General features: G+C 73.1%; 50 protein-coding genes and 3 pseudogenes (2 of these 53 only partly in view). 24 read left to right on the top strand and 29 right to left on the bottom strand.

Features of this window, described 5'->3' with window-relative positions; all coding sequences use genetic code 11:
- Positions 1-558 carry the 5' end (the start) of a bifunctional phosphatase PAP2/diacylglycerol kinase family protein gene (locus IE273_RS16290; protein ID WP_189815891.1) on the bottom strand. 939 nt of this gene lie to the left of the window's left edge, so the window shows 558 of its 1,497 coding nt (coding positions 1-558); the start codon lies at positions 556-558; the stop codon falls past the left edge of the window.
- A 73-nt stretch (positions 559-631) separates the two neighbouring features.
- Here IE273_RS16290 and IE273_RS16285 point away from each other — a divergent pair, with 73 nt between their 5' ends.
- Complete coding sequence (locus tag IE273_RS16285; RefSeq protein ID WP_189815890.1) at positions 632-1,288, top strand: histidine phosphatase family protein; 657 nt, start codon at positions 632-634, stop codon at positions 1,286-1,288.
- Positions 1,289-1,694: 406 nt separating this feature from the next.
- Positions 1,695-3,314 carry an ABC-F family ATP-binding cassette domain-containing protein gene (locus IE273_RS16280; protein WP_189815889.1) on the top strand — a complete coding sequence of 540 codons (1,620 nt, stop codon included), beginning with the start codon at positions 1,695-1,697 and terminating at the stop codon, positions 3,312-3,314.
- A gap of 27 nt (positions 3,315-3,341) precedes the next feature.
- On the opposite strand, the gene IE273_RS16275 is transcribed toward IE273_RS16280, so the two are convergent.
- Complete coding sequence (locus tag IE273_RS16275) at positions 3,342-4,460, bottom strand: baeRF2 domain-containing protein (RefSeq protein ID WP_189815888.1); 1,119 nt, start codon at positions 4,458-4,460, stop codon at positions 3,342-3,344.
- Between the two features lie 57 nt (positions 4,461-4,517).
- Between IE273_RS16275 and IE273_RS16270 the strand changes: the two genes are divergently transcribed.
- A complete protein-coding gene (locus tag IE273_RS16270; protein WP_189815887.1) occupies positions 4,518-4,805 on the top strand; it encodes a DUF6158 family protein in 288 nt (95 codons plus the stop codon).
- A gap of 103 nt (positions 4,806-4,908) precedes the next feature.
- On the opposite strand, the gene IE273_RS16265 is transcribed toward IE273_RS16270, so the two are convergent.
- From IE273_RS16265 to IE273_RS16250, 4 genes are all read right to left on the bottom strand, one after another.
- Complete coding sequence (locus IE273_RS16265; RefSeq protein ID WP_189815886.1) at positions 4,909-5,451, bottom strand: type 1 glutamine amidotransferase domain-containing protein; 543 nt, start codon at positions 5,449-5,451, stop codon at positions 4,909-4,911.
- 5 nt (positions 5,452-5,456) lie between these two features.
- A complete protein-coding gene (locus tag IE273_RS16260) occupies positions 5,457-6,110 on the bottom strand; it encodes a diguanylate cyclase (RefSeq protein ID WP_189815885.1) in 654 nt (217 codons plus the stop codon).
- Positions 6,107-6,484: a DUF2795 domain-containing protein gene (locus tag IE273_RS16255; RefSeq protein WP_189815884.1), complete on the bottom strand. Its 378-nt coding sequence runs from the start codon at positions 6,482-6,484 to the stop codon at positions 6,107-6,109. Before IE273_RS16255 ends, IE273_RS16260 begins: the two co-directional genes overlap by 4 nt.
- A gap of 87 nt (positions 6,485-6,571) precedes the next feature.
- A complete protein-coding gene (locus IE273_RS16250; protein ID WP_189815883.1) occupies positions 6,572-8,368 on the bottom strand; it encodes a thiamine pyrophosphate-requiring protein in 1,797 nt (598 codons plus the stop codon).
- A gap of 417 nt (positions 8,369-8,785) precedes the next feature.
- Here IE273_RS16250 and IE273_RS16245 point away from each other — a divergent pair, with 417 nt between their 5' ends.
- The 3 genes from IE273_RS16245 to IE273_RS16235 all read left to right on the top strand — a co-directional run bounded on the left by IE273_RS16245 (position 8,786) and on the right by IE273_RS16235 (position 12,437).
- Positions 8,786-9,847: a hypothetical protein gene (locus tag IE273_RS16245; protein WP_189815882.1), complete on the top strand. Its 1,062-nt coding sequence runs from the start codon at positions 8,786-8,788 to the stop codon at positions 9,845-9,847.
- Between the two features lie 272 nt (positions 9,848-10,119).
- Positions 10,120-11,379 (top strand): aminotransferase class I/II-fold pyridoxal phosphate-dependent enzyme, encoded by a 1,260-nt coding sequence (locus IE273_RS16240; RefSeq protein WP_189815881.1) that lies wholly within the window; start codon positions 10,120-10,122, stop codon positions 11,377-11,379.
- The gene (locus IE273_RS16235) at positions 11,376-12,437 is read left to right on the top strand and encodes an MBL fold metallo-hydrolase (RefSeq protein ID WP_189815880.1); all 1,062 of its coding nucleotides are present in this window, start codon (positions 11,376-11,378) and stop codon (positions 12,435-12,437) included. The genes IE273_RS16240 and IE273_RS16235 overlap by 4 nt, the downstream gene beginning before the upstream one ends.
- A gap of 22 nt (positions 12,438-12,459) precedes the next feature.
- Here the strand turns inward: IE273_RS16235 and IE273_RS16230 are convergent, their stop codons facing one another.
- Together IE273_RS16230 and IE273_RS16225 are read right to left on the bottom strand one after the other, a co-directional pair.
- Positions 12,460-13,080 carry a DedA family protein gene (locus tag IE273_RS16230; protein ID WP_189815879.1) on the bottom strand — a complete coding sequence of 207 codons (621 nt, stop codon included), beginning with the start codon at positions 13,078-13,080 and terminating at the stop codon, positions 12,460-12,462.
- A complete protein-coding gene (locus IE273_RS16225) occupies positions 13,077-13,850 on the bottom strand; it encodes an MBL fold metallo-hydrolase (RefSeq protein WP_189816030.1) in 774 nt (257 codons plus the stop codon). The genes IE273_RS16230 and IE273_RS16225 overlap by 4 nt, the downstream gene beginning before the upstream one ends.
- Before the next feature lie 84 nt (positions 13,851-13,934).
- Between IE273_RS16225 and IE273_RS16220 the strand changes: the two genes are divergently transcribed.
- From IE273_RS16220 to IE273_RS16210, 3 genes are all read left to right on the top strand, one after another.
- Positions 13,935-14,366, top strand: a complete 432-nt coding sequence (locus IE273_RS16220) for a hypothetical protein (RefSeq protein WP_014676036.1) — start codon at positions 13,935-13,937, stop codon at positions 14,364-14,366.
- A 152-nt stretch (positions 14,367-14,518) separates the two neighbouring features.
- Complete coding sequence (locus IE273_RS16215; RefSeq protein ID WP_229887249.1) at positions 14,519-16,648, top strand: phage holin family protein; 2,130 nt, start codon at positions 14,519-14,521, stop codon at positions 16,646-16,648.
- Between the two features lie 177 nt (positions 16,649-16,825).
- Positions 16,826-17,251, top strand: a complete 426-nt coding sequence (locus IE273_RS16210) for an OsmC family protein (protein ID WP_014676038.1) — start codon at positions 16,826-16,828, stop codon at positions 17,249-17,251.
- A gap of 89 nt (positions 17,252-17,340) precedes the next feature.
- Here IE273_RS16210 and narJ read toward each other — a convergent pair whose 3' ends face one another.
- The 3 genes from narJ to IE273_RS16195 all read right to left on the bottom strand — a co-directional run bounded on the left by narJ (position 17,341) and on the right by IE273_RS16195 (position 19,790).
- Entirely contained in the window at positions 17,341-17,835 is a 495-nt protein-coding gene (narJ, locus tag IE273_RS16205; RefSeq protein WP_189815877.1) for a nitrate reductase molybdenum cofactor assembly chaperone, read from the bottom strand.
- A 176-nt stretch (positions 17,836-18,011) separates the two neighbouring features.
- Positions 18,012-18,875 carry a Sco1979 family transcriptional regulator gene (locus tag IE273_RS16200; protein ID WP_189815876.1) on the bottom strand — a complete coding sequence of 288 codons (864 nt, stop codon included), beginning with the start codon at positions 18,873-18,875 and terminating at the stop codon, positions 18,012-18,014.
- 87 nt (positions 18,876-18,962) lie between these two features.
- The gene (locus IE273_RS16195; RefSeq protein ID WP_189815875.1) at positions 18,963-19,790 is read right to left on the bottom strand and encodes a helix-turn-helix domain-containing protein; all 828 of its coding nucleotides are present in this window, start codon (positions 19,788-19,790) and stop codon (positions 18,963-18,965) included.
- A 148-nt stretch (positions 19,791-19,938) separates the two neighbouring features.
- Here IE273_RS16195 and IE273_RS16190 point away from each other — a divergent pair, with 148 nt between their 5' ends.
- Together IE273_RS16190 and IE273_RS16185 are read left to right on the top strand one after the other, a co-directional pair.
- Complete coding sequence (locus IE273_RS16190) at positions 19,939-20,244, top strand: 4a-hydroxytetrahydrobiopterin dehydratase (protein ID WP_189815874.1); 306 nt, start codon at positions 19,939-19,941, stop codon at positions 20,242-20,244.
- Between the two features lie 5 nt (positions 20,245-20,249).
- Positions 20,250-21,011 (top strand): class I SAM-dependent methyltransferase, encoded by a 762-nt coding sequence (locus tag IE273_RS16185; RefSeq protein ID WP_189815873.1) that lies wholly within the window; start codon positions 20,250-20,252, stop codon positions 21,009-21,011.
- Between the two features lie 23 nt (positions 21,012-21,034).
- On the opposite strand, the gene IE273_RS16180 is transcribed toward IE273_RS16185, so the two are convergent.
- Both IE273_RS16180 and IE273_RS16175 read right to left on the bottom strand, forming a co-directional pair.
- Positions 21,035-21,736 carry a response regulator gene (locus IE273_RS16180; protein WP_189815872.1) on the bottom strand — a complete coding sequence of 234 codons (702 nt, stop codon included), beginning with the start codon at positions 21,734-21,736 and terminating at the stop codon, positions 21,035-21,037.
- Between the two features lie 98 nt (positions 21,737-21,834).
- Entirely contained in the window at positions 21,835-22,221 is a 387-nt protein-coding gene (locus IE273_RS16175) for an STAS domain-containing protein (protein WP_189815871.1), read from the bottom strand.
- Between the two features lie 348 nt (positions 22,222-22,569).
- On the opposite strand from IE273_RS16175, the gene IE273_RS16170 reads away from it, so the two are divergent.
- Entirely contained in the window at positions 22,570-24,291 is a 1,722-nt protein-coding gene (locus IE273_RS16170; RefSeq protein WP_189815870.1) for a sensor histidine kinase, read from the top strand.
- Here the strand turns inward: IE273_RS16170 and IE273_RS16165 are convergent.
- The 3 genes and pseudogenes from IE273_RS16165 to IE273_RS16155 all read right to left on the bottom strand — a co-directional run bounded on the left by IE273_RS16165 (position 24,260) and on the right by IE273_RS16155 (position 28,158).
- A pseudogene (locus IE273_RS16165) lies at positions 24,260-24,583 on the bottom strand (cyclic nucleotide-binding domain-containing protein). The gene IE273_RS16170 and the pseudogene IE273_RS16165 sit on opposite strands and share 32 nt — an antisense overlap.
- 273 nt (positions 24,584-24,856) lie before the next feature.
- Positions 24,857-25,189: pseudogene (locus IE273_RS16160) on the bottom strand (xyloglucanase); the annotation flags it as partial.
- A 56-nt stretch (positions 25,190-25,245) separates the two neighbouring features.
- Positions 25,246-28,158 (bottom strand): glycoside hydrolase family 48 protein, encoded by a 2,913-nt coding sequence (locus IE273_RS16155; protein ID WP_189815869.1) that lies wholly within the window; start codon positions 28,156-28,158, stop codon positions 25,246-25,248.
- A 261-nt stretch (positions 28,159-28,419) separates the two neighbouring features.
- Between IE273_RS16155 and IE273_RS16150 the strand changes: the two genes are divergently transcribed.
- Positions 28,420-29,895, top strand: coding sequence for a cellulose binding domain-containing protein (locus IE273_RS16150; RefSeq protein ID WP_189815868.1), 1,476 nt, complete (start codon positions 28,420-28,422; stop codon positions 29,893-29,895).
- Between the two features lie 31 nt (positions 29,896-29,926).
- Positions 29,927-31,717: a glycoside hydrolase family 6 protein gene (locus IE273_RS16145; protein ID WP_189815867.1), complete on the top strand. Its 1,791-nt coding sequence runs from the start codon at positions 29,927-29,929 to the stop codon at positions 31,715-31,717.
- 36 nt (positions 31,718-31,753) lie between these two features.
- Here IE273_RS16145 and IE273_RS16140 read toward each other — a convergent pair.
- A pseudogene (locus tag IE273_RS16140) lies at positions 31,754-32,523 on the bottom strand (phytanoyl-CoA dioxygenase family protein).
- A gap of 123 nt (positions 32,524-32,646) precedes the next feature.
- On the opposite strand from IE273_RS16140, the gene IE273_RS16135 reads away from it, so the two are divergent.
- Both IE273_RS16135 and IE273_RS16130 read left to right on the top strand, forming a co-directional pair.
- Entirely contained in the window at positions 32,647-33,552 is a 906-nt protein-coding gene (locus tag IE273_RS16135; RefSeq protein WP_189815866.1) for a class I SAM-dependent methyltransferase, read from the top strand.
- A gap of 88 nt (positions 33,553-33,640) precedes the next feature.
- The gene (locus IE273_RS16130) at positions 33,641-34,342 is read left to right on the top strand and encodes an SDR family oxidoreductase (RefSeq protein ID WP_189815865.1); all 702 of its coding nucleotides are present in this window, start codon (positions 33,641-33,643) and stop codon (positions 34,340-34,342) included.
- 13 nt (positions 34,343-34,355) lie between these two features.
- Here IE273_RS16130 and IE273_RS16125 read toward each other — a convergent pair whose 3' ends face one another.
- Positions 34,356-35,051 (bottom strand): glycoside hydrolase family 75 protein, encoded by a 696-nt coding sequence (locus IE273_RS16125; protein ID WP_189815864.1) that lies wholly within the window; start codon positions 35,049-35,051, stop codon positions 34,356-34,358.
- Between the two features lie 207 nt (positions 35,052-35,258).
- Between IE273_RS16125 and IE273_RS16120 the strand changes: the two genes are divergently transcribed.
- The gene (locus tag IE273_RS16120; protein ID WP_189815863.1) at positions 35,259-35,870 is read left to right on the top strand and encodes a hypothetical protein; all 612 of its coding nucleotides are present in this window, start codon (positions 35,259-35,261) and stop codon (positions 35,868-35,870) included.
- A 108-nt stretch (positions 35,871-35,978) separates the two neighbouring features.
- Here IE273_RS16120 and IE273_RS16115 read toward each other — a convergent pair whose 3' ends face one another.
- The 3 genes from IE273_RS16115 to IE273_RS16105 form a co-directional block, all read right to left on the bottom strand.
- Positions 35,979-36,815 (bottom strand): aldo/keto reductase, encoded by an 837-nt coding sequence (locus tag IE273_RS16115; RefSeq protein ID WP_308437039.1) that lies wholly within the window; start codon positions 36,813-36,815, stop codon positions 35,979-35,981.
- Between the two features lie 99 nt (positions 36,816-36,914).
- Positions 36,915-38,741, bottom strand: coding sequence for an AMP-dependent synthetase/ligase (locus tag IE273_RS16110; protein WP_189815862.1), 1,827 nt, complete (start codon positions 38,739-38,741; stop codon positions 36,915-36,917).
- Positions 38,742-39,004: 263 nt separating this feature from the next.
- A complete protein-coding gene (locus tag IE273_RS16105; RefSeq protein WP_189815861.1) occupies positions 39,005-39,874 on the bottom strand; it encodes a LysR substrate-binding domain-containing protein in 870 nt (289 codons plus the stop codon).
- A gap of 141 nt (positions 39,875-40,015) precedes the next feature.
- Between IE273_RS16105 and IE273_RS16100 the strand changes: the two genes are divergently transcribed.
- Entirely contained in the window at positions 40,016-41,059 is a 1,044-nt protein-coding gene (locus tag IE273_RS16100; RefSeq protein WP_229887248.1) for a bile acid:sodium symporter family protein, read from the top strand.
- Here the strand turns inward: IE273_RS16100 and IE273_RS16095 are convergent.
- Positions 41,009-42,886 (bottom strand): sialidase family protein, encoded by a 1,878-nt coding sequence (locus tag IE273_RS16095; RefSeq protein ID WP_189815860.1) that lies wholly within the window; start codon positions 42,884-42,886, stop codon positions 41,009-41,011. The two genes, IE273_RS16100 and IE273_RS16095, sit on opposite strands and share 51 nt — an antisense overlap.
- A gap of 114 nt (positions 42,887-43,000) precedes the next feature.
- Positions 43,001-43,945: a quinone oxidoreductase family protein gene (locus IE273_RS16090; RefSeq protein ID WP_189815859.1), complete on the bottom strand. Its 945-nt coding sequence runs from the start codon at positions 43,943-43,945 to the stop codon at positions 43,001-43,003.
- A gap of 127 nt (positions 43,946-44,072) precedes the next feature.
- Here IE273_RS16090 and IE273_RS16085 point away from each other — a divergent pair, with 127 nt between their 5' ends.
- Together IE273_RS16085 and IE273_RS16080 are read left to right on the top strand one after the other, a co-directional pair.
- On the top strand, positions 44,073-44,510 hold the full coding sequence (locus IE273_RS16085; protein WP_189815858.1) for a MarR family winged helix-turn-helix transcriptional regulator: 438 nt from the start codon (positions 44,073-44,075) through the stop codon (positions 44,508-44,510).
- A gap of 19 nt (positions 44,511-44,529) precedes the next feature.
- Entirely contained in the window at positions 44,530-45,051 is a 522-nt protein-coding gene (locus IE273_RS16080; RefSeq protein ID WP_189815857.1) for an isochorismatase family protein, read from the top strand.
- A 121-nt stretch (positions 45,052-45,172) separates the two neighbouring features.
- On the opposite strand, the gene fdhD is transcribed toward IE273_RS16080, so the two are convergent.
- The 5 genes from fdhD to IE273_RS16055 are packed head-to-tail and all read right to left on the bottom strand — an operon-like array spanning position 45,173 to position 51,602.
- Positions 45,173-46,021 carry a formate dehydrogenase accessory sulfurtransferase FdhD gene (gene fdhD, locus IE273_RS16075; RefSeq protein ID WP_189815856.1) on the bottom strand — a complete coding sequence of 283 codons (849 nt, stop codon included), beginning with the start codon at positions 46,019-46,021 and terminating at the stop codon, positions 45,173-45,175.
- A 7-nt stretch (positions 46,022-46,028) separates the two neighbouring features.
- A complete protein-coding gene (locus IE273_RS16070; protein ID WP_189815855.1) occupies positions 46,029-46,889 on the bottom strand; it encodes a 2Fe-2S iron-sulfur cluster-binding protein in 861 nt (286 codons plus the stop codon).
- Positions 46,886-48,709: an NADH-ubiquinone oxidoreductase-F iron-sulfur binding region domain-containing protein gene (locus tag IE273_RS16065; protein WP_189816027.1), complete on the bottom strand. Its 1,824-nt coding sequence runs from the start codon at positions 48,707-48,709 to the stop codon at positions 46,886-46,888. Before IE273_RS16065 ends, IE273_RS16070 begins: the two co-directional genes overlap by 4 nt.
- A 5-nt stretch (positions 48,710-48,714) precedes the next feature.
- Positions 48,715-50,634, bottom strand: a complete 1,920-nt coding sequence (locus tag IE273_RS16060) for a molybdopterin oxidoreductase family protein (RefSeq protein WP_189815854.1) — start codon at positions 50,632-50,634, stop codon at positions 48,715-48,717.
- A complete protein-coding gene (locus IE273_RS16055; protein ID WP_189815853.1) occupies positions 50,631-51,602 on the bottom strand; it encodes a 2-dehydropantoate 2-reductase in 972 nt (323 codons plus the stop codon). Before IE273_RS16055 ends, IE273_RS16060 begins: the two co-directional genes overlap by 4 nt.
- Before the next feature lie 268 nt (positions 51,603-51,870).
- On the opposite strand from IE273_RS16055, the gene IE273_RS16050 reads away from it, so the two are divergent.
- The 4 genes from IE273_RS16050 to IE273_RS16040 all read left to right on the top strand — a co-directional run bounded on the left by IE273_RS16050 (position 51,871) and on the right by IE273_RS16040 (position 55,246).
- On the top strand, positions 51,871-53,199 hold the full coding sequence (locus tag IE273_RS16050) for an OFA family MFS transporter (RefSeq protein WP_189815852.1): 1,329 nt from the start codon (positions 51,871-51,873) through the stop codon (positions 53,197-53,199).
- Positions 53,174-53,302 (top strand): MFS transporter small subunit, encoded by a 129-nt coding sequence (locus tag IE273_RS44695; RefSeq protein WP_258055802.1) that lies wholly within the window; start codon positions 53,174-53,176, stop codon positions 53,300-53,302. Before IE273_RS16050 ends, IE273_RS44695 begins: the two co-directional genes overlap by 26 nt.
- 136 nt (positions 53,303-53,438) lie before the next feature.
- Positions 53,439-54,386 (top strand): beta-ketoacyl-ACP synthase III, encoded by a 948-nt coding sequence (locus IE273_RS16045; protein WP_189815851.1) that lies wholly within the window; start codon positions 53,439-53,441, stop codon positions 54,384-54,386.
- 182 nt (positions 54,387-54,568) lie between these two features.
- Positions 54,569-55,246 carry a GntR family transcriptional regulator gene (locus tag IE273_RS16040; RefSeq protein WP_189815850.1) on the top strand — a complete coding sequence of 226 codons (678 nt, stop codon included), beginning with the start codon at positions 54,569-54,571 and terminating at the stop codon, positions 55,244-55,246.
- Between the two features lie 563 nt (positions 55,247-55,809).
- Here IE273_RS16040 and IE273_RS16035 read toward each other — a convergent pair.
- Positions 55,810-56,117, bottom strand: partial view of an OFA family MFS transporter gene (locus IE273_RS16035; protein WP_189815849.1) — the 3' end only. It continues 1,090 nt past the right edge of the window; the window shows 308 of its 1,398 coding nt (coding positions 1,091-1,398); its start codon lies off the right edge, out of view; it ends in the stop codon at positions 55,810-55,812.

The following is a 56,117-nucleotide window of genomic DNA, read 5'->3' as shown; positions in this document are numbered from 1 at the left end:
CCGTACCAGGAAGGCGGCGCCCGCGCCGAGTGCCGCCCCGGCCAGTACGTCGCTCGGGAAGTGCACCCCCGTGTACACCCGGGACATCGCCACCGAGAACGCCACCGGTGCCACCGCCGCGCCCCACGCCGGGGACTCCAGGGCGACGCCGGTCGCGAAGGCGGCGGCGGACGCCGCGTGGCCGGAGGGGAAGGACGTGGTGATCGGCTGCCGCTTGAGCTGCCGCACCAGCGGCACCGGGTCCAGCACCGGCCGGGCCCGGCGCACCGAGCGCTTGCCGAGCGTGTTGATCGTCAACGAGGCCAGGCCGAGCGAGACCAGACCGCGGGCCGCCGCCCGGCGGGCCCGGGGTGTGCGGCTCGCGGCCATCGCGGCGGCCGTCGCGAACCACAGCACCCCGTGGTTCGCGCTGCGGCTCAGGCGGGGCAGGACGCGTTCGGCGCCGGGCCAGTGCCAGGCGGCGGCGGCGTTGAACAGGCGGCCGTCGAGGTCGAGCAGCGTGCGCAGCGGGGCGCGGGCGGCGGTCGCGGGGGCAGTCAGGTCCACGTCTGGGCTCATGGGGTGCGGTTACCCTGAAGTGCCCGTTTCTTGTCCTGTGCGCCGGCCGGCCCGGTGCGAGAGGAGAACCCGGATGCGCCTGCTCCTCGTCCGGCACGGCCAGACCCCGTCCAACCTGAACCACCTGCTGGACACCGCCGTGCCCGGCCCGGGGCTGACCCCGCTCGGCGAGGCGCAGGCCGCCGCGCTGCCCGAGGTGCTCGCCGGAGAGGACATCGAGGCGCTCTACGCGTCCACGCTGATCCGCACCCAGCTGACGGCCGCCCCGCTGGCCGCCGCCCGCCGCCTGGACGTCGTCGTACGCGACGGCATCCGGGAGCTGTCCGCCGGCGACCTGGAGATGCTGCCGGGCCACACCCCGGAGGGCGAGCGGTATCTGCGCACGGTCTTCGCCTGGGCCGCGGGGGACACCGCGCTGCGCATGCCCGGCGGGGAGAGCGGCGAGGAGGCCCTCGCCCGGTACGACGCGGTGGTCGCCGAGGCCGCCGCGAGCGGTGCCGGGTCCGTCGCCATGGTCAGCCACGGTGCCGCGATCCGCGTCTGGACCGCCGCCCGCGCCGCCAACGTCGACGTCGCCTTCGCCGCGGCCCACCCCTTGGAGAACACCGGTGTGATCGTCCTGGAGGGCTCCCCGGCGGACGGCTGGAAGGCCCTGTCCTGGGAGGGCGCCACGGTGGAACCGTCCGGCGAGAGCGGCCCGGCGGGCGAGGCACTGGGGGCGACGGACTAGCCGACGGCCCCGTCACCGAGAGGAGGTCGTCGCGGGCCGGTGGGGAGGGCCGGCCCGGCGCGGCCGGCCCGGCGCGGCCACGGTGGCCCATGGCTCCCCGTGGCGTCCGGGGCCGTGACGGGGCATGGTGGCGTACGGTCCGCGCGCCGCGATCCCCCGGCGGTCCGGAAGCGGCGGCCGGTGCGGCGGTGGTCCGACGAGCCCGCTCGTGAGACCCGGCACCACCACGACCGCCCGCCACCGGACCGGCCCCCGGGAGCGGCCGTGGCGTCCCTCTTGCCGGCCGGTGTTCTGCCCTGCCCGGGAAACGGCGGGAGGTGTCGGGCCCCGGCCCCGCCGGGCGGTGGGCCGGGGCGGCGGATAACGGTTTGCCCCGGGCGGGGGGTGGCTCGGAGAATGCCTGGCCATGGGACATCTCGAAGCCGCGCACCTGGAGTACTACCTCCCCGACGGGAGGGCGCTGCTCGGCGATGTGTCCTTCCGGGTGGGCGAAGGGGCCGTCGTCGCCCTGGTCGGCCCCAACGGCGCCGGCAAGACCACCTTGCTGCGGCTGATCTCCGGCGAGCTGAAACCGCACGGCGGCAGTGTGACCGTCGGCGGCGGCCTCGGCGTCATGCGCCAGTTCGTCGGCTCCGTACGGGACGAGACGACCGTGCGCGACCTGCTCGTCTCCGTCGCCCCGCCCCGCATCCGCGAGGCGGCGAAGGCGGTCGACGAGGCCGAGCACGCCATCATGACCGTCGACGACGAGGCGGCCCAGCTCCGGTACGCGCAGGCCCTCGCCGACTGGGCCGAGGTGCGCGGCTACGAGGCCGAGACCCTGTGGGACATGTGCACCACCGCCGCGCTCGGCGTGCCGTACGAGCGTGCCCAGTGGCGGCAGGTGCGCACCCTCTCCGGCGGTGAGCAGAAGCGGCTCGTGCTGGAGGCGCTGCTGCGCGGCACCGACGAGGTGCTGCTGCTGGACGAGCCGGACAACTACCTCGACGTGCCCGGCAAACGGTGGCTGGAGGAACAGCTCAAGGAGACCCGGAAGACGGTCCTGTTCGTCTCCCACGACCGCGAACTCCTCGCCCGCGCCGCCGAGAAGATCGTCTCCGTCGAACCGGGCCCGGCCGGCGCCGACGCCTGGGTGCACGGCGGCGGCTTCGCCACCTACCACGAGGCCCGTCGCGAACGCTTCGCCCGCTTCGAGGAGTTGCGCCGCCGCTGGGACGAGAAGCACGCCCAGCTGAAGAAGCTGGTCCTGACCCTCCGTCAGGCAGCCGCCGTCAGTCATGAGATGGCCTCCCGCTACCAGGCCGCCCAGACCCGCCTGCGCAAGTTCGAGGAGGCCGGCCCGCCGCCGGAGCCGCCCCGCGAGCAGGACATCACCATGCGGCTGAAGGGCGGCCGTACCGGCGTACGGGCCGTCACCTGCGTGGGACTTGAGCTGACCGGGCTGATGAAGCCGTTCGACCTGGAGGTCTTCTACGGCGAACGGGTCGCCGTCCTCGGCTCCAACGGCTCCGGCAAGTCGCACTTCCTCCGGCTCCTCGCCGGCGAGGACGTCGCCCACACGGGGGAGTGGAAGCTGGGCGCCCGGGTCGTGCCCGGCCACTTCGCCCAGACCCACGCCCACCCCGAGCTCCGGGGCCGCACCCTCCTCGACATCCTCTGGAAGGAGCACGCCCAGGACCGGGGCGCCGCCATGTCCCGGCTGCGCCGCTACGAGCTCACCCAACAGGCCGAACAGAGCTTCGACCGGCTCTCCGGCGGACAGCAGGCCCGCTTCCAGATCCTGCTGCTGGAGCTGGCCGGCGTCACCGCGCTGCTCCTGGACGAGCCCACCGACAACCTCGACCTGGAGTCGGCCGAGGCCCTCCAGGAGGGTCTGGAGGCGTTCCAGGGCACGGTCCTCGCGGTCACCCACGACCGCTGGTTCGCCCGCTCCTTCGACCGCTTCCTGGTCTTCGGCTCCGACGGCCGGGTCCGTGAGACACCCGAACCGGTCTGGGACGAACGGCGAGTGGAGCGGGCCCGGTAACCCGGACCGCCCGCCGCGCCGGAGCCGTCACTTCCAGCGCAGCAGCGCGCCCATGCCGCCCGCCGCGACCTCGTCGCCGGCCTCCTCCAGCACCGGCGTCAGCGAGACGACCGGCGCGTCGGTCACCACGGCCGCCCGCACCAGCGCGTCATCGGCGCGGGCCGGCCAGGCGTGCCGCTCGCCGATGTTCCTCAGCTCCGTACGGCGGGCCGCCAACTGGTCCGGGTCCTCGCCGATCCACACCTCGCGGTGCGTGTCCGGCGCGTCCGGGCGGATCAGCAGCTCGGCCAGCCGGTGCTCGCGCGCCGCCTCGACGAGCTGCGGCACCCCCTCGATCGCCGCGGCCCGCCGTTCCTCGTCGGGCGTCCGGGCGGCCCGGTACCGGTCCACCTCGGCCAGCACCCGCTCCCGGACGTGCCGGGCCCGGATGTCCTCCACCTCCCCCGGCAGCAGCCTGCTGCCGATGCCGTGCTCGGCCTCCACGGTCCGGTCCCGGAGCCGCTGGGGGAGCCGCTCGCGCACCGACCGGCACTCGCGCTCCTCCCCGCACAGGACCAGCAGGTCGGCCCCGGTCTCGGCCTGGCAGGCCGCGAGGGCCTCGGCGACCTCCCGGGCGTTGTGCTCCCAGGTGTTCTCCACCTTCAGCTGGAAGTGCCGCTCGGACCAGTCGGAGGCCTTCGCCCGGTGCATCGGCCACTGCCGGCTGCCCGTCACATGCCCGGTCTCCTCCTGGAGCACCGCGCTGCGCAGTTCGAAGTCGGCACCGGTGCGGTCGATGTACGCCACCAGCGACACGGGGTCCTCCCCGGCCAGGTCCAGCAGCGGCGTGACGTGCGGCAGGGTGCCCCAGTGCACCAGGCCCTGTGGCGGGGCCCGGGTCAGCGGCACCTGGAGCACGATCTCGCCGTTCCGGGCGAAGACGGCCCGCCCGTACGGCTCCGTGCTGTGCCGCAGGGCGTCCACGGTGTCGTACACCGCCCGGCAGGTGGCCTCGTCGGCGCCCTCCTCGCGCAGCCGCCGGGCCACCGCCTCCGCCGTCAGGTGCCTGCGGTGCTCCATGTCCTCGTCGTGCTGCGACAGGTCGATGTATGCGGAGGCCCAGGACCCCGGATGTTCGTACAGTGGACTCAGGAACGCGAGCTCCATGGATTCCTCCCGGAAATCGCTCGGGGGCAGTGCGTGCCGGGCGGGTACCCGTAGCCCATGAACGAACACGACGAGCGGGGCACCACCATGACCGGAGTCGACCCCAGCCGGCTGGACGACCAGCAGCTCATGAAGGAGCTGGAGACGATCCACCGCACGCGCCACGACACTCTCCTGTACGGCTCGAACGACGCACTGCGGGCCCACAACGAGCGCATGGCGCAGCTGGAGGGCGAGTACCTGCGCCGCAACCCCCGCCGCCTGGTGAGCGCCGCCCGCACCCGGGAGGGCGCCCGTGAGCGCGGCTGCGGCGAGGCGGCGACCCCGGACACGGCCGGCACCTGACGCCGCCCACGGCCAGACCCGCGGGACGGCACCCTCACCCGACAAGGCGCCCGCACGAAGGGGCCGGCCCCTGACGGGCCGGCCCCCTCACCTCAGCGTCCGGTCAGCCGGCCTCGCCGGCGAACACGTGCAGGAACGCGTCGCAGAACGCCTTCAGGTCGTCCGGCTTGCGGCTGGTCACCAGCCGGTTGGAGCCGTGGTCGCAGATCTTCACCTGCTCGTCCACCCAGGTGCCGCCGGCGTTCCGGATGTCCGTGCGCAGACTCGGCCAGGAGGTCAGCACCCGGCCGCGTACGACGTCCGCCTCCACCAGCGTCCACGGCGCGTGGCAGATCGCCGCGACCGGACGGCCCGTCTCGAAGAAGTCCTTCACGAACGCGACGGCCTTCTCGTCCATCCGCAGGAAGTCCGGGTTGGCCACGCCGCCCGGCAGGACGAGACCGCCGAACGACCCGGCCGACGCCTCACCCACCACCTCGTCCACGGGGAACGTGTCCGCCTTGTCCAGGTGGTTGAACGCCTGGATCTTCCCGGACCGGGTCGACACCAGCACCGGCTGGTGCCCGGCACCGGAGGCCGCCTGCCACGGCTCGGTCAGCTCGACCTGCTCGACGCCCTCGGGTGCCACCAGAAACGCGATACGCATGATCCTCAGCTTCCTTTCACTCTCCGCAGCGTGGCCCGGTGGACCCGGGCCCGGTGGTTCCTCGCCCGGGCCGCCCACCGGCAACGCACCAGCTCCTCGCCGTACGGCAGCAGCACGCACGCGCCGATCAGCAGACCGATGCCCGCCAGGTAACCGGGCGACAGCGGGCGCCGGCGCGGCACCAGACGCCACGCGTCCGGGTCCCCGCGCCCCCCGCGCAGCAGCGACCGCACCTGATCGGCGTGCAGGCACATCAGCGAGACCAGCCCGCCGAAGGGCAGCGACTCCAGAAAACTGTGGATGTGCTGCTCGACGGGCTTGACCTCACGGTCGCTGTGGACGGCGGTCCGCACGTCCCACAGCGCCGTCGCCTCGTGCACCGCCGCCGCGCCGAGCTGCACGGACAGCAGCAGCGGATTGACCTCGTAGCGCAGGGTGAGCGCGATGGGCAGGCCCACCTCCGCCATCATCAACGAATGGATCAGGGACTCCTTCGTCCCCGCCGTGTCCTCGATCCGGGTCCGCCGGTGCATCGCCCAGTCGGCGAGCCCCGGCACGAACCAGCCGGGCAGCAGCCCGTACAGCAGGAACCGCGTGGTGGCGTCCCCCACGTCGGCCGTGGCACCGCGCGCGATGCCGGCCGCCTGGTCCTGGCTCATGCGCCGCCCGCCACGGCCTCGGCGAGCTGCTGCATGTTCTCGTACCGGCTGCCGTGCGGCAGCGCGGCCACCGCGTCGACCAGTCCGCCGGGCGCGTTGCTCCGGCGCAGCGCCCGGGCCAGCTCGCCCGGCTTCGCGGGAAACGTGTGCCGGCTCAGGTGCCGGGCCAGCTCCAGCCGGGTCCGCTCCAGCGACGCCGGAGACCCCAGGCCGCCCACGGGTCCGCTCCACACCTCCGGATCGTCGTCCGCGGCGGGCTCCGGGTCGTGCCACTCCTCGACGCGCGTGGGATGGCCGGACCGGAGCAGCCCCTTCAGTTCGTGCTTCATCTCGTCGTCCCGGTGGACGCTCAGCCGGTCACTGCCTCGCTGCATGTCTCCCTCCAGAGGGTCGAAGGTCCGCACCGCGTACCCGGTACCGCACGTCCGACACGGGTCGGCGCCGCCCGGCCACCGCTCGGCCTAGTGCTTCTGCCGGCCCGGCAGGAACTCCTGCACCTTCGCCTTCAGCCCCTGCTTGACCATCGAGCCCCGGTCGGCGTCGCCCTTGAGGATCGACGCGGCCGTGGCCTCCATCTGCTCCCAGCCGGCGTGCGGCGGGATCGGCGGTACGGCGGGGTCGGTGAGGAACTCGACCACCGCCGGTCCGTCCGCCTCCAGGGCGGCCCGCCAGCCCGCCTCCACGTCCTGCGGCTTCTCCACCCGGATCCCGGTCAGACCGAGCGACCGGGCGAAGGCCGCGTACTGCACATCGGGGATCGACTGCGACGGCAGGAACGACGGGGAACCCTCCATGGCCCGCATCTCCCACGTCACCTGGTTCAGGTCCTGGTTGTTCCACACGGCCACCACGAGCCGCGGATCCGACCAGCGGTCCCGGTACTTCGCCGCCGTGATCATCTCCGCCAGGCCGTTCATCTGCATCGCCCCGTCCCCGACCAGCGCGAACACCGGCCGGTCCGGGTGCGCGAACTTCGCCCCGATCGCGTACGGCACCCCCGGGCCCATCGTCGCCAGCGTCCCGGACAGCGAACCGCGCATGCCCGGCCGCATCGTGATGTGCCGGGCGTACCAGTTGGCGACCGACCCCGAGTCCGAGGTGAGGATCGCGTTGTCCGGCAGCAGCGGGTCGAGCGCCCGGGCCACGTGCTCCGGGTTGATCGGATCGGCCGACAGCCCGGCCCGCCGCTCCATCGTCTCGTGCCAGCGCTTCACGTTCGCGCACACCGTGTCGTGCCACTCGCGCCCGCGCCCCTCCGCCTTCAGCATCGGGATCAGCCGCCGCAGCGTGGCCCGGGCGTCACCGACCAGGTTCACCTCGTACGGATAGCGCATCCCGATCATGTGCGGGTCGATGTCGATCTGCACTCCGCGCGCCTTGCCGAAGTCCGGCATGAACTGCGTGTACGGGAAGGACGAGCCGATCGTCAGCAGCGTGTCGCAGTCCCGCATCATCTCGTACGACGGCCGGCTGCCCAGCAGCCCGATCGGCCCGGTGACGTACGGCAGCTCGTCGCTCAGCACGTCCTTGCCGAGCAGCGCCTTCGCCACCCCCGCGCCGAGCATCTCGGCGACCTCGCGGACCTCCGCGACCGCGCCCGCGGCGCCCTGCCCGATCAGGATCGCCACCTTGTCGCCCGCGTTCAGCACGTCCGCCGCCCGGCGCAGCGCCTCGTCCGTCGGGGTCGCCGTGCAGTCGCTCATCCCCAGGCTGGAGGGCACCATCTTGAACTCGTGCGTCGGCGGCGAGTAGTCCAGCTCCTGCACATCGGCCGGGATGATCAGCGCGGTCGGGCAGCGCCGGGCGTACGCCGTCCGGATCGCCCGGTCCAGCACGTTCGGCAGCTGCTCCGGCACGGTCACCGTCTCGACGAACTCCGAGGCGACGTCCTTGTACAGCGTGTGCAGGTCGACCTCCTGCTGGTACGAACCGCCCATCGCCGTCCGGTTGGTCTGCCCGACGATCGCCAGCACCGGCACGTGGTCCAGCTTCGCGTCGTACAGACCGTTGAGCAGATGGATGGCACCCGGCCCCGACGTCGCCGCACAGACCCCGATCCGGCCGCTGAACTTCGCGTACCCGACCGCCTCGAACGCGGACATCTCCTCGTGCCGGGACTGGATGAACCGCGGCTGGTCCTCGGCGCGGCCCCAGGCGGCGAGCAGCCCGTTGATGCCGTCACCCGGGTAGCCGAAAACCTGTTCCACCCCCCAGGCGCGCAGGCGCTCAAGGATGTGGTCCGAGACCTTGGTGCTCATGGAGAGACCTCCCGGTGCAGTGCGTAGCGGACGATCCGGTCAGCGGATACCGAGTGACCTGCGCGGGGGGCGGAAAACCTCCGGGGGCGGGTACGGGAGCGGGTTCCGGGGCGCCTTGGGCCTGCCGTCGGCCGGACTGTCACCCGGCCGGCCCCGGGTGTCCCGCGAATGGGCTCCGGCCGCGCGCGGTACGGCGGCACGCGGGCTGTCATGGCAGCGAGGGCACGACCCGTGTCCTTCCGTCACCCGGGCACCGCACGGTGTCGCCGACGCGCTGTGCGACGGTCACACCGCGCGCGACCGGTACGCCGGTGTACGCCGCACCGCGCACCGGCGCCCGGCCGTGCCGCCGCTGCCCGTTGGTTGCCGTCCGCTGTCCGCCGCCCGCTGTCCGCCGCCCGCCGAGGAGCCCCTCCCATGCGCCGCACCGCCCGCGCCCTGTCCGCCGCCCTCGCCGCCAGTGCCGTGCTCGCCCTCACCGGCCCGGCCGCCGCCGCCCCCGTCTCCGGCACCCTCACCGCGCCCGCGTTCTGCGACCCCGTCAGCGGGCCGGCGCCGGTCGTGCCGGCCGCCGCCTCGGGCGCCACCCGCGCCACCGCCGGGGGCGATAGCGGGAGTGCGCGCCGGGCCACCGACCCCGCCGCCGCCCGGATCGCCGACGCCCCCTGTCCGTCCGTCTCCCTGGCCCCGGGCACGCCCCCGACCGGCGGCCACCCCGTCACCCGGAGCGGCGAGGCCCTCACCGCGCCGGACACGGCCTGCGCGGACGGCACACCCTGCGGCCAGGACAGCCCGCAGAACGCCGGGCGGGAGGGCACGGGGGCCGTGCCCGGACTGGACGGCCTCGCGGACCTGGGCACCGGGACCGGGCCGGACGAAGGGTGGGACGGCTTCGGCCAGGACGGCTTCGGCCAGGACGGTGCCGGCCGGGCCGGCGCGGGCGAGGTGGGGCCCGGACAGGCGACCGGACCGGACGGCGGCGGCCGGGACGGGGGCGGGACGGGGGCGGGGCGGGACGGTGCCGGGCAGGACGGCGGTGGACGGCAGAACACCGGGAAGGACTCCGCCGGGCGGGACGGCACGGGCAAGGACTCCGCCGGGACGGGCAAGGACTCCGCCGGGGCCGGCAAGGACCCCGCCGGGCAGGACGGTTCCGGGCGGGAGTGCGCGGGGGCGGGAGCCGGTGCGGGGGCGGGCTCCTGCGGCCATGACGACCACTGGTGCGCGGAGTCCCGGGAGGGCGGCTGCTCGGACGGCCGCACCTGTGACGAGTCCCACGGCTCCGACCCCTGCGCGCCCGCCGGCGTCCAGCACGGCGTGGACGCGGGACGGGGCGGCACCTTCGACGACTCGGTCCCCGCCCTGGCCGTCGGCGCCGCCCTCATCGCCGCCGCCTGCGCGGGCGCCGGCTACCGGCTGTTCGGCCACCGGGTTGTCGGCCACCGGCGGTTCCGGGGAGGCGAACCCGCGGGGATGTGATCCGGGCAACTTCCGGCACCGCCCATGGAGGGCCGTCCGGCGGGTACACACCTTCCCGAGGGCACCTCCCAGGGACCTCACCGGAACCACCCGCCACACAGCCGGCCCGGAGCACCACAGGACACGGCACGAGACGCACGACGAGACGGACGGACACCCGCCCGGACAGGTCGCCGACCCGCACGGCACACGCGGACGGCACAGCAGCCCACGCGGACAGCACGGCCCGGAGCGGGCGGCACGACGGCACCACGGACTGCGCGGAGGCGGACATGCGGCGGACGGACCTCGAAGAAGGCCACGGCCCCGTCCGCTACGGCCCGCCGCTCCCCGGCGACGGCCTGCCCGTGCTCCCCGAACTGTCCGCCGTGCTCTCCGCCGCCGCGAGCCGCGCCGACGCCCATCCCGTCGGCGGCGCCCCCGCCCTGCTGGAGGCGGCCTGCGGCTACTGGACCCGGCGCGGCCTGCCCTGCGTCCCCGACCAGGTGGCCGCCGGACCCGGCGCCCCCGCCCTGCTGCTCGCCCTGACCGCCGCGCTCGCCGGCGACGGCGCGGACGTCCTCGTACCCCGGCCCTGCCCCGCCTGGTGGGCCCCGTACGCCCGCGTCCTCGGCCGGCCCGCCTTCCACGTCCCGACCCCGGCCGAGGGCGGCGGGGTCCCCGACCCGTACGCGCTGCTGGAGACCGTCCGCCGGGTCCGCGCCGAGGGCGGTGACCCCCGGCTGCTGGTGCTGTCCGTCGCCGACGACCCCACCGCCACCGTCACCCCGCCCGAACTGCTGCACGAGACCGTCGAGGCCGCCACCGCCGAGGGCCTGCACCTGGTCAGCGACGAGACCTGGCGGGACACCCTGCACGCCCCGCACGACACCGTCCTGCTCAGCCCCGCCGAGATGTGGCCCGGCCAGGTCACCGTCGTCACCGACCTGGCCGGCGCCCTGCTGCCCCCCGGCTGGCCCGCCGCCGTCGCCCGCTTCCCGGCCACCGACAGCGGACGGCACCTCCACGCGCGCGTGCTCGACATCCTCACCGCCCTCGGCGCCCGTCTCCCCACACCGGTCGCGGCGGTCGCCGGCTACGCCCTGGACGAGCCCCCGCCCGTCATCGAACGCCGCGAGGCCACCGTACGGCTGCACGCGCGCGTGGCCGCCGCCGCGCACGCCGCCGTCGTCGCCGCCGGCGCGCTCGCCCGGCCCCCGCAGGCCGGCCGGCACCTGTACGTCGATCTCGGCCCGCTGCGGGAACCGCTCGCCGCCCAGGGCGTCGGTGACGCACAGGAACTGGAGGACCTCCTCACCGCACGGCTCGGCATGCCCGCGCCCGGCGGCCACCGCTTCGGCGACGACCTCGGAGCGCTGCGCGTCCGGCTCGCCACCGGGCCCCTGCTGGGCGCCACGGACGAGGAACGCACGGAAAGCCTCACGTCACCCGAACCGTTGGAACTGCCACACGTGCAACGGGCGTTGATCTCCTTGAGGTCGGCCTTCGACGATCTCCGCGACGACGCTCAGCGATGGGAGCATCCTCGATGACGCAGCAGACGCATGAGCCCGGCCCGGCCACGACGACGGCCGTGGCAGCCGGCGAACCCGGCACGCCGGCCCCCCTCGCGCCCTCTTCCCCGCCCCTGGCCGAGCCCCGCCCGCTCGGCGAACACCGGGTCTGGCCCCGCACGTTCCACGACCGGCTCACCGCCCCCCTGCCCGGCCTGAAGGCCCTCGCCCGCTTCGCCCGCGAAGGCGCCGTGCGCCCCGGACCCGATGGCCTCGCCGACATCCCCCGTCTGCCCTACGCACCGGCCCCGCTGCCCCGCGTCGACACCCGTACCCTCGCCGTCACCTGGGCGGGACACGCCAGCTGGATCGTCCGCATCGGCGGCCTGACCGTCCTCACCGACCCCGTCTGGTCCCGCCGCATCCTCGGCACCCCGGCCCGCATCACCCCCGTGGGCGTGCTCTGGGAGAGCCTGCCCCGCGTCGACGCCGTCGTCATCAGCCACAACCACTACGACCACCTGGACGCCCCCACCCTGCGCCGACTCCCGCGCGACACCCCGGTGTTCGCGCCCGCCGGCCTCGGCCGCTGGTTCCGGCGCCGCCGGTTCACCCGGGTCACCGAACTCGACTGGTGGGAGGGCGCCGAACTGTCCGGGGTCCGCTTCGACTTCGTCCCCGCCCACCACTGGTCCAAGCGCACCCTCACCGACACCTGCCACAGCCTGTGGGGCGGCTGGGTCCTGACCGACTCCGACGGACAGCGCCTCTACTTCGCCGGCGACACCGGTTACGGCCACTGGTTCTCCCGCATCGGCCGCCGCTACCCCGGCATCGACCTCGCCTTGATGCCCATCGGCGCCTACGACCCCCGCTGGTGGCTCCGCGACGTCCACTGCGACCCCGAGGACGCGGTCCAGGCCACCCTCGACCTCGGCGCCCGCCGCATGGCCCCCATGCACTGGGCCACGTTCATCCTCTCCGCGGAACCGGTCCTGGAGCCGCTCACCAGAGCGCGGACGGCCTGGGAGAAGGCGGGGCTGGAGCGCGAGGACCTGTGGGACCTGCCGGTCGGCGGCTCAAGAGTGCTGGACTGACGCGGGGCGTCCCGGCGCCCCCTCACCCGGCGGCCCGGACCCGCCGCCACAGACCGGGCGCCGCGCTGATGACGACGGTCAGCACCACCGCCACCACAACCCCCTCCCACGGCTCGGCGAACAGCGAACCCCCCACTATCCCGATCACCTGGTACGTGGCCGCCCAGGCGAGACAGGCAGGCAGATTCCCCCGCGCGAACCGCCTCGGCGGCCACTCCGCCATCAGACAGGCCAGCATCACCGGTATCCGCCCGGCCGGCACCAGCCGGGACAGCACCAGCACCGCCACCCCGTGCTCGGCCAGCTTCCCCCGCGCCTGCGCGAGCCGCTCCTCCGGCGCCCGCGACCGTATCGCCTCCAGCCACCGCGACCCGTTCTTCGACCGCATCCCGCGCCGCCCCAGCCAGTACAGCGCCGCGTCCCCCAGGAACGCGGCCAGCGACGCCGTCACGAACACCAACGCCAGCGGGAACGGCATCGTCTGATGGAACGCCACCACCGCCGCGGAACTCACCAGCGCGCCCGTCGGCACGACCGGCACCAGCGCCCCGATCAGCACCAGCAGGAACAACGACGGATAGCCCATCACTTGCTGCGTCGCCCCGGGCGTCACCGCCCGCGACACGTCGGCCAGCCATGTCACCGCGCGACCTCCAGCCGCACGCTCTCCCCGTGCCCCAGCTTGTGCACCGCCACCCCCGGCGCGGCCACCGCCGCCAGCCGCACGAACTCGTCGCCCGGCGCGTGGAACTCGTGCGGGCGCACCGCGTCCATGCCGATCGGCCAGTACGTCCCGTAGTGCACCGGCACCGCCAGCCGCGGCGCCAGCCGGGCCAACGCGCGTGCCGCGCGGCCCGCGTCCAGATGTCCCTCCCCGAGATACGGCCCCCAGCCGCCCACCGGCAGCAGCGCCACGTCCACCGGCCCCACCCGCTCGGCCATGTCGTCGAACAACCCGGTGTCCCCGGCGAAGTACGTCCGCGCCTCGCCCTCGACGACGTAGCCCAGCGCGGGCGAGCGGTGCGGACCCACCGGCAGCCGCCGCCCGTCGTGCAGCGCCGGCACCACACGCACCAGCAGCTCGCCGATCCGCACCTCGTCGCCGGGAGCCACCTCGGTGATCCGCAGCTGCCGCAGCCGGCGCAGACCGGGTACCGCCCGTGGTGCGCCCCGGGGCACGAGCAGGCGCGTGCCCGGGTCGAGGCAGGCCAGCGACGGCAGGTGCAGATGGTCCGCGTGCAGGTGGGAGACCAGTGCCACGTCCGCGCGGCGGGCCCCCGGGGGCGGCACCGCACCCCGCCGGCGCCGCAGGTGCGCCAGCCGGCGGGCGAACAGGGGGTCGGTCAGCAGGCGTACGTTCGCATCCTCCAGCGCACAGGTGGCGTGACCCCACCACGTGATCTCCACCGGCACCTTCTTCGCCTCCTTCACGCGACTCCCCGAAGCCTACGGGCAGGAGTAGGGTCGGCGGCGAAACCCGGAGGTGAGGGGGACGCCATGGGACAGCCGCGGGGTGCCTTCGGGGCGCTCACGACCGTGCGGGTCACCGCCATCGCCAGCCTCACACCCCTGGAGGAGCTGGAGGCCGACCCCTTCCTGGTGGACTCGCGCAGCCAGCACGCGATGTGCGCCCGCTGGGCCGCCGAGCACGGCTACGTGGTCGCCCGGGAACTTCTCGTCGGCGGACTGCGTTTCGACCACTGCGCGCTCTGGGACGGGGTGCGGCCCGGGGTGGACGTGTTCGTCGCGCCCAGCCTCCGGGTGCTGCGCCGGGCCCTGTCGTCGGTGGAGGAGTTCACCGCCGAATGCGCGCGCCGGGGCGTGCGCGTGGAGACGGTGGGGCGGGCCGAGCCGGCGTACGACGCGCAGATGAAGGCGCGGGTGCACCGCCGGCTGTCGATGCCGACGGCCGGCTACGACGGACGGTGACCCCCTCCCGGTCCCGCCCCGTTTGCGATGGCCCGCCCGGGCGGACGGCCGCACGTGTGACAAGGTGGAGCCGGCTCGATCGGGCCGGTGAAGCGAGAGGAGGCCCCCCGGCCACAGGGTGGGGGAGGGCCGGGACATGAGGTGTGCGGGGCGTGGGCGGGGTGCGGTGGCGACGGATCGCCAGTCAGGTCGGGCGGAGCGTCGCCGTATGGGCGGTCTCCACGGTCACCATGCTGGCCCTCGCCGCGATCCTGCCCGACTTCCAGCTCCAGTCCGCCGACGGTGACAGCGCCACCCGCATCGCCGTGGCCGCCGCCTGCGGCGCGGGCGCCTTCGGCATCCTCTCGGCCGTGGTCTGGCCGCTCCTGGTGCGCTTGCTGCTGCTCGTCCCCGCCCTCGTCCTCGGCCTGCTGGTCTTCTTCCTCAACGGCTCCCTGCTGCTGCTCGCCCTGCGCATCAATCCCTCCGGGCGCGGCGAGGCCGCGCCCGAGACCGCCGTCATCGTGGCCGCCGTGATGTCCGCCGTCGCGTCCGCCACCGGCGCGGCCCTCGCCGTGCGCGACGACGAGACCTACCGGCGCCGCCTGCACCGCCTCGCCACCCGCAGCCGACGGGACCATCCGCCCTGCCCCACCGCGCCCGGACTGCTGTGCGTGCAGCTCGACGGCGTCGGCCACGACGTCCTGGTCGACGCGGTCCGCAAGGGCCTGATGCCGACGGTGGGCCGCTGGCTGTCCGGCGGCGACGGCGTACGGCCGGCGAGCGCGGGCGAGGGCACCCCGCCGGCGGCGGTCGGCCGTGCCCGCCCCACCCACCGCCTCACGCCCTGGCGCACCGACTGGTCCAGCCAGACCGGCGCCAGCCAGCTCGGCATCCTGCACGGCAGCACCTTCGACGTGCCGGCGTTCCGCTGGTACGAGAAGGACCGGGGCGAGGTGATGGTCTGCAACCGGCCGACGAGCGCCGCCGAACTGCAACGCCGGGCCATACGGCACACGGGCGACGGCGGACTGCTCACCGTCGACGGCGCCAGCCGGGGCAACCTGTTCAGCGGCGGCGCCGCCGAGCAGGCCCTCGTCCTGTCGATCGCCGCCCGCCGCCGCGGCCCGGCGAACCGTTCCCGCGCCGGGTACTTCGCCTACTTCCGCGACCCGGCGGGCGCCGTCCGCACCGCCCTGTCGTTCGTCGCCGAGGTGGGCCGCGAGATCGGCCAGTCCACCCGCGCCCGGCTGCGGGGACAGCGCCCGCGCGTCGGCCGGGGCGGCCTCTACCCGTTCGTCCGCGCCTTCGCCACCGTCGTCGAACGGGACGTCGTCGTCGCCGCGGTCATGGGCGACATGCTCGCCGGCCGCACCGCCGTCTACGCCGACCTCGTCGCCTACGACGAGGTCGCCCACCACTCCGGCCCGCGCAGCCGCGACACCGAGAAGGTCCTGCAACGCCTCGACCGCTCCCTCGCCCTCCTCGAACGGGTCGCCGAACACGCCCCGCGCCCCTACCGGATCGTCGTCCTCTCCGACCACGGACAGAGCCCCGGCGAAACGTTCCGCGCCCGCTACGGCCTCACCCTCGGCGACCTGGTCCGGGCCGGCTGCGGACTGCACGTCCCGCGCCGGGCCCAGCGCACCCGCAGCGGCACCGAGGCCCGCGCGGCCGTCCGCGCCGCCCTGCGCCGGCCGGTCGAGGAGAAGGGCGAGCACCACCGCCCCTCCCGCCGCTCCGAGCCGATCGTGCTGGCCTCCGGCAACCTCGGCCTCATCTCCTTCCCGGACGTCCCGCACCGCATGACCAAGGAAGAGATCGACGCCCGCCACCCCGCCCTGCTCACCACGCTCGCCAACCACCCCGGTGTCGGCTTCCTCCTCGTGCGCAGCGAGGAGCACGACGGCGTCGTCCTCGGCGCCTACGGTGCCGAGATCCCCCTGGCCGAGCTGGACGACGAGCCCGGCCCGCTGGCCCGCTTCGGCCCCGGTGCCGCCGACGCCGTCCGCCGCACCCACTCCTTCCCGCACACCGCCGACATCATGGTGAACTCCGCCTACGACCCCGCCGACGGCGAAGTCCTCGCCTTCGAGGAACAGATCGGCTCGCACGGCGGGCTCGGCGGTGCCCAGTCCCACCCGTTCCTGCTCTCCCCGCACGAGCTGTCCGCACCGGCCGGGGACGGGGAGGAACTGACCGGCGCCGAGCACATCCACCGTGTGCTGCGCCGCTGGCTCAGCGAGCTGGACGGGCCCCAGGTGCCGCTCGCCCCGGACGTGGCGGAGGAGCGGGCCGCCTGACACCCGGCCGCGCCCGCACCGCCGTACCCCCACACTGTCCTCGGACTCCGGTCCCGCGGGGACGTCACCCGCCGTTCACGCCCCGTGGGCCGGTCTTCGGAGTGCGATGAGCCCGGATGTGATCGGATAGGGACATCCGGGAACCCCGGAACCGCGACACTCGCGAAAGGAAGCATCGTGGCAACCACGCGCACCGCGCACACCGTCTGGGAAGGCAACCTGCTCGAAGGGAACGGCATCGTCACCTTCGACTCCTCCGGCATCGGCCAGCAGCCGGTCACGTGGGCCTCGCGCGCCCAGGACGCGAACGGCAAGACCAGCCCCGAGGAGCTGATCGCCGCCGCCCACTCCAGCTGTTTCTCCATGGCCCTCTCGCACGCCCTGGCCGGCGCCGGCACCCCGCCCACCCGGCTGGAGACCAACGCCGACGTCACCTTCCAGCCCGGCGAGGGCATCACCGGCATCCACCTCACCGTGCGCGGCGAGGTGCCCGGCCTGGACGCGGACGGCTTCCGGTCCGCCGCCGAGGACGCCAAGAAGAACTGCCCGGTCAGCCAGGCCCTGACCGGTACGACGATCACCCTGACGGCCGAGCTGGCCTGACCCCCGCCCCACGCGGGCTGCCGCGCCCTCGCCCAGGGGGCGATCGTCCGCCGGTGGTCGTCGCGCCCCGGCCGCCCGGCCGGGGCGCGTCACGGGGGCGTTCCGGCGGGCGCGGCAGGCAGGGTGGCGCAGACCGCGTCCAGGACGTCCGCGTACGGGGTGCCGTAGTCGGTCAGCCGCGTGCGCAGCCGCTCCAGGCCGTCGCGGTGCTCGGTCAGCAGGCTGGTGTCGCCGGTCCGCGCGGTGAACTCCAGCACCGCAGGCAGGAAGTCCGGCAGTTCCTCGCCGCTGCACTCCAGGCCGTGCCGGCGGTAGACGTCCTGGAAGCGGACCAGGGACGTCCCGCGCCGGCGGGTGCCGCCGTCGTGCCACCGGCTCAGGTACAGGCTGTGCCGGTTCCCGGGGTCGAAGACCCGCTCGTAGTGCGCGGCCAGTTCCCGCCGCGGGGTGACGGCCGCGTGGTCGGTGAACGCCCGCAGCGGCGGGGCGGCCTCGCGCAGCAGCGGCAGCCGGGCGACCAGGTCGTCGTCCGGATAGGTCAGGCACAGGGCCGCCGCCTGGTAGAGCACCGCGTCCGAGGGCATCGGGCCTCCTTCGCGTCGTCGGGGCGGGCCCGCCCGCGTCGCCGGGGGCCGCGCCCCCCGTCGTCGGGGCGGGCCCGCCCGCGTCGCCGGGGGCCGCGCCCCTCGGGCACTACTCAGAACCTAGGGGCGGCCCCGGGGACGCACCTGTCCGCAGACCCGTACGGGTCACCCGGGGCTCAGAGGCTCTCGCGGTGCTCCCGCAGCAGCTTCAGCGTGCGCTGGGCGGACGCGGCCCGGGCCGTCATGTGGTCCAGTACCTCCAGGTGCGTGGCCACCTCCTGACGCGAGTCCAGATAGAGGGCGCCCGTCAGGTACTCGGTGAACACCATGTCCGGCAGCTCCGGCTCGGCGAACCGGAACAGCGTGAACGGCGCGTACGTCCCCGGATGCGGGCCCGCCGCGAACTCGGCGATCTGGAGCGTGACCCGGTCCCGCACGGCGTACTCCAGCAGCCGGTCCAGCTGGTCCCGCAGCACCTCGGGCCGCACGCTCACCGGACGCCTGAGCACCGTCTCATCCATGATCACCCACAGGTGGGGCGGGTCCTCCCGCTCCAGCAGCCGCTGCCGCTCCATGCGCAGCGAGACATGCCGTTCGACCGTCTCCGGCGAGGTCTGCCCGACCGTCCCCGCCTCCATGACCGCGCGCGCGTACTCCTCGGTCTGGAGCAGACCGGGCACGAAGTGCGGTTCGTAGGAGCGGATGACCCGGGCGGCGCCCTCCAGGCTGACGTACAGGCTGAACCAGTCCGGCAGCACGTCGTGGAACCGCTGCCACCAGCCCGGCTGGTTCGCCTCCTCGGCCAGCCGCACGAACGCGTCGGCCTCCTCCTCGGGCACCCCGTAGGTGGTCACCAGCACCTGTACGTAGGGGATCTTCAACGCGACCTCGGCCATCTCCATCCGCCGTACGGTCGCCGACGCCACCCGCAGGACCCGGGCGGCCTCCTCACGGCTCAGGCCCGCCGCCTCCCGCAGCTCCTGCAACCGCTTGCCCAGCACCACCTGGCCCACGGTGGGCGCAGCCCGCCGCTCACTCACCGCCACGCCCTCCCCTGCGCACCGATCAACGCGGGGAGCAGTCTGTCACGTGTTGCCGTCTCGCACACCTGCCCGAGGCAATCAACCTCAACCGGCCAGCGTGTGCAGGTACTTGGCGGTCGCCGGATCCGCCGGCAGGAACGTCTCGATGGCGAGCTCGGCGACCGTGACGTCCATCGGTGTGTTGAACGTGGAGATCGAGGACACGAACGACAGGATCCGCCCGGCGTGCTCGATGCGCAGCGGCAGCGCGAAGTACGGCACGGGCTCGGCCGGTTCGCCGCCGGACGGCTCCTCGGGCACCGGATAGGCCGCCACCTCCTCGTACAGGGCGCGGAGCCGGTCCGAGCGGTGCAGGGCGATCTCCCGTTCCATCTGGGCCAGCAGATGCCCGCGCCACTGCCGCAGATTCCGGATGCGCGGCGCCATCCCCTGCGGGTGCAGGGTCAGCCGCATCGCGTTCGGCACCGGGACCATCAGCTCCTCCGGCACACCGTCCAGCAGCAGGGCGATGCCCCGGTTCGCCGCGACGACCGTGTACCCGGCGTCGACCACCAGCGCCGGATAGGGTTCGTAGCCCCGGATGAGCCGCTCCAGGCCGTCGCGCAGCGCGTCCAGCGCCGGGTCGTCCAGCGGGGTCTCCGGATAGCGCGGCGCGTAACCGGCCGCCAGCAGCAGGGCGTTGCGCTCCCGCACCGGCACGTCGAGCTGCTCGGCGAGCCGCAGCACCATCTCCTCGCTGGGCCGGGACCGGCCGGTCTCGATGAAGCTGATGTGCCGCGCGGAGGAGTCGGCGCGCAGGGCCAGGTCCAGCTGCGAGATCCGGCGCCGTTCCCGCCAGGCGCGCAACAGCGGGCCGACGCCCTTGCCGGTGACGTCGACGGGAGCGGTGGGAGCGGACGCGAGGAGAGGCATGCAGTCGACCCTAATGGAGCCGGGGCGGGGGAACGAGCGCATGGTGGCCGGGCCGCGTCGGTGTGCCGGGGCCCCTCGCCGGCGTGGCAGGCTGAACCCGTACCCGCCACGCCCCGGAGGGGGGCACGCGGTGAAGGGAGTCCGGGCCATGGCCGTCGAACCGCTGTCGCAGAAGGAGATCGAGGACCGGCTGGCCGAGCTGCCCGGCTGGTCGGTGGACGGCGACCGCCTCACCCGCTCCTACCGGCTGGGCTCCCACTTCGCGGCGGCGGCCCTCGTCGTGCACATCGCCGGCATCCAGGACGAGCTGGACCACCACTCCGACCTCACCCTCGGCTACAACACCGTCTCCCTCGGCGTGCACACCCACAGCGCCGGCGGTGCCGTCACCGCGAAGGACTTCGCCCTCGCCCGCAGGGTGGAGGACATCGCGCCAGGCCACGGAGCACACTGAGCGATGTGCTCGACTACGACAAGGAAGCCGGCGATTACGACACCTCGCGCGGCGGCGAGGCCCGCGCCCAGGAGGCCGCACGGGCCGTCCTCGGTCTGATACCCGGGGGGCCGGGCCGTCTCCTCGACGTCGCCTGCGGCACCGGGATCGTCACCCGGCGGCTCGCCGCCGCCCGCCCGGAGCTGCGGGTGACCGGCGCGGACCTCACCCCGGCCATGGTCCGCAGGGCGTCGGCCCGGCTGCCCGGCGCGATCGTGCGGGCCGACAGCCGCCGACTGCCCTTCCCGGACGGCGCCTTCGACGCGGTCACCAGCATCTGGCTGCTGCACCTGCTGGACCCGGAGGACGTCGGCGCGGTCGTCGGCGAGTGCGCCCGCGTGCTGCGGCCCGGCGGGGTGTACGTCACCACGGTCGACAAGGCCGCCGCGCACGACGTCGGCAGCGACATCGACACCGTCCTGGCCGCCCGTCCGCGCCGTCCCGCCGCCGACGCCGCGGGAACCGTCACCGCCCACGCCGCCCGGCACGGACTCGGGCCCGTCGGACACGGCTCCTTCCGCGGCTCGGGGCAGGGGCGCAGCCCCCGCACCACCATCGCCGACCTGCGCCGCGGCTGGTTCACCCTGCTGCCGCCCGGTGAGCCGCGCACCGAGGAGTTCGCCGCCCGCCTGGCCGGACTCCCCGACCAGGGCCGCCCGCGCCCCGACCCGCGCTTCAGCCTGAGGGCCTTCCGCAGGCCGGCGCAGGCTCCTGCGAGGACGCCGTGATGCGAGCGCGCGTCCTGTCCGTCTCAGCGCAACGGGCCCGCGTCCGGACCGTGTTGGCCGAGATGGGAGGCGAGGACCGCGGCCTGGACCCGGCGCTGCACCCCCAGTTTGGCCAGCAGGCGCGAGATGTGGTTCTTGACGGTCTTCTCCGACAGGTACAGCCTCTTGCCGATCTCACGGTTGGTCAGCCCGTCCCCGATCAGCGCCAGGATGTCCCGTTCGCGCGGTGACAGACCCGCCAACTCGGGCGGCAGGGAAGGGTTCCCGGCCGGATCGGCCCGCAAGGAGCGCATCAGCCGGGCCGTGGTCGCCGGGTCCAGCATCGACTGTCCGGAAGCGACGGTACGGACCGCCGACACCAGGTCGGAGCCCTTGATCTGCTTGAGGACGTAACCCGAGGCCCCGGCCATGATGGCGTCCAGCAGGGCGTCCTCGTCGTCGAACGAGGTGAGCATCAGGCAGGCCAGCCCCGGCATCCGGTCGCGCAGCTCCCGGCAGACCGAGATGCCGTCGCCGTCGGGCAGGCGTACGTCGAGCACGGCGACGTGCGGGCGCAGGGCGGGACCGCGGGCGAGCGCGTGTCCGGCGGTGTCCGCGTCACCGACCACGCGGATGTCCGGCTCGGTGTCGAGCAGGTCGGCCAGACCGCGCCGGACCACCTCGTGGTCGTCCACCAGGAAGACCCGGATCGGGTCCTGCTCCGTGAAGGTGCGTGTCTCGGGCATGGCGACCTCTTCCTCCCCGGGGACGGCGGGCTGCGGACTGTCCCTGAGCCCGATCATGACCTGCCGGTGCCGTACGCACCAGGGCCGATCGGCCCCACTCACCCGGCGCGCCGCGCGGGCCGGGGGAGCCGGTGCCGCACCTCGAAGACGCCCCACAGGCCTGTCAGGCGCAGCATCCGCAGGAAGCGGGCGCTGTTCGTGACCAGACGCAGCCGTCCGCCCCGGGCCAGGGCGCGGTTGCGCGCCCGGCACAGGACGCTCAGCCCGGCACAGTCGATGAACTCGGTCGGGCGCAGGTCCAGGACCAGGTCGGGGCACGGACGCGCGGTGAGCGCGTCGAGCCGTTCCGACAGGGCCGGCGCGGTCAGCAGGTCGATCTCTCCGCGCAGGGTCAGCACCGTGGGGCCGGGGCCGTCTTCCTGCGCCGGTGCCGCGACGGGCCCGGCGAGGAGCGCCGACCCGGGCAGCTCGTGGTTCTCGGGCATGGCACCAGCGAACCGGGCCCGGCCGCCTCCCGGAAGGGCCGGACGGCCCCACTCCCGGCCCGATCGGGACCCGGCCCCGCCGGGACCCGGCCCCGCACCGGCCGGCGGACGGTCGGGGTGACGCGACGGAGCGGCACCGCGGGGGATCGGTGCCGCTCCTGGGTCCACCCTCGGCGAGGACCGTCCGTTGCGCCAGTGCCGTACGTCCCCGATCGGCGGCCGATGGTCCCGGCCGCGGCCGGTGGGCGGGGGCCGGTACCGCGTGCCGCCCCCCGGAGCGGGACCGGATACCGTGGAGACGACCCGTCGGCGCCGGGCCGGCGCGGCGAGGGGACCTGGAGGCATGTGGTGGAGCGCCCGGAGGAACCCCGCGTACGTCTGCCGCAGCTGAGGCTGGACGAGCTGCTGGAGGAGTTGCAGGCCCGGATCGACGCGGCCCGGGGCACCCGCGACCGGGTGCACAGCCTCCTGGAGGCGGTCCTCTCCGTCGGCCGCGAGCTGGAGCTGGAACAGGCGCTCCGCTCGATCGTGGAGGCCGCGGCCGTGCTCGTGGACGCCGAGTACGCCGCCCTCGGCGTCATCGGGCCCGACGGCAGGACCCTGTCGGCCTTCCACACCGTCGGCGTGTCCGAGAAGGAGATCGCCGCGATCGGCCCCTACCCGGAGGGGCACGGCATCCTCGGCGAGCTGATCCGTCACCCCGAACCGCTGCGCCTGCCGAAGATCTCGGAGCACCCCGCCTCGTACGGCTTCCCGCCCGGCCATCCGCCGATGAACAGCTTCCTCGGTGTTCCGATCCGGGTGCGTGACCAGGTCTTCGGCAATCTCTACCTGACCGAGAAGCGCGGGGGCGTGGACTTCGACGAGGAGGACGAATCGGTGCTGTCGACGCTCGCCGTCGCCGCCGGCGTCGCGATCGACAACGCCCGCCTGTACGAGGAGTCGCGGCTGCGCGAGCGCTGGCTGCTGGCGAACGCGGAGATCGGTCACTGTCTGATGTCCGGCAGCGAGCGCGCACAGGCCCTGGAGCTGATCGCGGAGCGCGCCCGGGAGATCACGGGGTCGGCCCTGGCGGCGGTGGCGCTGCCCATGGCGGACACCGGGTCGCTCTCCGTGGAGATCGCCGTGGGCGCGGAGGCGGAGGCACACCGCGGACTCGTGCTGTCCCTGCGGGACAGCCTCATGGGCCTGGCCTTCTCCGCCGCGGCCCCGGTCTCCAGCGACGACGTCGACCACGACACCCGGATCTCGTCCGAACCCCCGCGCTTCGGCGGTCTCGGCCCAGCCGTGGCCGTACCCATCGGCACCGGGGAGGGCGGGGTGCGCGGGGTGGTCCTGGTGGCCCGCGAGGCCGGCCGGCCGGTCTTCCTGGCCAAGGAGACCGAGATGCTCCGGGGGTTCGCCGGCCAGGCCGCGATCGCCATGGAACTGGCCGAGCGCCGGCGGGACGCCCAGCAGATCGCGGTGCTGGAGGACCGCGACCGGATCGCCCGGGACCTGCACGACCTGGCCATCCAGCGGCTGTTCGCGACCGGGATGACCTTGCAGAGCGCGGGCCGCTTCATCGAGCACCCCGAGGCCGCCGAGCGGGTCCTGCGGGCCGTGGACGACCTCGACGAGACCATCAAGATCATCAGGTCGACGATCTTCGGGCTGCGGACCCGCGGGGGCGCCGCGAGCGGCGGCGGCCTGCGGGCCCGGGTCGTGCGCACGGTGGGCGAGGCGGCCCCGGTCCTGGGCCTCGCGCCCAGCGTGCGCATGGAGGGCCTGGTGGACACGGACGTACCGCCCGAGATCGCCGACCACGTCATGGCGGTGCTCTCCGAGGCCCTCACCAACATCGCCCGGCACGCGCGCGCCGACCGCGCTCAGGTGGTCCTGACGACCGACGGCCGCGAGGTGTGCCTGACCGTCTCGGACAACGGGGTGGGCATCGCGCCCGACGGCCGCCGCAGCGGGCTGCGCAACATGGCCGAGCGCGCGGCGAAGCTCGGCGGGCGCCTGGAGCTGACCCGCCCCGACGGCGGCGGCACCACGCTCAGCTGGCGGGTCCCGCTGCCCGCCGGGTGACGGCCTGCGAACAGGACGCGCGCGGGCCGTCCTCCCACGGCCCTCGTCCCTCGTCCCTCATCGCCCGGCCGAACTCGGGATCCGCCGCGCACATCGCGCGCACGGGGCCGGCGTCGAACTCCCAGGCCCGCACCGGGCTCGTCGCCTCGGCGCCGAGGTGCCAGAGGTACGGCGGGAAGTGTCAGGACCAGCCGACCGGTTCACCGTGCCCGAGGGTCTCGATGACGGCGGGCCGGCCCTCCTCGAACAGGCGGGTGCCGGTCTCGAAGGCGACCTCGCGGGCGAGGCGCATCAGCGGGGGACCAGGGCCGCACGGATCCGGACGCGGGACCTTCGGCCCGAGGAGCGAGGCCGCCCCGGTACGACAGGACGGGAAGGGCGTCACCCGCTTCTCGCGGATCAGGATTGCGCGGTGCGCGGCTGCCGGCCGCTTCCCCGCGTCTGCAACGCGTCCTTCCCGTCACCACCAGGACACCACGGGAACCGCCGCCGCACCAGTGCCGCGAGGTCAGCCGGCCGCGCAGGGCTTGCCGCCCAGGGTGAACGCCGCCGGCTGCGTGTTCTTGTTCCGGTTCGGGTCGATCGCCAGCCGTTCGCCCATGCCCCGGCCGGGCATGTTGCCGCCCAGCTTGACCGGCAGGTCGGCCTTCCGCCGGCTCGCGCCCCGGTCGGCGGAGCGCAGCACCGCGCCGTTCGTCGGGTCCCAGCTGTTGGTGTACGTCCCGACGGCCGCGTACACCTTGTCCGGGTCGACCGGGTCGGAGGCCAGGCTGACCACGCCGGTGTGGCCTCATTCGTTCCAGCCGACGGAGCCCGGCAGCGGCGTCCACGTCTTCGTCGGCTCCTGCCGGCGGTAGGCGCCGCCGATGTCGGTGCGGGCGTGGACCAGGTTCTTCTCATGACAGGGGGGCGGCCCCCGGTGCGGGTGGGGGCCGCCCCGGAAGAGGTGCCGGTCTACTCCAGGAGCTCCGCGTACGAGCCCATGGCCAGGGCGATGTCCGCCTGGGCCCAGAAGCGGTGGTACGTGAAGACGGGCGCGGCGCCGCCCTTGAGGTAGGTCTCGATCTTCGACCAGTTCGGGTCGCTCTTGTAGAAGGACCGCAGCGAGGCGAACGTGGACGAGGAGCTGATCGCGTCGCCGTTCGGCATGGTGCCGGTCCAGCCGCTCGGCACGTACACGCTGTCGCCGAACCGGCTGTAGTCGGTGCGGGTCTCGGGGACGGCGATGCCGAGGCTGTCCTGGTAGTTGTTCCACATGCCGTCCAGCAGCGCCTTCGCCGTGGACTTGGCGGCGCTGTCACCGGACTTGGCGGCGTAGTACGTCAGGGTCTTGGCGTAGGCGGCGGCCACGCCGACGTCGTCGGTGTAGTCGGCGACGGTGACGTGCAGTCCGCTGTTGGAACCGGGGCTCGACGCGTTCCAGGTGTCGGGCTGGCCCGACCACTGGAGGGTGGAGGGGATGCGGTAGGTGCCGTCCGGGTTGATCGTGGTCTTGGACAGCGCCCACTTGACCCACTTGTCGAGGATCGCCTTCGCCGAGGCGTTCCCGGTCTGCTGGTAGTACTCGGCGACCCGCTCCATCGACCACGCCTGGAACCCGAACCACTGGTTGGAGGGCGGGTCGTGGTAGACGGGCTGCCAGTCGTAGTACATGCCGTAGAAGGTGGACGCGCCGGCCGGCGGGGCGGCGTACCGGCCCTGCCAGCTGTTGGTCGCGCCGCCCGCGATGGCGCCCTCGGACGACTGGAGCCACTGGTAGAACTCCAGCTGCCGTTGGAGCGACTTGCCCCAGTCCGTCGCGCCTGTCGCCGACTTGGGCTTCAGGTCGGCGACCGAGCTGAGCGCGTAGGCGGCGAGGGGGTTCTGGTAGCCGCCGTGGACATGGCTGGAGCCGATGCGCCAGGCCCAGCCGGCGGAGGTGTCGGTGGCGCCGCCCCAGGCGTAGTACCAGGACAGCAGGTAGTGCGAGGCGTCCTTGCCGGTGCCGGCCGGGCAGGACGGGCTCGTGCAGTTGCCGATCTTCTTGAAGTACTTGTCGTACATCGCGTACCGCAGGTAGTCGCCCATCTTGGCGGCCTTGGCGACGGTCGCGGACACGTCGGAACCCTTGCCCTGCGCCTTCGCCCACACATCCGCCCAGTACGCGGCCTGCACGGCACGGGAGTCCGCGTCCGGGGCGTCCGTGTACTTCCACTGCTTGGCGTAGGAGGAGTCGCCGGTGAACAGGTCCAGGTAGCCGTTCTTGCCCCCGTACTTGAAGGCGTCGCAGGTCGGCTGCGGGACCGTCTCCCAGACGGACTCCTGCGAGCCGCGCTGGAAGGTGTTGATGTACGACGGTCCGGTGGCGGTCGGACCGGCCTCGCACTTGCCGGGCTCGTTGCCGTAGCCGTAGACGTTGTCCACGTCCTGGATCCAGTGCATGCCGTAGACGTCGTCCGTGCCGTAGGCCGACTTCAGCTCACCCGCGATCGGGTCCGGGCCGACCGGCACCGACGCGTCCAGCTTCGCCGGGTACTCGTTCGGGGTGTCCAGCTCGGGCGCGTACGTGGCCGGCTTGGAGGCGTTGTAGGAGGAGTTCGTCGGCTGGTCGGCGTGGGTGGGAATCATGTACTTCTCCATGATGTCCCACGCGCCGTTGAACTTGGACCAGTCGCCGGTCACCTTGCCGTACATCGCCTGGAGCCAGAGCAGATAGCTGTACGCCTCCGAGGTGGTCTCGTGGCCCTGGTCCGGGGCCTCGACGATCAGCGTCTCCACCGAGTGGTACGGGATGCCCTCGGGGGAGAAGTAGCCGTTCGCCGGGTTGGTGATCTTCCCGTACAGGTCCAGGAAGCGGGCGTCGTACGCCTTCGACGCGGGCAGCTCCGTGACCGTGACCGTCGCCTTGGTGTGGCCCGTGGCCGACGCGGTGAAGGTCGCGCTGCCGGTGCCGGAGGAGTCCGCCGTGACGGTCACCGTCTGCGCGGTGTTCCAGTTCGACGGGGTGAAGGTCAGCGAGGAACCGCCGGTCACGGACAGCCCGGTGTTGCCGCCCGTGCGGCTCGTGCTCACCGTCACGTCCGCGCTCGGCTGTGTCGACAGCTTCACCGAGAACGTGCCCGACTTGCCCTGCTGGACGCCGAGTTGGGACGGGGAGGCGACCACGGCGGGGCCGGAGGCGACCGTGATGCCGACCGGGGTGGAGGCGGCGGACGCGCCCAGGCTGTCGTACGCCTTCGCCACCAGGGAGTGACTGCCCACGGTCAAACTGGGGACCGAGAGCGAGTACGGCGCGCTCGTGTCCGTGCCCAGCAGCGTGGTGTCGTCGTAGAACTCCACCTTGCCGATGGTCGCGTTGTCGGCCGCCGCCGCGGTCGCCGCCAGCGGCACCGCCTCGCCCTGCGAGTAGACGGCGCCCGCGCTCGGGCTGGTCAGCACGGTCACCGGCGGCTGGTGCGCGCCGGTGCAGGCGGTGCCGTTGACGGCGAAGGACGTGGGGGCGGTGTTGGCGCCGCTGTAGGTGAACTGGGCGCCGGTGGAGACGGCGGCGCCCGTCGCGATCGTGCCGTTGTACGAGGCGTTCTTCACGGTGACCGTCTGGCCCGACTGGGACCAGGTGCCGTTCCAGCCGTTGGTCAGCTTCTGGTTGCCCGTGTAGGCGTACGTCAGTGTCCAGCCGTCGATGGCGTCGGTACCGCGGTTGGTGATCGTGAGGTCGGCGGTGAAGCCGGAACCCCAGTCGTTGGTCTTGTAGTCGACGCTGCACTGCACGGACGCCGCGTGCGCGGCCGGGGTGCCGGTGGCGAGCATCGTCAGGGGCAGGGCGAACGCGGCGGCCACCGCGGTCCACAGCCGGCGCACGGCTCTGCGCTTACGTCCGGGATCCATGTGCTGGTTCCTCCTTGCGGGCGTGCGGCTCGGGAGAAGTCAAGGCTTGAACCAGTGGGAGCGCTCCCATAGTGGGGACGAGGCCCGGAGCGGTCAAGGTGCTTGAAGAGTCGAAAAGATTCGACGGATCCGGCTGAGGAAAAGTCAGGCGACTCCTCTGGGCAGACCGGCCACTTGGCGCTACCTTCACTCGCACCAGTGGGAGCGGTTCCGTTCAGTCGACGCGTCCGTCACGGCGCGCCAAGCTGCAAGGAGTCGCTCATGCGACACCCCCCGCGTTCAGTACTTTTAGCCACCACCGGTGCGGTCGCGCTCGTCGGGAGCGTGGTCGTGCCGGTGGCGGCGGCCCAGGGAGCCACGCCCGCCTGCACGGTGGAGTACACCGTCACCGGCCAGTGGGACAGCGGCTTCCAGGGCTCGGTGAAGGTCACCAACAACCAGGCCGCGCTCAGCGGTTGGAAGCTCACCTTCGACTTCGCCGGCGGACAGAAGGTCAGCCAGGGCTGGAACGCCACGTGGTCCCAGTCCGGCGCCACCGTGACAGCGGCCGGCGAGGACTGGAACGGCGCGCTCGGCACCGGTGCGAGCGTCAGCGCCGGCTTCCTCGCCTCCTGGTCGGGGAGCAACCCCGCGCCGGCCGTGTTCAAGCTCAACGGCACGACCTGCAACGTCGACTCGGAGCCGACGACCCCGCCGCCGACGACCCCGCCGCCGTCCGGCGGTACCCCGCCCGCGCTGCGGGTCTCGGGCAACAAGCTCGTGGACGCCGACGGCACCACCCGCCGCCTGCTCGGCGTCAACCGGTCCGGCGGCGAGTTCATGTGCGTACAGGGCTACGGCATCTGGGACGGGCCGGTGGACGACGCGGCGATCAAGGCGATCGCCGACTGGAAGGCCAACGCGGTCCGCATCCCGCTCAACGAGGAGTGCTGGCTCGGCCTGTCCAACGTCAAGCCCGAGTACGGCGGCGCCAACTACATCGCCGCCGTCAAGGAACTGGCGGCCCGCGTCGAGGCGCACGGCATGACCCCGGTCCTCGAACTGCACTGGTCCTACGGCCAGTACACCGGGAACTCGGCCGGCTGCTCCGACGTGCACGCCACCTGCCAGAAGCCGATGCCCGACATGCGGTACTCCCCGTCGTTCTGGTCGTCGGTGGCGAGCACCTTCAAGGACGACAAGGCGGCCGTGTTCGACCTGTTCAACGAGCCGTATCCGGACCGGGCGGCCTCCAGCGCCACGGACGCCTGGAAGTGCTGGCGGGACGGGGGCACCTGCCCCGGCATCGCCTACGAGGTCGCCGGCATGCAGGACCTCGTGGACAGCGTCCGGGCCACCGGCGCCAAGAACGTCATCATGGCCGGCGGCCTGGCGTACTCCAACGACCTCGGCCAGTGGACCGCGTACCAGCCCACCGACCCGGCCGGCGATCTCGCCGCCGCGTACCACGTCTACAACTTCAACTCCTGCGCGAGCGAGAGCTGCTGGAACTCCACCCTCGCCCCGGTCGCCGCCCACGTGCCCCTGGTGGCCGGGGAGATCGGCGAGAACACCTGCTCGCACGGGTTCACCGACCGGGTCATGAAGTGGTTCGACGACCACGACCTGTCCTACCTCGGCTGGACCTGGAACACCTGGGACTGCTCCTCCGGGCCGTCCCTCGTCTCCGCCTACGACGGCACTCCCACCGCGTACGGCGCCGGGCTGCGTGACCATCTGCGCGCCCTCAACCCGTAGATCCCACGGAACCCCGAAGGAACCCGCACTCATGACTCGTACCAAGACAACCCTGCTGGTGGCCCTGGGGCTGCTCGCCGGAGCCTCCGGAACGGCGTTCGCGGCTCTGCCCGGCGGCTCGGACGCCGCCCTCGCCGCCGTACCCTGTGCCGTCGACTACAAGATCCAGAGCCAGTGGGACACCGGCTTCACCGCAGCCGTTACCCTCACCAACAACGGCGCCGCCAAGTCGGCCTGGTCGCTGAAGTGGTCGTACGGCGGCACCCAGAAGGTCACGAGCGGCTGGAACGCGAAGATCACCCAGAGCGGCACCGCGGTCACCGCGGCCAACGAGAGCTACAACGGCGCGCTCGCGACCGGCGGCACGGTCAGCTTCGGCTTCAACGGCACGTTCAGCGGCACCAACTCCGTCCCCGCCACCTTCACGCTCGACGGCGTCACCTGCAACGTGGACGACGGCGGCGGCAGCGGCGGCAGCGGTGGCGGAACCGGTGGCGGCACCGGCGGCGGAACCGGCGGAGACACCGGTGGGGGCACGGGCGGCGGAGACGGTGGCGGAGGCACCGGCAGCCGCGTCGACAACCCCTACAGCGGAGCCAAGGGCTACGTGAACCCGGAGTGGTCGGCGCACGCCGCCGCCGAACCGGGCGGCAGCCGCGTCGCCAACCAGCCCACCGCCGTGTGGCTCGACCGGATCGCCGCCATCAACGGCGTGAACGGCGGGATGGGCCTGCGCGCCCACCTGGACGAGGCACTGAAGCAGAAGGGCTCGGGCGAACTCGTCGTCCAGCTGGTCATCTACGACCTTCCCGGCCGCGACTGCTCCGCCCTCGCCTCCAACGGCGAACTGGGCCCGAACGACATCGACAAGTACAAGACGCAGTACATCGACCCGATCGCGTCGATCCTCTCCGACGCCAAGTACGCGGGCCTGCGCATCGCCACCGTCATCGAGCCGGACTCGCTGCCCAACCTGGTCACCAACGCGGGCGGCACCGACGGCAGCACCGACGCCTGCGCGACCATGAAGGCCAACGGCAACTACGAGAAGGGCGTCAGCTACGCCCTCGACAAGCTGGGCGCCATCCCGAACGTCTACAACTACATCGACGCCGGCCACCACGCGTGGCTCGGCTGGGACTCCAACTTCGGGCCCACCGCCCAGGAGTTCTACAAGGTCGCCACCACCAACGGCGCCAGCGTGAACGACGTGACGGGCTTCATCGTCAACACCGCCAACTACAGCGCCACCAAGGAGCCGTACTTCAAGGTCACCGACAGCGTCAACGGGCAGACCGTGCGCCAGTCGAAGTGGGTCGACTGGAACCAGTACGTGGACGAGCAGTCCTTCGCCCAGGCACTGCGCGACAAGCTCGTCGCATCCGGGTTCAACAGCAACCTCGGCATGCTGATCGACACCTCCCGCAACGGCTGGGGCGGCTCCGCCCGGCCCACCAAGTCCGGCCCGCTCACCTCCGTCGACGACTACGTCAACGGCAGCCGTATCGACCGGCGCATCCACGCCGGCAACTGGTGCAACCAGAGCGGCGCCGGCCTCGGGGAACGGCCGACCGCCGCCCCGGCGGCCGGGATCGACGCCTACGTGTGGGTCAAGCCCCCGGGGGAGTCGGACGGAGCCAGCTCCGCCATCTCCAACGACGAGGGCAAGGGTTTCGACCGGATGTGCGACCCGACCTACGGCGGCAACGCCCGCAACGGCAACAACCCCACGGGCGCGCTGCCGAACTCGCCGCTGGCCGGGCACTGGTTCTCCGCCCAGTTCCAGCAGCTGATGCAGAACGCCTACCCGCCGCTGCCGTAGCGGGGTGAGCGTCCGCCGGGGCCGGACCGCAGCGGTTCAGACCGCGCCGGCCAGGCCCCGGCGGATCGCGCGCTCCACCGGTGAGTAGGCCCCGTCCGGCCGGTCCAGCTCGTACGGCACGGCCGGGTGCAGCGGGGGCTGCGCCAGGAAGCGCGGCCGGGTGCCGTGGTGCGGCTGGGCCGCGTGCACCAGGAACGGGTGACAGAGGTAGACGTCGCCGGGGCGGCCCGTGGCATGGGCGAGGGGGCGGTGGGCCGAGGCCGCCGCCACCTGGGGTCCCAGCTCCAGGAAGGACGCTCCCGCCTCGCCGTACGGCCGGAGCACCGCGGGCACGTCCAGATGCGAGCCGACCCGGATCCGGGTCGGGGCGTCGGCCTGGGTGACCTCGCTGAACAGGAACAGCATCAGCAGGGCGCGGTCCCGGGAGCGCAGGTTGGAGTGGTAGTGCGCCTGGCCCTCGGGGAGGTAGCCGCCTTCGATGTGCCACCCGGCGTCGTCCGGTTCCTCGGGGTGCGGGAGCGCAGCGGGAAGGTGCCCAGCGAGTAGCGCGGCTCCCAGCGTCCGGCGCCCACCAGCGCGTCGAACGCGTCGTGCAGCACCGGGGAGTTGGCCGCCGCCGCGAACGGGCCCTGGGCCATGCCGCCCACCCACACCACCGGGTCCTTCCACGTGGCGCGGTCCTCCGGGTCGTAGCCCGTCTCCCGCCACAGCAGCCGCGCGCAGTCCGCGGCGACCCGTGGCGGGACCGCTCCCTCGATCTTCACGAACCCGTCCGCGACGAAGCGTTCCACCAGATTGTCGTCCACGGGCCCATGGTCGCCGGTGACCTTGCCGGGACGCATCCCGTTTTTGCCGCATCGGCAACACCGCTGGCCTCCGTCGGGCGTGCCGTCGCACCCTGACCGCATCCGGAAGAGAGGCTGACCACCATGGCGCACGACCACCACCACGACACCGGGCACCGGCACGGCCACGGTCACGGGCACCACGGCACGGACATCGACTGGAGCGAGATGGGCCCCCTGCTGGAGACGCAGGCGGAGCTGTTCGCCCCGGTGTACGAGCGGGCCATGGCGTGGCTCGCGCGGGAGGTGACCGAGCCGGGGCTGATCGTGGACGCGGGCAGCGGGCCCGGAGTGGTCGCCTGCCTGTTCGCAGAGGCGTTCCCCGGGGCCCGGGTCGTCGCCGTCGACGCCGCCGCGCCCCTGCTTCAGCGCGCCCGCGCGCGGGCCGTCCGCCGGGGCGTCGCCGACCGCTTCGACACCGTCACCGGCGAACTGCCCGACGTGCTGGACCAGGTGGAGTACCCGGCCGACCTGCTGTGGGCCAGCCGCAGTCTGCACCACCTCGGTGACCAGCGGGCGGCGCTCACCGCGTTCGCCGAGCGGCTCGCCCCCGGCGGCACGCTGGCCCTCCAGGAAGGCGGTCTGTCCTCCCGCTTCCTGCCCCGGGACATCGGGATCGGCCGCCCCGGACTCCAGGCGCGGCTGGACGCCCTGGAGGAGGAGTGGTTCGGCCGGATGCGCGCCGGCCTGCCGGGCTCCGTCGCCGAGACCGAGGACTGGCCCGCCCTGCTGACCGCCGCCGGCCTCAAGCACGCCGGGACCCGCACCTTCCTGCTCGACCTGCCGGCCCCCGTCACCGACCGGGCCCGCGCCTACGTCGTCGCGCACCTGTCGCGGCTGCGCGAGGGCATCGGCGACGCGCTGGACGCCGACGACCGCGCCACCCTCGACCGGCTGCTCGACCCGTCCGACCCGGCGAGCGCGCACGTACGGCCGGACCTGTTCGTCCTGTCGGCGCACACCGTGCACACGGCGGTCCGCCGGGGCTAGGGCGGGGCGGGGCTTGACTTCGACTGGTCTCCAAGTGATGGGCTCCGGGCTCTTCGACACCGCGGGACACACCACGCAGGGGGACCTCATGAACGACGCTCCGGTCGCGCTCGTCACAGGCGGGGGCAGCGGCATCGGCGCCGCTGTGGCGCGGCGGCTGCTGGATGCCGGACACCGGGTCACCGTGACAGGGCGCGCGGAGCGACGGCTGCGGGATGTCGCCGAGAGCCTCGGACATCCCGAGGGACTGCTGACGGTCGCCGGTGACGCGTCGTCGTACGACGACGTACGGAACGCGGTCGACCGCACGCTCAAGGCGTACGGCCGGCTGGACACCGTCGTCGCCAACGCGGGCGTCGCCACCCATGACTCCGTGGCGGAGGGCGACCCGTCCGGCTGGACCGAGATGGTCCTCACCCACGTCCTCGGTCCCGCCCTCCTCATCCGCGCCTCCGTCGACGCGCCGAAGGAGACCCGCGGCCGGATCGTCCTCGTCGGCAGCGTCGCCGGGTTCGTGAACACTCCGGGCAATCTCTACGGCGCCACCAAGTGGGCGGTGACCGGCCTCGCCGAGAACACCCGGCGCCAGGTCACGGAGTTCGGGATCGGTGTCACGCTGGTCGCCCCCGGCCGGGTGGAGACCCCCTTCTGGGACGGCTACGGCAGCCTGCCCCCGGGGCACCTCCTCACCGCCGGCCAGATCGCCGACTCGGTGGTGTGGGCGATCCGGCAACCGGCCGGGGTCGATGTCAACACCGCCGTCATCCGCCCGCTGGGCCAGCCCAACTGACGGACGGACGGCTTCAGTTGTTCGCGATGAACTGCTTGGCCAGCTGGTCCCCGAGGGAGACCGCCGCGCTGTGGCTCTCGATGGGGGAGACCGTGGAGTTCTTGAACAGGATGTAGGTCACGCCCGAGTCGGCGCCGCCGGTGGCCGGGTCCGGGTCGATGCCGAGCGCCTTGGCGGTGGCGTACGACGCCTCGCCGATGATCTGCGTGGGGCCGGTGTCGCCGACGACGGCGTACTCGACCTTGTTGTTGTAGATGACGGCGACCACGCCGCCGCCCTTGATGCCGGAGTTGGAGTAGTTCCAGATGCTGCTGGTGCTGGGCACGACGACGTACGGCAGGGTCTCCGCCTTCAGCGGCTTGCCGTCGGACTGGTGGAAGGCGGTGTCGTCCTGGTACCAGGGGTCGCGGTCCTCGTTGCAGTTGGTGGTGCGCTGTCCGTCGCAGTCGATGTCCATGTCGGCCTTCCAGAACACCGCGCCGTTCTTGCCGCACACCGGGACCGTGGCCGACGTCTCCTCGTCCGTCCGGTACTTGCCGTTGGAGATCTGCGAACAGGACGTCACCTTGGCGAGCAGGTCGGCGGCGCTGACCGTGCCCTCCTGCGCGGACTTGGGGGAGGCGGCGGCGGAGGCGTGCGCGGGCAGGAGGCCGGCGGCGAGCAGGGCGGTGCCGGAGGCCGCGGCGAGGGTGAGGGTACGGAGACGCATGTGGGGGACCCTTCTGTTAGGAAAGTTTCCTTACCGGGTGCCGTACACGGTGACGTCTTCGCCATGCTCCCGTCAACCCTGCTGTTGCGAACGTCCGAAATGTGTGCGTATTGCGGTGAGTTCTCTCGCCGGTAAGACTGGACGAGACGGATATGTCCTGCCCTGTCCGCCGCTGTCGGAGGTCCCCTTCCCCCGGAGGTGAGGCTCATGTTCGTCCGTGCGGTGTACGCGACCGGTGATCCGGCACTGCTGGACACGGCCATCCGATCGGTGAACAGCGAGGGGCGGGACCTGCTGGAGGAACGCCCCGGGTACCGTGGCGCGGGCGTGTTCGCGGACCGGGAACTCGGCAAGCTCCTCACGGTGAGCTGGTGGGAGACCGAGGAGGCGCGGCGCAACAGCGACGTGGTGATGCGCGAGCGGCGCAGGGGGCTCCTGGAGCCGTTCGCCGGCACCATGGCCGTCGCCGACTACGAGGCCGCCGTGCTCCACGAGGTCAGGCACCCGCGGCAGGGCGGGGGACTGCGGATCACCAGGATGGAGTTCGACCCGCGCGACGCCGATCTGGTCGTCGACACCTTCCGGGCCACGGTGGTGCCGAGGTCCGAGTCGCTGCCCGGACTCGCCGAGACGACCCTGCTGATCGACCGGGAACGGGGCCGGGCCATGACCGGCTCCCTGTTCCTGGACCGCGCCTCCCTGGGCGCCTCGCGCGCGGCCGTCGCGGGCCTGCGTCACGCGGTGTCGGCCAAGGCGCACGCGGACGTGGTCGGCCTGGAGGAGTTCGAGGTCGTGCACGCGGACGTGCGCTTCGGCTGAGCGGCGGGTCGTCGCGGGGTGCCGAACGGCACACGGCCGTGCGCCCCGCCGCGGTGCGGGGCGCACGGCCGTGCCGGGTGGTGCGGGACGTGCGGTCGGGGCCGACTGTCAGACCACGTCGAAGACGGCCGGGTCGGGACCCAGGCGCCGGTCCTCGTTGAGCGCGCTGATCGCGGCGAGGTCCTCGTCGTCCAGGTGGAAGTCGAACACCTGGATGTTCTCCTTGATCCGGGACGGCGTCACGGACTTCGGGATCACGACGTTGCCGAGCTGGATGTGCCAGCGCAGCACGACCTGGGCCGGGGTGCGGTTGTGCTTCTGCGCGATGGCGACGATCGCCGGCACCTCCAGCAGGCCCTTGCCCTGGCCGAGCGGCGACCAGGCCTCCGTGGCGATGCCCTGCTCCGCGTGGAACTCGCGCGCCTCGCGCTGTTGCAGGTGCGGGTGCAGCTCGATCTGGTTGACCGCGGGGATGACCGACGTCTCCGCGATCAGCCGCCGCAGGTGCTCGGGAAGGAAGTTGGAGACGCCGATGGCGCGGACGCGGCCGTCGGCGAGCAGCTTCTCGAACGCCTTGTAGGTGTCGATGGACGTGCCCCGGGAGGGCAGCGGCCAGTGGATCAGGTAGAGGTCGACGTAGTCGAGCCCCAGCTTCTCCAGCGACGTGTCGAACGCGCGCAGTGTGGAGTCGTAACCGTGGTCGCCGTTCCAGAGCTTGGTGGTGACGAAGATGTCCTCGCGGGGCAGGCCGGAGGCGGCGATGGCCTTGCCGGTGCCCTCTTCGTTGCCGTAGATCGCAGCGGTGTCGATGCTGCGGTACCCGGCCTCCAGCGCCGTGGCGACGGCCCGCTCGGCCTCGTCGTCCGGCACCTGCCACACGCCGTAGCCCAGCTGGGGCATCTCGACGCCGTTGTTGAGGATGATCGGGGGGACCTTGCTGCTCACGAGCCTCTTGATCCTTCGCTTGTCGACAAGGTGGTACTCCCATGCTCAACGATCACGGCCCGCTTCGCATTCCTGACCGCGGAATCCGCGTCCAGGACATCAGCTCCGGTAGAGGGCCTCGACCTCGTTGGTGTACGCCTTCTCGATGGCCTTCCGCTTCAGCTTCAGCGACGGTGTCAGCAGGCCGTGTTCCTCGGTGAACGGCTGGGCCAGGATGCGGAAGGTGCGGATCGACTCGGCCTGGGAGACGAGGGTGTTGGCGGCGACCACCGCCCGCCGCACCTCCGTCTCCAGGTCCGGGTCGCGCACCAGCTTGGCCGGGGTCATCCTCGGCTTGCCGCGCATCTGGAGCCAGTGTTCGACCGCCTCCTGGTCGAGGGTGACCAGGGCCGCGATGTAGGGGCGGTCGTTGCCGACGACGATGCACTGGTTGACCAGCGGGTGCTCGCGGACCCGCTCCTCCAGCACGCCCGGGGAGACGCTCTTGCCGCCGGAGGTCACCAGGATCTCCTTCTTGCGGCCGGTGATGGTCAGATAGCCGTCCTCGTCCAGGGAGCCGAGGTCGCCGGTGGCCAGCCAGCCGTCGTGCAGGGTCTGGTCGGTGGCCTTCGGGTTGTTGAGGTACCCCTGGAAGACGTTCGCGCCGTGCAGCCAGATCTCCCCGTCGTCGGCGATGTGCACGGTCATGCCCGGGATGGCCTGGCCCACGGTGCCGTAGCGGGTGCGCTCGGGCGGGTTGGCGGTCGCCGCGGCCGTCGACTCGGTCAGGCCGTACCCCTCGTAGATCTGCACGCCCGCGCCCGCGAAGAACAGCCCCAGCCGGCGGTCCATCGCCGATCCGCCCGACATCGCGTTCCGGATCCGGCCGCCCATCGCGGCCCGGACCTTCGCGTACACCAGCTTGTCGAAGAGCTGGTGCTGCAACCGCAGCCCCGCCGACGGGCCGGGCCCGATGCCCCAGGCCTTCGCCTCGACCGCCTCCGCGTACCTGACAGCGATGTCGACGGCCTTCTCGAACGGCCCCGCCTTGCCCTCCTTCTCGGCCTTGCGGCGGGCCGCGTTGAACACCTTCTCGAAGATGTACGGCACCGCGAGGACGAACGTCGGCTGGAAGGCGGCCAGGTCGGGCAGGAGGGCGGCGGCGTGCAGCTGCGGCTGGTGTCCGAAGCGGACCCGGCCGCGGATCGCGGCGACCTCCACCATCCGGCCGAAGACGTGCGCCAGCGGCAGGAACAGCAGCGTCGACGCCTCGTCGCCCTTCTTCGAGTGGAACACCGGCTCCCAGCGCTGGATCACGGTGTCCGCCTCGAACATGAAGTTGCCGTGGGTGATCACACAGCCCTTGGGGCGGCCGGTGGTGCCGGAGGTGTAGATGACGGTGGCCACCGAGTCCGGGGTGACCGCCTCCCGGTGCCGGTGCACCACCTCGTCGTCCAGGTGGGCCCCGGCGTCGTACAGCTCCTGCACACAGCCCGCGTCCAGCTGCCACAGCTGGCGCAGCCGCGGCAGCCGGTCGATGACGGTGGCGATGGTCATCGCGTGGTCCTCGTGTTCCACGATCGCCGCGGTCACCTCGGCGTCGTAGAGCATCCAGAAGCACTGTTCGGCCGAGGAGGTGGGGTAGACGGGCACCACCTGGGCGCCGATGGTCCACAGGGCGAAGTCGAACAGGGTCCACTCGTAGCGGGTGCGGGACATGATCGCGACCCGGTCGCCGAAGCGGATGCCGTGGGCCAGCAGCCCCTTGGCGAGGGCCATGACCTCGTCGCGGAACTCGGCGGCGGTGACGTCCCGCCACCGTCCCGAGGCGTCCTTGCGGCCGAGCGCGATGTGCAGCGGGTCGGTCCGGGCATGGTCGAAGACGACGTCTGCCAGACCGCCCACCGGCGGTGGCGACGCCAACGGAGGGTTGGTGAACTCGCGCAACCTCGCTCCCCGTGTTCGCGCCTCAGTGACGTTGGTCCACGCACCGAACAGCGCCGTGAAAGCTACCCCACCCGATCGGCGTGCGGGAGGGGTGCGGAAACCGAGCAAACGTCACGTTCCGCCGGGACGGTGACCCCGAAATGCCCGCACATGGGGTAGGGCGGACACAACTACTGACGGGTCAGTAAGTTTCGGTGCCGTAATCTCCACCGAATCTGTACGCCCCGATTACGGCGCCGAGCGCGCGGGGCGCCGCGGGTGGGTCAGTCGCTCCTGCGCCGCAGTCGCTCGCCGCCCGCCAGGACCGCCGCCGCCAGCGCGTCCGCGGCTGCCTCGGCCGGGCCCCGGCGGTGGCCGTGGACGAGGACGAAGTCGACCTTGCCCAGCTCGGGCAGGCCGGCCCGGTCGGGCAGCCGGAACAGGCCCGGCGGGATCAGCCGCCGGGAGTGGGCCATCACCCCGAGGCCGGCGCGGGCCGCCGCGATCAGCCCGCTGAGGCTGCCGCTCGTGCACACGGTCCGCCAGTCACGGCCCTGCCGCTCCAGCACCTCCAGCGCGCGGGCCCGGGTGATGCCCGGCGGCGGGTACACGATCAGCGGAACGGGCCGGTCGGGCTCCAGCCGCAGCCGCTCGGCGCCGATCCACACCAGGTCGTCCCGCCAGACCAGCTCGCCGCGCGGGTCCTCCGGGAGCCGCTTGGCCAGCACCAGGTCGAGCTTGCCGGCGGCCAGCCGCTCGTGCAGGGTGCCGGACAGCTCCACCGTCAACTCCAGGTCGACCTCCGGATGGTCGTAGCGGAAGGCCTCCAGGATCTCCGGCAGCCGGGTCAGGACGAAGTCCTCCGAGGCGCCGAAGCGCAGCCGGCCACGCACACGCGTGCCGCCGAAGAACGCCGTCGCCTGCTCGTGCACCTCCAGGATCCGGCGGGCGAACCCCAGCATCGCCTCGCCGTCCTCGGTCAGCTCCACCGAATGGGTGTCCCGCGAGAAGAGCTGCCGGCCGGCCGCGTCCTCCAGCCGCCGCACATGCTGGCTGACCGTGGACTGGCGCAGCCCCAGCCGCCGGGCGGCCTGCGTGAAGCTCAGCGTCTGGGCGACCGCGAGGAAGGTGCGCAGGTGCGTCGGTTCGTACACGACGCCGAGCCTAGCGCGGCCATCGCGCATCGCGATGACAGTCAGAGCGGTATGCGGGATTCCCGATCAATGGCCGGAGGAGGACAATCGACGGGGGCCTACTGGCCCGCTACGCACGTCACCCACAGCAATCGGAGCACCGTGAAACGCCTGCGCCGGCCGACCTGGATGCCGATCGACCCGTACATCGTGCTGCTGCTCGGCACGGTCGGTCTCGCCGCGCTCCTGCCGGCCCGGGGCACCGCCGCCGACGTGAGCTCGGGTGCCTCCACAGCCGCGATCGGGTTCCTCTTCTTCCTCTACGGCGCCCGGCTGTCCACCCGTGAGGCGCTGGACGGGCTCAAGCACTGGCGGCTGCACGTCACCGTGCTGACCTGTACCTTCGTCGTCTTCCCGGTGTTCGGCCTCGCCGCGCGCGGGCTGGTGCCGGTGCTGCTGACCCAGCCCCTCTACCAGGGCCTGCTGTTCCTGACGCTGGTGCCGTCCACCATCCAGTCGTCCATCGCGTTCACCTCGATCGCCCGGGGCAACGTGCCCGCCGCGATCTGCGCCGGGTCCTTCTCCTCCCTCGTCGGCATCGTCGTCACGCCGCTGCTCGCGGCGGGGCTGCTCGGCGGTGAGGCGGTCGGGTTCTCCGCCGACTCGGTCGTGAAGATCGTGCTCCAGCTGCTGGCGCCGTTCCTCGCCGGGCAACTGCTGCGGCGCTGGATCGGCGGGTTCGTCACCCGCCACAAGAAGGTCCTCGGGCTGGTCGACCGCGGCTCGATCCTGCTGGTCGTCTACACCGCGTTCAGCGAGGGCATGAACCAGGGCATCTGGCACCAGGTCAGCCCCGTGCGGCTAGCCGGACTGCTCGGCGTCGAGGCCGTCCTGCTGGCCGTGATGCTGGCGCTGACCTGGTACGGCGCCAAGGCGCTCGGCTTCGGCCGGGGGGACCGGATCGCCATCCAGTTCGCCGGGTCGAAGAAGTCCCTCGCCTCCGGGCTGCCGATGGCCGGCGTCCTGTTCGGCACCCACGCCTCGCTGGCCGTCCTGCCGCTGATGCTCTTCCACCAGATGCAGCTGATGGTGTGCGCGGTCATCGCCAAGCGGCGCGCCCGTGACCCGGAGGCGGCCACGGACGCGCCCGACGCGTCAGCCGCGCACACGGTTCAGGGGCAGCCACAGGACCGTGTCCTGCGGTGACCGCAGCACCTTGGGGTCGGCGAGTTCGGCGTCGGTGAGCGCCCGGTCCCAGACGCGCACCTCGTCCAGCGCGCCGGTGAGGAAGGCACGGCTGTCCATGCGCTGACCGAGGTGCACACCGAAGGGGGAGTTGCGGCTGACGGAGCCCGGCACATCGGCGGCGGAGGACAGCGCACCGTCGACGGACAGCGACAGCCGGCCCCCGCCGCGGCGGAGCACGGCGTGGTGCCACCGGCCGTCGTTGTACGCGGTGTCCGTGGACACGGACGCGGTCTGCGGCGGGGTGGCTCCGTTCCGTACGGTGATCAGCCCCCGCACCCGGTTGTTCGCCGGCTCCCCGCGCAGCCACACCTGCGGCTGGCTGGTGCCGATCCCGCCCATCCACAACAACGGCTGCTCCCCGGCCGTCGCCGTGTACCGGAACCACAGCGACACCGTGAAGTCCTTCGCGCCCAGCGGCAGCCCGGTGCGGTACGGCAGGCGTACGGCGTCGTCGGTGCCGTCGAATTCCAGCGCGCCCCCGGACACCCCCTCCGTCGCCTCCGGCCCGCCCAGCACCGCCGCCGGGCGGGCGTGCGGGGCGAGGTCGGCGGTGACCGGGTCGGGGCCGCGGCGCGGGGCCGGCCAGTCCTCGCTGAAGCGGGCGAAGCGGATCTCGTCGCGGGCGTCCACGGCGCCGCCCTCGTACAACAGGCCGACCGTGCCGGAGTCGACCCGCACCAGGTCGGAGTAGCCGGACCAGTCCGTGGTGACGACCGTGCCGCGGTCCACGCCGTCCCAGGTCCGGCCGCCGTCGTAGGAGGAGCGGATCATCATCGTGCGGCGCCGGTCGGGATCGCCGGGGCAGGCGAGCAGCAGGCGGTCGCCCAGCCGCAGCAGCGACCCCTGCACCTGCGGGGTGTACAGGTCCGGCAGGTCGCGGAAGGGCGCGGTGAAGCTGCCGCCGCCGTCGCGGCTGACGGCCTGGGTGCGGTGGCCGAGGTCGGTGCCGTCCTGCTCCCGTCCGCTGACCAGGACCGAGCCGTCGCCGCGCTCGGCGAGCGTGAGCTCGGAGGGCTTCTGCCGGAAGGTGCCGTCGGCGGCGATGGGCCAGGTGTCGGTGGCGCCGATCCGCCAGTGGCCGCCGTGGTCGTCGCTGACGATCAGGGCCGCGTGGTTGGCGGTGACCCGGCTGCCGTCCCAGGTCTCGGTGTTCACCCCGAAGACCAGGCGTCCGGCGTACCGGCCGCGGGTGAGCTGGATGCCGTGCACGGGACCGGTGGCGTACCAGGAGTTCCAGTCGGCGGGCAGGATCTCGGGGCTCAGGTCGCGCGGCGGGGACCAGGTCCGGCCGCCGTCGTCGCTGTACTGGAGGTGCGGGGTGCGGTCGCAGGGGACCGGGCAACCGGCGCTGTCCGTACGGCCCGTGTTGTACGTCTCAGCCAGCCAGACCCGGCCGGTGACGCGGTCCACGACCGGGGCCGGGTTGCCGTGGGTGTCGCCGGCGCCCTCGTTGACCACCTGCAACGGGCCCCAGGTACGCCCGCCGTCGGTGGAGCGCTTGAGCACGATGTCGATGTCCGCCGCGTCCCCGCAGTTGAGGACCCGGCCCTCGGCGAACGCCAGCAGGGCGCCGTCGGCCGTCCTGACGACCGCCGGGATGCGGAAGCACGCGTAGCCCGGGTCCTGGGCGGCCTTGAACAGCACCTGCTGCTCGAACGCCGGAGAACCGCCCGCCGGCCGGGCGTGCGCCGGATGGGCGGGGAGGAACGGCAGGACCGTTCCGGCCGCGGCGAGGGCGGCGGTGGCGAGTGCGGATCTGAGACGGGCGCGAAGACCTGACGGCACGTGCGACCTGCCCTTCGTCGGCCGGACATCTGGACATCCGGACATCCCACGTCCAACGTGCGCCCCAGGAACGGTAGTGGGCAGTAGCGCGGGTCACAAGGAGCGTGCGGACGGTTACGGGCGCAGGACGACCTTGCCGAGGTTGGCCCGGCCCGTGATCACCTCGTGCGCCGCCGCCGCGTCCTCCAGGGCGAACTCCCCGTGCACGACGGGCTTCAGGGCACCCTCGGCGAACAGCCGCCACAGCTCCTGCCGCCACCGCTCGTACAGCTCCGGCCGGCCGCGGGCGATCAGCGCCATCTGGAAGCCGATCACCGACTTGGCCCCCACCAGCAGGTCGTACGCCTGGATGGTGCCGCCGCCCGAGCTGTAGGCGACCAGGCGGCCGTGCGGGGCGAGCGCGGCGAGGGCCGGGGAGAGCAGGTCGCCGCCGACGGCGTCCAGGACGCAGTCCACGGGATCGCCCCAGCTCTCGTCGTCGTACCGCACGCAGTCGTCCGCGCCGAGCGAGCGCACGAAGTCCGCCTTGGTCCGACCGGCCGCGGCCTTGGCCCGTCCCGGGCCGGACACGGCTCCGCGTACCCGCCCCGCGCCCCGCGCCCGCGCCAGCTGCACCGCCAGATGCCCCACGCCGCTCGCCGCCGCGGTGACGAGGACCGACTCTCCCGGTGCCGGGCGGGCCGCCTCCAGCGCTCCCCAGGCCACCAGGCCGCTGCGCACCAGCGCCACCGCGGTCACGGCGTCGGCGCCGTCCGGCACCGGTGAGGCCATGGCCTCGTGCAGCAGGGCGTACTCGGCGTACCCGTGTCCGAAGCACAGCCCGGTCACCCGGTCGCCGGGGCGGAAGCGGGTCACGCCCCCGCCGGCCGCCACCACCTCGCCCGCGATCTCACCGCCCAGCGGCACCGGCTCCGCGGCCTCGGTCACCTTGCGCACCACCGGCAGGGTGACCCCGACGGCCGCGCAGCGCACCAGCAGCTCACCGGGGCCGGGCACGGGGACGGGCGCCTCCTCCACGAACAGGGGGCCGCCGGTGGACTCGTACCGGACGCGACGCATCGAACCTCCAGGGACCGGGCGTGCCCGGCGCATCGATCGTTGGGAACACCCATGAAATCGTTGGGAGTGCCAACGGTAGAGCACACTTCATTGGGAAGTCCAACGATTCTTCGGCTAGGCTGCCGTCATGGCCGAAGCACCCCTGCCCGCGATCCGCTCCCTGCCCAGCTGGCTCCTCGGCCGGGCCGCCGCGCGGGGCCGTGCCCTGGTCGCCGAGGCCCTCGCGGCGGAAGGGCTGAAGATGTGGCACCACGTCGTCCTCTCCGCCGTCCGCGACCTGGCCCCGGTCGCTCAGGCGGACCTCGGCCGCGGTGTGCGCCTCGACCCGAAGGACGTGGTCGGCATCCTGAACGACCTTCAGTCCGCCGGTCTGGTCGAGCGCGCCCCCGACCCCCGCGACCGGCGCAAGAACGCCGTCTCCCTCACCGAGGAGGGCGCCCGTCTCCTCGTGCGCTGCGAGAAGGCCGCCCGCGAGGCCAACGACGAACTGCTCGCCCCGCTGTCGGCCGCGGAACGCGATCAGTTCACGGGCCTGTTGATCCGGATTTCCGGCACGGACGGCTGACGGCGGCTAACGTTCCGTCATGACCGCAGTTCCCGTGCTCGATCCGCAGCGCACCGCCCTCCTCCTCGTCGACCTGATGGACCGCGTCGTCGCGCTGCCCCTGGAACCCCGCAAGGGCACCGAAGTGCTCGCTGCCGCGGAGGAGTTGGCCACCACCTTCCGCCGCGCCGGTGCCCTCGTCGTCCTCGTGCGGGTCGAGCGCCCCGCCGTCGCCGAACAGCCGCCCGGCAGCGGGCTGGCGCCCGGCCTGCGCCGGGGCGGCGACCTGGAGGTCGTCAAGCGGACCCTCGGCGCCTTCCAGGGCACCGGCCTGGACGAGCGGCTGCGCGAACGCGGCATCACCACCCTGGTGTTCGGCGGCATCGCCACCAACCTGGGTGTCGAGTCCACCGCCCGCGCCGCCGCCGACCTCGGCTACGACCTCGTCTTCGCCGAGGACACCATGGCAGCGTTCACCGCGGCCGAGCACGAGGCATCGGTACGCCTCGACTTCCCGAGACTGGGCACGGTGACGAGGTCGACGGACATCGGCTTCGCCTGAACAGCCCCCGACAAGGGGCAAGGGCCCACCAAGTCCGGCTGTCCCCACGCGTCGGCCGCGAAGAGAGCCGCAGGGGGCTGAGGCGCCCCCGGAGGCGAACGAAGCCAACAGAGGTGGCCGGTCAGCTCTGGGCGGCAGCCTCCCGCAGGGCGATCCGGTCCTGGCCCGCGTACACGTTCATCGAGTTGCCCCGCAGGAAGCCCACCAGGGTCAGCCCCGTCTCCGCGGCCAGGTCCACCGCCAGTGACGACGGCGCCGACACGGCCGCGAGCACCGGGATGCCCGCCATCACCGCCTTCTGCGCCAGTTCGAAGGAGGCCCGGCCCGAGACCATGAGGATCGTCCGGGACAGCGGCAGGGTGTCGTTCTGGAGCGCCCGGCCGATCAGCTTGTCGACCGCGTTGTGCCGGCCCACGTCCTCCCGGGTGTCCAGCAGTTCCCCGTCCTCGCTGAACAGGGCCGCCGCGTGCAGGCCCCCGGTCCGGTCGAACACCCGCTGGGCCGCCCGCAGCCGGTCGGGCAGGCTCGCCAGCAGTTCGGGGGTGACCCGGAGCGGGGGAGTGTCGGCGATCGGCCAGCGCGCGGTCGTACGGACGGCGTCCAGGCTGGCCTTGCCGCACAGTCCGCACGAGGAGGAGGTGTAGACGTTCCGTTCCAGCGTGAAGTCCGGGAGCGTGACGTCCGGCGCGGTCTTCACGTCGACCACGTTGTACGTGTTGGAGCCGTCCACCGTCGCCCCGGCGCAGTAGACGATGTTCTGGAGGTCGGACGCCGTGGCGAGCACTCCTTCGCTCACCAGGAAGCCGGCCGCGAGCGCGAAGTCGTCGCCGGGGGTGCGCATGGTGATCGCGAGCGGCTTGCCGTTCAGCCGGATCTCCAGAGGTTCCTCGGCGACGAGCGTGTCCGGCCGGGTGGAGACCGCCCCGTCCCGGATGCGGAGGACCTTGCGTCGTTCCGTGACTCGTCCCATGGTCTGATCAGCCCCGGTTCTGTACGTGCTGGTAGCCGAAACGGCCCTTGATGCAGAGGTTGCCGTGGGTCACCGGGTTGTCGTGCGGTGAGGTGACCTTCACGATCTCATTGTCCTGCACGTGGAGGGTGAGCGTGCAGCCCACCCCGCAGTAAGCGCACACCGTGGTCGTGTCCGTCTGCCGCGACTCGTCCCAGTCGCCGGCCGCCCGCAGGTCGAACTCCCGCTTGGCGGACAGCGCCCCGGTCGGGCACACCTCCACGCAGTTGCCGCAGAACACGCAGGCCGAGTCGGTCAGCGGCGCGTCGTGCTCCACGGCGATCCGCGCGTCGAAACCGCGCCCGGCGACCGAGATCGCGAAGGAGTTCTGCCACTGGTCGCCACAGGCGTCGACGCACTTGTAGCAGAGGATGCACTTGGCGTAGTCGCGCACGTACAGCTCGTTGTCGATCTTCGGTTCGTCGTTCAGGCGGGCCGCGTCGGGGCCGAAGCGGTCCGGCTTCGCCTCGTACTCCTTGATCCACTCGGCGGCCCGCGGTGTCGTCGACAGGTCGGCCGAGGAGACCAGCAGCTCCAGGACGATCTTCCGGCTGTGCCGCACGCGCTCGGTGTCCGTGCGCACCTCCATGCCGGGCTCGGCCCGGCGCGAGCAGGCCGGCACCAGCGTCCGCGACCCCTCGACCTCCACCACGCACACCCGGCAGGCGTTCTTCGGGCGCAGGGTGTCGCCCTGGCACAGCGTCGGGACGTCCTTGCCCGCGGCCCGGCAGGCGTCGAGGACGGTGGCGCCCTCGGGAACCCGGGCCTCCTGCCCGTCGAGCGTGAACTCGACCAGCCGGCGCGGCACCCCGATCGGTATCGCGGTCATGAGTAGGCCCCCAGACGGTCGATGGCGGATTCCACGGCGTTCCACGCGGTCTGTCCCAGGCCGCAGATCGAGGCGTCCCGCATGGCCCGGCCGACCTCCCGCAGCAGGGCGATGTCGTCCGCGGCGCCGGCGCCGGTGCGGTCCGCGATCCGGCGCAGCGCCTCCTCCTGCCGCACGGTGCCGACCCGGCAGGGTACGCACTGGCCGCAGGACTCCTCCCGGAAGAACCGGGCGATGCGCAGCAGCAGCCGGGGCAGCGGCACGGTGTCGTCGAAGGCCATCACCACTCCGGAGCCCAGCGTGGCGCCCGCCTCCCGGGTGCCTTCGAAGGTGAGCGGGAGGTCCAGCTCGTCGGGCCGTACGAATCCGCCGGCCGCCCCGCCGAGCAGCCCCGCCCGCAGCCCCGCGCGCACCCCGGCCAGGCTCAGCAGCTCGCCCAGCGTGGCACCGAACGGCAGTTCGTACACCCCGGGCCGGTCGACGCTGCCGGAGACGCAGAACAGCTTCGGTCCGGTGGAGCGCGGCGTGCCGATCGCCGCGTACGCCGGGGCGCCCATGGTCAGGATCGGCAGGACGTTGACCAGTGTCTCCACGTTGTTCTCGGCGGTCGGCTTGCCGAACAGGCCCTTCTCCACGGGAAAGGGCGGTTTGCTGCGGGGCTCGCCGCGGTGGCCCTCGATGGAGTTGAACAGGGCGGTCTCCTCGCCGCAGACGTAGGCGCCGGCGCCGCGCCGGATCTCGATGTCCAGGTGGTAGCCCTGGCCGAGGATGTCGTCGCCGAGCAGACCGCGGGCACGGGCCTGGTCGATCGCGTGCCGGACCCGGCGGACCGCTCGCGGGTACTCACCGCGGATGTAGACGAAGGCCCGGTGCGCGGAGACCGCGTACGAGGCGATGGTGATCGCCTCCACGAGCGCGAACGGATCGCCCTCCATCAGCACCCGGTCCTTGAAGGTTCCGGGCTCGGACTCGTCGGCGTTGCACACCAGGTAGTGCGGGTGGTCCGGCTGGGACGCCGTGGCCTGCCACTTGCGGCCGGTGGGGAAGGCGGCGCCGCCGCGTCCGACCAGGCCCGCGTCCGTCACCTCCCGGATCACCCCGGCAGGGCCGAGCGCGAAGGCGCGGCGCAGGGCCGTGTAGCCGCCGTGCGCCCGGTAGTCGTCCAGCGAGGACGGGTCCACCGCGCCGACCCGGCGCAGCAGCGTCAGCGAGGGGTCTCCCGCCTGTGGCACCGCGGCCACGGCAGGCGGCTCCTCGGGCGCCGCGTCCGGTGCGCCCGCCGCGTCGACGGCCTCCGTCACGGAGGCGGGCGCCGACACCGCCGTGCGCACCGGGTCGCCGGCCCGGACCGCCAGCGCGGCCGGGGCGCGTTCGCACAGGCCCAGGCACGGGCCGCGCTCGACGCCCACCCCGCTGCCGGGGCCGAGCCGCGCCTCGACCCCGGCGCACACCTCCTCGGCACCGGCGGCCATGCAGGCCAGGTCGGTGCAGACGTGGAGGACCGTCGCGGGGCGCGGCCGGACGGAGAACATGGCGTAGAAGGTGGCCACCCCGTACGCCTCGGCCGGCGGTACGGTCAGCCTGCGGCACAGGTAGCCGAGGCCGCCCTCGCTGATCCAGCCGACGCGGTCGTTGAGGGCGTGCAGCCCCGGCAGCAGCAGATCGCGCCGGTCGCGGGCCGTCCGGCCGCCGCGTGCCCACCGCAGGTCGGCGTCGGTACGGTCCGCGCCCTCCCAGGCCGATTCCGGGGGGCCCAGCAGCGCGTCCACGGCGGCGCGTTCCTCGTCCGTCGGTTTGCTGTCGCCGAAGCGCAGGTCCACGAAGGTCACCTCACATGGGTCGATGCGGGCAGCTTCTCGATCCGGATCGCCGACGCCTTGAACTCCGCCGTCCCCGCGATCGGGCAGTTCGCCTCGATGGTCAGCCGGTTGGTGTCGACCTCGTCGGGAAAGTGCATGGTCATGAAGGCGAGGCCGGGGCGCAGGGCCGTGTCGATCCACACGGGGGCCACCACCGAGCCCCGCCGTGAGGAGACCCGCACCTCCTCGCCGACGACGACCCCGTACCGCTCGGCGTCCTCCGGGCACAGCTCGATGTACTCGCCGCGCCGCAGCGGCGAGGCGAAACCGCCGCTCTGCACACCGGTGTTGTAGGAGTCCAGCCGCCGGCCGGTGGTGAGCCGGACCGGGTACTCCTCGTCGGTGAGGTCCACCGGCGGATCGTGCTGCACCAGCCCGAACGGCGCCGGCCTGCCCCGCCGCCCGGGGTCCGGCTCCCACAACCGGCCGTGCAGGAAGGGGGGTTCGAGCTCCTCGGTGCTCGGGCAGGGCCACTGGATGCCCTGGTGCTCCGCCAGCCGGCGGTACGTCATCCCGTAGTGGTCCGGGGACACCGACCGCAGCTCGTTCCACACGGCCTCCGCGTCGGCGTACTTCCAGTCGTGGCCCAGCCGGGTGGCCAGTTCGCAGATGATGTCGATGTCCTCGCGGGCCTCACCGGGCGGGGTGACGGCCCGCCGCACCCGCTGCACGCGCCGCTCGCTGTTGGTGGTGGTGCCCTCGGTCTCCGCCCAGCCGGCGGTGGCGGGCAGGACGACGTCCGCCAGTTCGGCGGTCTTCGTCAGGAAGATGTCCTGGACGACGAGGAAGTCCAGGGCCTTCAGGCGGCGTACGGCCTGTTCGCCGTCGGCCTCCGACTGCGCCGGGTTCTCCCCGACGCAGTACACCGCGCGCAGCCGGCCGTCCTCCATGGCCTCGAACATCTCCGTCAGGTTCAGCCCGTAGTGCGGCTGGATGACGGTGTCCCAGGCCGACTCGAACTTCAGCCGGACGTCCGGGTCGAGGATGTCCTGGAAGCCGGGCAGCCGGTTGGGGATGGCGCCCATGTCGCCGCCGCCCTGCACGTTGTTCTGCCCGCGCAGCGGCTGGAGCCCGGAGCCGTAGCGGCCGACGTGGCCGGTGAGCAGGGAGAGGTTGATCAGCGCGCGGACGTTGTCGGTGCCGTTGTGGTGCTCGGTGATGCCGAGGGTCCAGCACAGCTGGGCCCGCTCGGCGCGGGCGTAGGCGTGCGCCAGCTCGCGTATGGCGCGGGCCGGTACGCCGGTCACCTTCTCGGCCAGGGACGGCGTCCAGGGCTCGACCAGCTTGCGGTACTCCTCGAAGCCGGTGGTCGCCCGCCCGACGAACGCCTCGTTCACCAGCCCGGCGTGGATGATCTCCCGGCCGATCGCGTGCGCCATCGGGATGTCGGTGCCGACGTTCAGCCCGAGCCAGCTCTCCGCCCACTCGGCGGTGGAGGTCCGGCGCGGGTCGACGGCGTACATCCGGGCGCCGCCCCGGATGCCCTTCAGCACGTGCTGGAAGAAGATCGGGTGCGCGAAGCGGGCGTTGGAGCCCCACATCACGATGACGTCGGTGTGCTCGATCTCCTCGTACGACGACGTGCCGCCGCCGGAGCCGAACGCGGCCGACAGCCCGGCGACACTGGGCGCGTGACACGTCCGGTTGCAGGAGTCGACGTTGTTGGTGCCCATCACCACCCGTGCGAACTTCTGCGCCACGTAGTTCATCTCGTTGGTGGCGCGGGCGCAGGAGAACATCCCGAACGCGCCCCGGTTGCGCTCCAGGCCCCGGGCGGCGCGGTCCAGCGCCTCCTGCCAGCCCGCCTCCCGGAACGGCTCGTCACGCGAGTCGCGCACCAGGGGGCGCGTCAGCCGGGTGTAGGTCTTCGGTTGCCGGTTCCTCATGCGGCGCTCCTCAGCGCGAGCAGGTCCGAGATGGCGTGCACGGTGCGCAGGGTGGGCACCTCCACGCCGGTGATCTCCGCGAGTTCGACCACGGCGGCGAGCAGCACGTCCAGCTCCAGCGGTTTGCCGCGCTCCAGGTCCTGGAGGGTGGAGGTGCGGTGGTCGCCGACGCGTTCCGCACCGGCGAGCCGACGCTCGATGGAGACGCCCACCTCGCAGCCGAGGGCCTCGGCGACACAGAGCGTCTCGCGCATCATCGTCTCGATGACCCGGCGGGTGCCGCCGTGCCGGCACATCTGCCGCATGGTGGCCCGGGCCAGGGCGCTGATCGGGTTGAAGGAGATGTTCCCGAGCAGCTTGAGCCAGATGTCGTTGCGCAGGTCCGGTTCCACGGGGCACTTCAGCCCGCCGGCCCGCATCGCCGCGCTCAGCTCCAGGCAGCGCGCCGAGAGGCTGCGGTCGGGCTCGCCGAGGGAGAACCGGGTGCCCTCCACGTGCCGCACCACGCCGGGCGCCTGGAGCTCCGTCGCCGCGTAGACGACGCAGCCGACGGCCCGTTCGGGGGCGAGGACCGCGCTGACGGCGCCGCCCGGGTCGACGCTCTCCAGGCGGTGGCCGTCGTGGGGGCCGCCGTGCCGGTGGAAGTACCACCAGGGGATGCCGTTCTGCGCGGCCACCACCGTGGTGCGCTCGTGCAGCAGGGGTGCGATCAGCGGCCCGCACGCCGCGTACGCGGTGGCCTTCAGGCCCAGGAAGACGTGGTCGACCGGGCCGACCTCGGCCGGGTCGTCGGTGGCACGGGGGTGCGCGGTGAAGTCGCCGCGCGGGCTGACCACCTGGACGCCGTGCCGCCTCATGGCCGCGAGGTGCGGTCCACGGGCGATGAGGTGCACGTCGGCGCCGGCGCGGTGGAGCGCGGCACCGACGTAGGCGCCGATGGCACCGGCGCCGAGGACTGCGACTTTCACAGGGACGCTCCGTTCGGTGTGAGGGATACCGCGGAGGTGAGGACGGGAGCCGGCGGACACGTCGGCTGAATCCTGTCGACGAAATATTGTCTACAGTATGGAGTTACTGTCAGCAAGGGTGCGTGCGACGACCGTTGAACTGTCCGTGCGCCGATCCCTGGAGGGACCGCTCGGCGAGCGACCGTTGAGCGCAGCGTGCATACCGTTCACCGCATACGGTCTACGGCCGCCTTCCCAACGCCCGTGCCCGGCCCTACCGTCCGGCGTCATGAGCAGCCCCCCTGTCGCACCCCCGGGCTGGAGCCGCTGGCTCGTCCCGCCCGCCGCCCTCTCCGTCCACCTCTCCATCGGCCAGGCCTACGCCTGGAGCGTCTTCAAGCCGCCGCTCGAATCCGCGCTGGGGCTCGACGGCACCCAGAGCGCGCTGCCCTTCCAGGTGGCGATCGTGATGCTCGGCCTGTCGGCCGCGTTCGGCGGCACGCTCGTCGAGCGCAACGGCCCGCGCTGGGCGATGACCGTGGCCCTCGTCTGCTTCTCCTCCGGCTTCCTGATCTCCGCCCTCGGCGCCCGGACGGAGCAGTACTGGCTGATCGTCCTCGGCTACGGCTTCGTCGGCGGGATCGGCCTCGGCATCGGCTACATCTCGCCCGTCTCCACCCTGATCAAGTGGTTCCCGGACCGGCCGGGCATGGCCACCGGCATCGCCATCATGGGCTTCGGCGGCGGCGCCCTGATCGCCTCGCCGTGGTCGGCCCAGATGCTCGAATCCTTCGGCTCCGACAACGAGGGCATCGCCCTCGCCTTCCTGGTGCACGGACTGTCGTACGCCGCCTTCATGACCCTCGGTGTCCTCCTGGTCCGTGTGCCGCGCACCGAGAGGCCCGTCGAGAGCGGGCCGAGCGCCGTCGACGGCGTGCAGGTCTCGGCCCGCCAGGCCGTGCGCACCCCGCAGTTCTGGTGCCTGTGGGTCGTGCTGTGCATGAACGTGACCGCCGGCATCGGCATCCTGGAGAAGGCCGCGCCGATGATCACCGACTTCTTCGCGGACAGCTCCACCCCCGTCTCGGCCTCGGCCGCGGCCGGCTTCGTCGCGCTGCTGTCGGCCGCCAACATGGCCGGCCGCATCGGCTGGTCCTCCACCTCCGACCGGGTCGGGCGCAAGAACATCTACCGCGTCTACCTCGGCGTCGGCGCGCTGATGTACCTGCTGATCGCGCTGTTCGGAGACACCTCGAAACCGCTGTTCGTGCTGTGCGCGCTGGTGATCCTCTCCTTCTACGGCGGCGGCTTCGCGACGATCCCCGCCTATCTGAAGGACCTCTTCGGCACCTACCAGGTCGGTGCCATCCACGGCCGGCTGCTGACCGCCTGGTCCACGGCCGGCGTGCTCGGGCCGCTGATCGTCAACTGGATCGCCGACCGTCAGGAGTCGGCCGGCAAACACGGCGCGTCGCTGTACGGGCTGTCGTTCGGCATCATGATCGGCCTGCTCGTCATCGGCTTCGTCGCCGGTGAACTCGTCCGCCCCGTGCACCCCCGCCACCACGTCCCCGCCCCGAGGGAGGCCGCAGATGCCCAGCGACAGCAGCCCGCCTAGCCGCAGGGGACTGATCGCCTTCGCCTGGCTGTGGGTGGGCACACCCCTCGCCTACGGCCTGTACGAGCTGGTGCGGAAGGCGACACAGCTGTTCACCGGGTGAGACGCCGGGCGCCTGGGGGCCTGAGGGAAGCCGACAACCCGGGCGCCCGATTCCTGTGAATTCACCTGCCGTCGTACTCGCGAGTCACTGATCAGACTGTGGATCCCGCTACCCACGGCACGAGGGGACACCCGGCATGAACGGCTCGCGCATCGCCGCCATCGGTCACTACCAGCCCGCCAAGGTACTCACCAACGACGACCTGGCGGGCATGGTCGACACCAGTGACGCGTGGATCCGCAGCCGGGTGGGCATCCGGACCCGGCACATCGCCGGCCCCGACGAACCGGTCGACGAACTGGCCGCGCACGCCGCCGCCAAGGCCCTCGCCGCCGCCGGACTCGCGCCCGCCGACATCGACCTGGTGCTGGTGGCCACGTCCACCGCGATCGACCGCTCCCCGAACACCGCCGCCCGGGTGGCCGCCCGCCTCGGCATCCCGCGGCCGGCCGCGATGGACGTCAACGTCGTCTGCGCCGGCTTCACCCACGCCCTCGCCACCGCCGACCACACCGTCCGGGCCGGCGCCGCGACCCGGGCGCTCGTCATCGGCGCCGACAAGATGTCCGACGTCACCGACTGGACCGACCGCAGCACCTGCGTCCTGGTCGGCGACGGCGCCGGGGCGGCCGTGGTGGAGGCGTGCGGGCCGGACCGGGAGCCCGGGATCGGGCCGGTGCTGTGGGGGTCGGTGCCCGAGATGGGGCACGCCGTGCGGATCGAGGGCACGCCGCCGCGGTTCGCGCAGGAGGGGCAGAGCGTCTACCGCTGGGCCACCACCCAGCTGCCGGCCATCGCCCGCCAGGCCTGCGAGAAGGCCGGGGTGGCCCCCGAGGACCTCGCCGGGGTCGTGCTGCACCAGGCCAACCTGCGGATCATCGAGCCGCTGGCCGAGCGGCTCGGCGCCGTCAACGCGGTGGTCGCCCGCGACGTCACCGAGTCCGGCAACACCTCGGCCGCCAGCATCCCGCTCGCCTTCTCCAAGCTGGCCGAACGGGGAGCGCTCAGCACGGGCGATCCGGTGCTGCTGTTCGGCTTCGGCGGCAATCTGTCGTACGCCGGTCAGGTTGTGCGGTGCCCCTAGCCGCGCGGTGCCCATACGAGCCACAGGGGGCTCAGGTGTGTACTCGGCTGGATTGCCCCGTGCTTCCGTACCCCTGGTGCTGAATACTGTGCACCGTAGACTGTAGACGAAAGACAATTGATACTGAGCCGAAGCGAGCGTCTCAGGGTCCACGCGTCAGACCTGCTCAGGAGGGGACCGCGATGTTGTCGACCGGACTGCCGCAGGGGGCGGTGCCCAAGCTGGAACGGCCCGGCCCGCTGCGCGAGCGCGTCTACGAGGCACTGCTGGAACTCATCACCACCCGCGCTCTCCAGCCCGGCCAGCACCTCGTGGAGAGCGAACTCGCTGGGCACCTCGGCGTCTCGCGGCAGCCCGTGCGCGAGGCCTTGCAGCGGCTCAACACCGAGGGATGGGTCGATCTGCGGCCCGCCCAGGGGGCGTTCGTGCACGAGCCCACGGAGGAGGAGGCCGACCAGCTCCTCACGGTCCGCACCCTGCTGGAGGCGGAGGCCGCCCGGCTGGCCGCCGCGCACGCGGACGGCGCCGGCATCACCGTGCTGGAGGAGCTGTGCGCCGAGGGCGAGACGGCGGTGGCCGCCGAGGACGTGGACCGCGCGGTCGCCCTCAACGCGGCCTTCCACGCCAAGGTGATGGAGCTGGCCGGCAACACCGTCCTCGCCGGACTCGCCGCCCAGGTGGACCGACGGGTCCGCTGGTACTACACGCCGGTGGCCCGGCAGCGCGGCCGGCAGTCCTGGCGCGAGCACCGCGAACTGATCACCGCGATCGCCGCCGGTGACGAGCAGCGCGCCACCGAGCTGATGCGCGCCCACACCGAACACACCCGGCGCTCGTACCACGAGCGGAACGCGGACTGACGGAGCGTCTGCGCGGAGGGCAGGCCGCGGTGGCACGGGAAGCGGTAGGAGAGCTGGGCGGCGTCTCCGCCGGGGGGTGGTTGTGGTCGTACCGGGAGCGGTGCGCGAGTTGGGCGATGTCTTCGTCGAGGGGTGGCCGTGGTCGTGCGGGGGACGGGACGCGGGCTGGGTCGCCCAGGGGTGGCCGCGCTTGCAGCGCGAGCAGAGTGCGAGCTGGGCGGCGTCTTCGCCGAGGGCCGGTGCGGTCGTACCGGGAGTGGTGCGCGAGTTGGGTGACCCCTCCGCCGGAGGGTGGCCGTGGTCGTGCGGGAAGCGGTGCGCGGGCTGGGCGTCGTCATCGTCGAGGGGGGCTGTGGTTCGCCGAGGGCCGGCCGCGGTCGAACCGGGAGTGGAACGCGAGTTGGGCGGCGCCTTCGCCAAGGGTTGGCCGCGAGCGGGGTGCGAGCTGAGTGACGGGCGGCTGCCCAGGGGTCCGTCGGCCCGGCGGGCAGCCGCACGCGCAGTTCCCCCTCCGGCGGCCGGCGAGCCGGTCGGGGAGGGGGAGCACCGGTCGAGCCGGGCGGTCAGGTGGCCGGGTGCGGCTTCGCGGCCGGTACCGGTTCGCCGCCGCCGGTGCGGCCCGGCCGGCGCAGCAGGAGCGCGAGGGCCGCCGCCACCATCGAGACGCCGCCGGCCAGCGCGTAGGCGCCGTCGTAGCCCCAGGCGCCGACCACCATCGAGCCGAGGCCACCGCCGAACAGGCCGCTGACCAGCTTGCCGCTGTACACCAGGCCGTAGTTCGTGGCGTTGTAGTTCTCGCCGAAGTAGTCCGGGGTCAGCGCGGCGAACATCGGGTAGAAGGCGCCGCCGCCGAAGCCGGAGAGGAAGGCGA

It is taken from the genome of Streptomyces olivaceoviridis, from assembly GCF_014650115.1.
Lineage (GTDB): Bacteria > Actinomycetota > Actinomycetes > Streptomycetales > Streptomycetaceae > Streptomyces > Streptomyces olivaceoviridis.
Note: the sequence above shows the minus strand (reverse complement) of the source record. Positions and strands in the feature narration are given on the sequence as shown.

Bases quoted from the DNA above. Each gene is read 5' to 3' on its own strand.
- IE273_RS16285 (WP_189815890.1), top strand. From the start codon at position 632: ATGCGCCTGCTCCTCGTCCGGCACGGCCAGACCCCGTCCAACCTGAAC.
- IE273_RS16280 (WP_189815889.1), top strand. From the start codon at position 1,695: ATGGGACATCTCGAAGCCGCGCACCTGGAGTACTACCTCCCCGACGGG.
- IE273_RS16275 (WP_189815888.1), bottom strand. From the start codon at position 4,460: ATGGAGCTCGCGTTCCTGAGTCCACTGTACGAACATCCGGGGTCCTGG.
- IE273_RS16270 (WP_189815887.1), top strand. From the start codon at position 4,518: ATGAACGAACACGACGAGCGGGGCACCACCATGACCGGAGTCGACCCC.
- IE273_RS16265 (WP_189815886.1), bottom strand. From the start codon at position 5,451: ATGCGTATCGCGTTTCTGGTGGCACCCGAGGGCGTCGAGCAGGTCGAG.
- IE273_RS16260 (WP_189815885.1), bottom strand. From the start codon at position 6,110: ATGAGCCAGGACCAGGCGGCCGGCATCGCGCGCGGTGCCACGGCCGAC.
- IE273_RS16255 (WP_189815884.1), bottom strand. From the start codon at position 6,484: ATGCAGCGAGGCAGTGACCGGCTGAGCGTCCACCGGGACGACGAGATG.
- IE273_RS16250 (WP_189815883.1), bottom strand. From the start codon at position 8,368: ATGAGCACCAAGGTCTCGGACCACATCCTTGAGCGCCTGCGCGCCTGG.
- IE273_RS16245 (WP_189815882.1), top strand. From the start codon at position 8,786: ATGCGCCGCACCGCCCGCGCCCTGTCCGCCGCCCTCGCCGCCAGTGCC.
- IE273_RS16240 (WP_189815881.1), top strand. From the start codon at position 10,120: ATGCGGCGGACGGACCTCGAAGAAGGCCACGGCCCCGTCCGCTACGGC.
- IE273_RS16235 (WP_189815880.1), top strand. From the start codon at position 11,376: ATGACGCAGCAGACGCATGAGCCCGGCCCGGCCACGACGACGGCCGTG.
- IE273_RS16220 (WP_014676036.1), top strand. From the start codon at position 13,935: ATGGGACAGCCGCGGGGTGCCTTCGGGGCGCTCACGACCGTGCGGGTC.
- narJ (WP_189815877.1), bottom strand. From the start codon at position 17,835: ATGCCCTCGGACGCGGTGCTCTACCAGGCGGCGGCCCTGTGCCTGACC.
- IE273_RS16195 (WP_189815875.1), bottom strand. From the start codon at position 19,790: ATGCCTCTCCTCGCGTCCGCTCCCACCGCTCCCGTCGACGTCACCGGC.
- IE273_RS16190 (WP_189815874.1), top strand. From the start codon at position 19,939: ATGGCCGTCGAACCGCTGTCGCAGAAGGAGATCGAGGACCGGCTGGCC.
- IE273_RS16180 (WP_189815872.1), bottom strand. From the start codon at position 21,736: ATGCCCGAGACACGCACCTTCACGGAGCAGGACCCGATCCGGGTCTTC.
- IE273_RS16175 (WP_189815871.1), bottom strand. From the start codon at position 22,221: ATGCCCGAGAACCACGAGCTGCCCGGGTCGGCGCTCCTCGCCGGGCCC.
- IE273_RS16155 (WP_189815869.1), bottom strand. From the start codon at position 28,158: ATGGATCCCGGACGTAAGCGCAGAGCCGTGCGCCGGCTGTGGACCGCG.
- IE273_RS16150 (WP_189815868.1), top strand. From the start codon at position 28,420: ATGCGACACCCCCCGCGTTCAGTACTTTTAGCCACCACCGGTGCGGTC.
- IE273_RS16145 (WP_189815867.1), top strand. From the start codon at position 29,927: ATGACTCGTACCAAGACAACCCTGCTGGTGGCCCTGGGGCTGCTCGCC.
- IE273_RS16135 (WP_189815866.1), top strand. From the start codon at position 32,647: ATGGCGCACGACCACCACCACGACACCGGGCACCGGCACGGCCACGGT.
- IE273_RS16130 (WP_189815865.1), top strand. From the start codon at position 33,641: ATGAACGACGCTCCGGTCGCGCTCGTCACAGGCGGGGGCAGCGGCATC.
- IE273_RS16125 (WP_189815864.1), bottom strand. From the start codon at position 35,051: ATGCGTCTCCGTACCCTCACCCTCGCCGCGGCCTCCGGCACCGCCCTG.
- IE273_RS16120 (WP_189815863.1), top strand. From the start codon at position 35,259: ATGTTCGTCCGTGCGGTGTACGCGACCGGTGATCCGGCACTGCTGGAC.
- IE273_RS16090 (WP_189815859.1), bottom strand. From the start codon at position 43,945: ATGCGTCGCGTCCGGTACGAGTCCACCGGCGGCCCCCTGTTCGTGGAG.
- IE273_RS16085 (WP_189815858.1), top strand. From the start codon at position 44,073: ATGGCCGAAGCACCCCTGCCCGCGATCCGCTCCCTGCCCAGCTGGCTC.
- IE273_RS16080 (WP_189815857.1), top strand. From the start codon at position 44,530: ATGACCGCAGTTCCCGTGCTCGATCCGCAGCGCACCGCCCTCCTCCTC.
- fdhD (WP_189815856.1), bottom strand. From the start codon at position 46,021: ATGGGACGAGTCACGGAACGACGCAAGGTCCTCCGCATCCGGGACGGG.
- IE273_RS16070 (WP_189815855.1), bottom strand. From the start codon at position 46,889: ATGACCGCGATACCGATCGGGGTGCCGCGCCGGCTGGTCGAGTTCACG.
- IE273_RS16060 (WP_189815854.1), bottom strand. From the start codon at position 50,634: ATGAGGAACCGGCAACCGAAGACCTACACCCGGCTGACGCGCCCCCTG.
- IE273_RS16050 (WP_189815852.1), top strand. From the start codon at position 51,871: ATGAGCAGCCCCCCTGTCGCACCCCCGGGCTGGAGCCGCTGGCTCGTC.
- IE273_RS44695 (WP_258055802.1), top strand. From the start codon at position 53,174: ATGCCCAGCGACAGCAGCCCGCCTAGCCGCAGGGGACTGATCGCCTTC.
- IE273_RS16045 (WP_189815851.1), top strand. From the start codon at position 53,439: ATGAACGGCTCGCGCATCGCCGCCATCGGTCACTACCAGCCCGCCAAG.
- IE273_RS16040 (WP_189815850.1), top strand. From the start codon at position 54,569: ATGTTGTCGACCGGACTGCCGCAGGGGGCGGTGCCCAAGCTGGAACGG.